At 71.5% G+C, this 54,881-nt stretch carries 54 protein-coding genes (2 of these 54 cut by a window edge); 28 read left to right on the forward strand and 26 right to left on the reverse strand.

Features of this window, described 5'->3' with window-relative positions:
• A protein-coding gene (locus tag DVK07_RS08280; protein WP_121596609.1) for a Zn-ribbon domain-containing OB-fold protein crosses the window boundary here: on the forward strand, positions 1 to 311 show its 3' portion. 136 nt of this gene lie to the left of the window's left edge; only the last 311 of its 447 coding nucleotides appear in the window; its start codon lies beyond the left edge, outside the window; it ends in the stop codon at positions 309 to 311.
• A gap of 24 nt (positions 312 to 335) precedes the next feature.
• On the opposite strand, the gene DVK07_RS08285 is transcribed toward DVK07_RS08280, so the two are convergent.
• The 4 genes from DVK07_RS08285 to DVK07_RS08300 all read right to left on the reverse strand — a co-directional run bounded on the left by DVK07_RS08285 (position 336) and on the right by DVK07_RS08300 (position 4,719).
• Positions 336 to 914, reverse strand: coding sequence for a putative phosphothreonine lyase domain-containg protein (locus DVK07_RS08285; RefSeq protein WP_121596610.1), 579 nt, complete (start codon positions 912 to 914; stop codon positions 336 to 338).
• A 96-nt stretch (positions 915 to 1,010) separates the two neighbouring features.
• Positions 1,011 to 1,793, reverse strand: a complete 783-nt coding sequence (locus DVK07_RS08290; RefSeq protein ID WP_121596611.1) for a metallophosphoesterase — start codon at positions 1,791 to 1,793, stop codon at positions 1,011 to 1,013.
• Positions 1,793 to 3,448, reverse strand: a complete 1,656-nt coding sequence (locus tag DVK07_RS08295; protein ID WP_121596612.1) for a hypothetical protein — start codon at positions 3,446 to 3,448, stop codon at positions 1,793 to 1,795. The genes DVK07_RS08290 and DVK07_RS08295 overlap by 1 nt, the downstream gene beginning before the upstream one ends.
• Positions 3,445 to 4,719, reverse strand: coding sequence for a Single-stranded DNA binding protein (locus DVK07_RS08300; protein WP_121596613.1), 1,275 nt, complete (start codon positions 4,717 to 4,719; stop codon positions 3,445 to 3,447). The genes DVK07_RS08295 and DVK07_RS08300 overlap by 4 nt, the downstream gene beginning before the upstream one ends.
• Before the next feature lie 157 nt (positions 4,720 to 4,876).
• On the opposite strand from DVK07_RS08300, the gene DVK07_RS08305 reads away from it, so the two are divergent.
• Positions 4,877 to 5,200, forward strand: a complete 324-nt coding sequence (locus DVK07_RS08305) for a hypothetical protein (protein WP_121596614.1) — start codon at positions 4,877 to 4,879, stop codon at positions 5,198 to 5,200.
• 31 nt (positions 5,201 to 5,231) lie between these two features.
• Here the strand turns inward: DVK07_RS08305 and DVK07_RS08310 are convergent, their stop codons facing one another.
• Together DVK07_RS08310 and DVK07_RS08315 are read right to left on the reverse strand one after the other, a co-directional pair.
• Entirely contained in the window at positions 5,232 to 6,260 is a 1,029-nt protein-coding gene (locus tag DVK07_RS08310) for a glycosyltransferase family 4 protein (protein ID WP_121596739.1), read from the reverse strand.
• A gap of 103 nt (positions 6,261 to 6,363) precedes the next feature.
• Positions 6,364 to 6,642, reverse strand: a complete 279-nt coding sequence (locus DVK07_RS08315) for a DNA-directed RNA polymerase subunit L (protein WP_004596453.1) — start codon at positions 6,640 to 6,642, stop codon at positions 6,364 to 6,366.
• A 113-nt stretch (positions 6,643 to 6,755) separates the two neighbouring features.
• On the opposite strand from DVK07_RS08315, the gene DVK07_RS08320 reads away from it, so the two are divergent.
• On the forward strand, positions 6,756 to 7,343 hold the full coding sequence (locus DVK07_RS08320; protein ID WP_121596615.1) for an N-acetyltransferase: 588 nt from the start codon (positions 6,756 to 6,758) through the stop codon (positions 7,341 to 7,343).
• Between the two features lie 776 nt (positions 7,344 to 8,119).
• On the opposite strand, the gene DVK07_RS08325 is transcribed toward DVK07_RS08320, so the two are convergent.
• Genes DVK07_RS08325 through DVK07_RS08340 form a run of 4 tightly spaced genes read right to left on the reverse strand, consistent with a single transcriptional unit; the run spans position 8,120 to position 10,782 of the window.
• Positions 8,120 to 8,767, reverse strand: coding sequence for a 30S ribosomal protein S3ae (locus tag DVK07_RS08325; RefSeq protein ID WP_121596616.1), 648 nt, complete (start codon positions 8,765 to 8,767; stop codon positions 8,120 to 8,122).
• Complete coding sequence (locus tag DVK07_RS08330) at positions 8,764 to 9,084, reverse strand: KEOPS complex subunit Pcc1 (RefSeq protein ID WP_121596617.1); 321 nt, start codon at positions 9,082 to 9,084, stop codon at positions 8,764 to 8,766. Before DVK07_RS08330 ends, DVK07_RS08325 begins: the two co-directional genes overlap by 4 nt.
• Position 9,085: 1 nt before the next feature.
• Complete coding sequence (locus DVK07_RS08335) at positions 9,086 to 10,273, reverse strand: exonuclease RecJ (protein ID WP_121596618.1); 1,188 nt, start codon at positions 10,271 to 10,273, stop codon at positions 9,086 to 9,088.
• Between the two features lie 41 nt (positions 10,274 to 10,314).
• Entirely contained in the window at positions 10,315 to 10,782 is a 468-nt protein-coding gene (locus tag DVK07_RS08340) for a 30S ribosomal protein S15 (protein WP_121596619.1), read from the reverse strand.
• A gap of 389 nt (positions 10,783 to 11,171) precedes the next feature.
• Between DVK07_RS08340 and DVK07_RS08345 the strand changes: the two genes are divergently transcribed.
• The 4 genes from DVK07_RS08345 to DVK07_RS08360 all read left to right on the forward strand — a co-directional run bounded on the left by DVK07_RS08345 (position 11,172) and on the right by DVK07_RS08360 (position 15,503).
• Positions 11,172 to 12,749, forward strand: a complete 1,578-nt coding sequence (locus DVK07_RS08345; RefSeq protein WP_121596620.1) for a Na+/H+ antiporter NhaC family protein — start codon at positions 11,172 to 11,174, stop codon at positions 12,747 to 12,749.
• Positions 12,746 to 13,027, forward strand: coding sequence for a hypothetical protein (locus tag DVK07_RS08350; RefSeq protein WP_121596621.1), 282 nt, complete (start codon positions 12,746 to 12,748; stop codon positions 13,025 to 13,027). The genes DVK07_RS08345 and DVK07_RS08350 overlap by 4 nt, the downstream gene beginning before the upstream one ends.
• Before the next feature lie 536 nt (positions 13,028 to 13,563).
• Positions 13,564 to 14,247: a PHP domain-containing protein gene (locus DVK07_RS08355; RefSeq protein WP_121596622.1), complete on the forward strand. Its 684-nt coding sequence runs from the start codon at positions 13,564 to 13,566 to the stop codon at positions 14,245 to 14,247.
• An 8-nt stretch (positions 14,248 to 14,255) separates the two neighbouring features.
• The gene (locus DVK07_RS08360) at positions 14,256 to 15,503 is read left to right on the forward strand and encodes an asparagine synthase C-terminal domain-containing protein (protein WP_121596740.1); all 1,248 of its coding nucleotides are present in this window, start codon (positions 14,256 to 14,258) and stop codon (positions 15,501 to 15,503) included.
• Positions 15,504 to 15,761: 258 nt separating this feature from the next.
• Here the strand turns inward: DVK07_RS08360 and DVK07_RS08365 are convergent, their stop codons facing one another.
• Complete coding sequence (locus tag DVK07_RS08365; protein ID WP_121596623.1) at positions 15,762 to 16,442, reverse strand: uracil-DNA glycosylase family protein; 681 nt, start codon at positions 16,440 to 16,442, stop codon at positions 15,762 to 15,764.
• Positions 16,443 to 16,725: 283 nt separating this feature from the next.
• Here DVK07_RS08365 and DVK07_RS23260 point away from each other — a divergent pair, with 283 nt between their 5' ends.
• Both DVK07_RS23260 and psmB read left to right on the forward strand, forming a co-directional pair.
• Complete coding sequence (locus DVK07_RS23260; RefSeq protein WP_199719442.1) at positions 16,726 to 16,902, forward strand: hypothetical protein; 177 nt, start codon at positions 16,726 to 16,728, stop codon at positions 16,900 to 16,902.
• Between the two features lie 229 nt (positions 16,903 to 17,131).
• Positions 17,132 to 17,863, forward strand: coding sequence for an archaeal proteasome endopeptidase complex subunit beta (gene psmB, locus DVK07_RS08370; RefSeq protein WP_121596624.1), 732 nt, complete (start codon positions 17,132 to 17,134; stop codon positions 17,861 to 17,863).
• Between the two features lie 90 nt (positions 17,864 to 17,953).
• Here psmB and DVK07_RS08375 read toward each other — a convergent pair whose 3' ends face one another.
• From DVK07_RS08375 to DVK07_RS08385, 3 genes are all read right to left on the reverse strand, one after another.
• A complete protein-coding gene (locus DVK07_RS08375; RefSeq protein WP_121596625.1) occupies positions 17,954 to 18,694 on the reverse strand; it encodes a protein sorting system archaetidylserine synthase in 741 nt (246 codons plus the stop codon).
• A 102-nt stretch (positions 18,695 to 18,796) separates the two neighbouring features.
• Positions 18,797 to 19,849, reverse strand: a complete 1,053-nt coding sequence (locus DVK07_RS08380) for a Brp/Blh family beta-carotene 15,15'-dioxygenase (RefSeq protein WP_121596626.1) — start codon at positions 19,847 to 19,849, stop codon at positions 18,797 to 18,799.
• 721 nt (positions 19,850 to 20,570) lie between these two features.
• On the reverse strand, positions 20,571 to 20,951 hold the full coding sequence (locus DVK07_RS08385) for a hypothetical protein (RefSeq protein ID WP_121596627.1): 381 nt from the start codon (positions 20,949 to 20,951) through the stop codon (positions 20,571 to 20,573).
• Positions 20,952 to 21,129: 178 nt separating this feature from the next.
• On the opposite strand from DVK07_RS08385, the gene DVK07_RS08390 reads away from it, so the two are divergent.
• Complete coding sequence (locus DVK07_RS08390; RefSeq protein ID WP_121596628.1) at positions 21,130 to 21,912, forward strand: bacteriorhodopsin; 783 nt, start codon at positions 21,130 to 21,132, stop codon at positions 21,910 to 21,912.
• Positions 21,913 to 21,975: 63 nt separating this feature from the next.
• A complete protein-coding gene (locus DVK07_RS08395) occupies positions 21,976 to 22,200 on the forward strand; it encodes a hypothetical protein (protein WP_121596629.1) in 225 nt (74 codons plus the stop codon).
• Here DVK07_RS08395 and DVK07_RS08400 read toward each other — a convergent pair.
• Entirely contained in the window at positions 22,197 to 24,257 is a 2,061-nt protein-coding gene (locus DVK07_RS08400; RefSeq protein WP_121596630.1) for an AAA family ATPase, read from the reverse strand. The genes DVK07_RS08395 and DVK07_RS08400 overlap by 4 nt on opposite strands.
• Before the next feature lie 205 nt (positions 24,258 to 24,462).
• Between DVK07_RS08400 and DVK07_RS08405 the strand changes: the two genes are divergently transcribed.
• From DVK07_RS08405 to DVK07_RS08420, 4 genes are all read left to right on the forward strand, one after another.
• The gene (locus DVK07_RS08405; RefSeq protein WP_121596631.1) at positions 24,463 to 26,466 is read left to right on the forward strand and encodes a bacterio-opsin activator domain-containing protein; all 2,004 of its coding nucleotides are present in this window, start codon (positions 24,463 to 24,465) and stop codon (positions 26,464 to 26,466) included.
• Positions 26,467 to 26,497: 31 nt separating this feature from the next.
• On the forward strand, positions 26,498 to 26,956 hold the full coding sequence (locus DVK07_RS08410; RefSeq protein WP_121596632.1) for an SRPBCC family protein: 459 nt from the start codon (positions 26,498 to 26,500) through the stop codon (positions 26,954 to 26,956).
• A gap of 119 nt (positions 26,957 to 27,075) precedes the next feature.
• On the forward strand, positions 27,076 to 28,212 hold the full coding sequence (locus DVK07_RS08415; RefSeq protein WP_004596483.1) for an SPFH domain-containing protein: 1,137 nt from the start codon (positions 27,076 to 27,078) through the stop codon (positions 28,210 to 28,212).
• A gap of 89 nt (positions 28,213 to 28,301) precedes the next feature.
• Complete coding sequence (locus DVK07_RS08420) at positions 28,302 to 28,910, forward strand: MarR family transcriptional regulator (RefSeq protein ID WP_121596633.1); 609 nt, start codon at positions 28,302 to 28,304, stop codon at positions 28,908 to 28,910.
• Positions 28,911 to 28,936: 26 nt separating this feature from the next.
• On the opposite strand, the gene DVK07_RS08425 is transcribed toward DVK07_RS08420, so the two are convergent.
• From DVK07_RS08425 to DVK07_RS08435, 3 genes are all read right to left on the reverse strand, one after another.
• Positions 28,937 to 29,209 carry a hypothetical protein gene (locus tag DVK07_RS08425; RefSeq protein WP_121596634.1) on the reverse strand — a complete coding sequence of 91 codons (273 nt, stop codon included), beginning with the start codon at positions 29,207 to 29,209 and terminating at the stop codon, positions 28,937 to 28,939.
• Positions 29,210 to 29,375: 166 nt separating this feature from the next.
• Positions 29,376 to 29,963, reverse strand: a complete 588-nt coding sequence (locus DVK07_RS08430) for a DUF84 family protein (protein ID WP_121596635.1) — start codon at positions 29,961 to 29,963, stop codon at positions 29,376 to 29,378.
• Positions 29,960 to 30,760, reverse strand: a complete 801-nt coding sequence (locus DVK07_RS08435; RefSeq protein ID WP_121596636.1) for a cobalamin-binding protein — start codon at positions 30,758 to 30,760, stop codon at positions 29,960 to 29,962. Before DVK07_RS08435 ends, DVK07_RS08430 begins: the two co-directional genes overlap by 4 nt.
• Positions 30,761 to 30,957: 197 nt before the next feature.
• On the opposite strand from DVK07_RS08435, the gene DVK07_RS08440 reads away from it, so the two are divergent.
• From DVK07_RS08440 to DVK07_RS08465, 5 genes are all read left to right on the forward strand, one after another.
• Positions 30,958 to 31,932: a transcription initiation factor IIB family protein gene (locus DVK07_RS08440; protein ID WP_004596489.1), complete on the forward strand. Its 975-nt coding sequence runs from the start codon at positions 30,958 to 30,960 to the stop codon at positions 31,930 to 31,932.
• 86 nt (positions 31,933 to 32,018) lie between these two features.
• Positions 32,019 to 32,735 (forward strand): type I 3-dehydroquinate dehydratase, encoded by a 717-nt coding sequence (locus tag DVK07_RS08445; protein ID WP_121596637.1) that lies wholly within the window; start codon positions 32,019 to 32,021, stop codon positions 32,733 to 32,735.
• Between the two features lie 648 nt (positions 32,736 to 33,383).
• The gene (locus tag DVK07_RS08455) at positions 33,384 to 34,364 is read left to right on the forward strand and encodes a rhomboid family intramembrane serine protease (RefSeq protein ID WP_121596638.1); all 981 of its coding nucleotides are present in this window, start codon (positions 33,384 to 33,386) and stop codon (positions 34,362 to 34,364) included.
• Positions 34,364 to 35,239: an endonuclease V gene (locus tag DVK07_RS08460; RefSeq protein WP_121596639.1), complete on the forward strand. Its 876-nt coding sequence runs from the start codon at positions 34,364 to 34,366 to the stop codon at positions 35,237 to 35,239. Before DVK07_RS08455 ends, DVK07_RS08460 begins: the two co-directional genes overlap by 1 nt.
• Positions 35,240 to 35,383: 144 nt before the next feature.
• Positions 35,384 to 35,656 (forward strand): hypothetical protein, encoded by a 273-nt coding sequence (locus tag DVK07_RS08465; protein WP_004596496.1) that lies wholly within the window; start codon positions 35,384 to 35,386, stop codon positions 35,654 to 35,656.
• A 77-nt stretch (positions 35,657 to 35,733) separates the two neighbouring features.
• Here DVK07_RS08465 and DVK07_RS08470 read toward each other — a convergent pair whose 3' ends face one another.
• Entirely contained in the window at positions 35,734 to 37,038 is a 1,305-nt protein-coding gene (locus DVK07_RS08470; protein ID WP_121596640.1) for a rhodanese-like domain-containing protein, read from the reverse strand.
• A gap of 575 nt (positions 37,039 to 37,613) precedes the next feature.
• Here DVK07_RS08470 and DVK07_RS08475 point away from each other — a divergent pair.
• The 6 genes from DVK07_RS08475 to DVK07_RS08500 all read left to right on the forward strand — a co-directional run bounded on the left by DVK07_RS08475 (position 37,614) and on the right by DVK07_RS08500 (position 44,895).
• Positions 37,614 to 38,381 carry an AAA family ATPase gene (locus DVK07_RS08475; RefSeq protein WP_121596641.1) on the forward strand — a complete coding sequence of 256 codons (768 nt, stop codon included), beginning with the start codon at positions 37,614 to 37,616 and terminating at the stop codon, positions 38,379 to 38,381.
• Positions 38,378 to 39,097: a hypothetical protein gene (locus tag DVK07_RS08480; RefSeq protein WP_121596642.1), complete on the forward strand. Its 720-nt coding sequence runs from the start codon at positions 38,378 to 38,380 to the stop codon at positions 39,095 to 39,097. The genes DVK07_RS08475 and DVK07_RS08480 overlap by 4 nt, the downstream gene beginning before the upstream one ends.
• 136 nt (positions 39,098 to 39,233) lie before the next feature.
• Entirely contained in the window at positions 39,234 to 39,863 is a 630-nt protein-coding gene (locus DVK07_RS08485) for a hypothetical protein (protein ID WP_121596643.1), read from the forward strand.
• Between the two features lie 363 nt (positions 39,864 to 40,226).
• On the forward strand, positions 40,227 to 42,584 hold the full coding sequence (gene ppsA / locus DVK07_RS08490; RefSeq protein WP_121596644.1) for a phosphoenolpyruvate synthase: 2,358 nt from the start codon (positions 40,227 to 40,229) through the stop codon (positions 42,582 to 42,584).
• A 76-nt stretch (positions 42,585 to 42,660) separates the two neighbouring features.
• Positions 42,661 to 43,752 carry a tyrosine decarboxylase MfnA gene (gene mfnA, locus DVK07_RS08495; protein WP_121596645.1) on the forward strand — a complete coding sequence of 364 codons (1,092 nt, stop codon included), beginning with the start codon at positions 42,661 to 42,663 and terminating at the stop codon, positions 43,750 to 43,752.
• 507 nt (positions 43,753 to 44,259) lie between these two features.
• Entirely contained in the window at positions 44,260 to 44,895 is a 636-nt protein-coding gene (locus DVK07_RS08500; protein ID WP_121596646.1) for a halocyanin domain-containing protein, read from the forward strand.
• A 51-nt stretch (positions 44,896 to 44,946) separates the two neighbouring features.
• Here the strand turns inward: DVK07_RS08500 and DVK07_RS08505 are convergent, their stop codons facing one another.
• The gene (locus tag DVK07_RS08505) at positions 44,947 to 45,996 is read right to left on the reverse strand and encodes a glycosyltransferase family 4 protein (protein ID WP_121596647.1); all 1,050 of its coding nucleotides are present in this window, start codon (positions 45,994 to 45,996) and stop codon (positions 44,947 to 44,949) included.
• 154 nt (positions 45,997 to 46,150) lie between these two features.
• On the opposite strand from DVK07_RS08505, the gene DVK07_RS08510 reads away from it, so the two are divergent.
• The gene (locus tag DVK07_RS08510; RefSeq protein ID WP_121596648.1) at positions 46,151 to 47,956 is read left to right on the forward strand and encodes a S9 family peptidase; all 1,806 of its coding nucleotides are present in this window, start codon (positions 46,151 to 46,153) and stop codon (positions 47,954 to 47,956) included.
• Positions 47,957 to 48,398: 442 nt separating this feature from the next.
• On the opposite strand, the gene DVK07_RS08515 is transcribed toward DVK07_RS08510, so the two are convergent.
• The 6 genes from DVK07_RS08515 to DVK07_RS08540 form a co-directional block, all read right to left on the reverse strand.
• Entirely contained in the window at positions 48,399 to 49,184 is a 786-nt protein-coding gene (locus DVK07_RS08515; protein WP_121596742.1) for an aldo/keto reductase, read from the reverse strand.
• A 98-nt stretch (positions 49,185 to 49,282) separates the two neighbouring features.
• On the reverse strand, positions 49,283 to 49,705 hold the full coding sequence (locus DVK07_RS08520; RefSeq protein WP_121596649.1) for a hypothetical protein: 423 nt from the start codon (positions 49,703 to 49,705) through the stop codon (positions 49,283 to 49,285).
• Between the two features lie 61 nt (positions 49,706 to 49,766).
• Complete coding sequence (locus DVK07_RS08525; RefSeq protein ID WP_121596650.1) at positions 49,767 to 52,325, reverse strand: cation-translocating P-type ATPase; 2,559 nt, start codon at positions 52,323 to 52,325, stop codon at positions 49,767 to 49,769.
• A 1-nt stretch (position 52,326) separates the two neighbouring features.
• Complete coding sequence (locus tag DVK07_RS08530; protein ID WP_121596651.1) at positions 52,327 to 53,163, reverse strand: sulfite exporter TauE/SafE family protein; 837 nt, start codon at positions 53,161 to 53,163, stop codon at positions 52,327 to 52,329.
• Positions 53,164 to 53,272: 109 nt separating this feature from the next.
• Positions 53,273 to 53,698 (reverse strand): plastocyanin/azurin family copper-binding protein, encoded by a 426-nt coding sequence (locus tag DVK07_RS08535; protein WP_121596652.1) that lies wholly within the window; start codon positions 53,696 to 53,698, stop codon positions 53,273 to 53,275.
• 121 nt (positions 53,699 to 53,819) lie between these two features.
• Positions 53,820 to 54,599 (reverse strand): helix-turn-helix domain-containing protein, encoded by a 780-nt coding sequence (locus DVK07_RS08540; protein WP_121596653.1) that lies wholly within the window; start codon positions 54,597 to 54,599, stop codon positions 53,820 to 53,822.
• A 134-nt stretch (positions 54,600 to 54,733) separates the two neighbouring features.
• Here DVK07_RS08540 and DVK07_RS08545 point away from each other — a divergent pair, with 134 nt between their 5' ends.
• On the forward strand, positions 54,734 to 54,881 hold the start of the coding sequence (locus DVK07_RS08545; RefSeq protein WP_121596654.1) for an NAD(P)/FAD-dependent oxidoreductase. Its footprint extends 1,388 nt past the window's final position; only the first 148 of its 1,536 coding nucleotides appear in the window; the start codon lies at positions 54,734 to 54,736; its stop codon lies beyond the right edge, outside the window.

Below are 54,881 nucleotides of genomic sequence, written 5' to 3' on the forward strand. Positions count from 1 at the left end.
CGGTCGATCTCCGCCAGTACGAGGGACGGGTCGTCACGTGGACGACCTCGACCGCGACGCCGCCGGGCGTCCGCGAGCCGAACACGCTCGCCATCGTCGAGTTCGAGATGGGCGACGGCTACGACGGGCCGCCGGTCCGCGCGCTCGGGCAGATCGCGGAGCGCGAGGACGGCTCCGGAGAGGCGTTCGACGTCGAGATCGGTGACCGCGTCGAGCCGGTGTACGCCGACGAACTGCGCGAGCCGGGCGCCGGCATCCGCGAGCCGGAGAGCCAGGACTGGGACGGGTTCCGGTTCCGGCCGGTCGAGTAGTCGGACTCTTCCTCAGTTCGAGCCTCAGGCCCGGAACCGCGACGCGGCCGAGTCGGCGAGCGGTCCGAGCCGCTCCTCGTGGACCCCGTCGAGCGTGTACACGTCGGGCCGGTACCGGATCGCCTCGGTCACCCCGTGGGCCTCCCGCAACCGGCGTCGGACCCGGTCGACGTCCGCCCGGTCGAAGTAGTTCGGCGTGAACACCAGCACGGCGTGGTCCGTCTCGCCGAACGCCTCGCGGCCGGCGCGGGTCGTGACCTTCGCGTCCCAGAACTCCCCGGCCGCGACGTCGTCGACCACCGCTTCCCAGACCTCGTCGACCGTCTCGGCGGGACGCTCGACGAGCCACTTCCCGCTCAGGTACGTCGTCTCCAGCGCGAGGCGGTCGACGTCGCGAACGGTCTCGGGGTCGGCCGGGAGCGACGCCTCTCGTTCTCGTTCGACCTCCGGTAGGTCCGCCTCGGTCGTCGCGGCCGGCCGCGTCACGTCGTGGTTCGGGAAGTAGCCGTCGCGGACCTGTCTCGGGAATCCGGTCACGTGCTTGACCCGGAGCCAGTGCCACCCGGCCTCGTCGATATCGGTCGGCGAGCGGTCGGTGACCATAGGAACCGATCGCGCGCCGCGGGGCAAAACGGTCCCGCTCGCGCGGAAAACGGTCCTCGCCCGCGACGGCGCGCCGAAGGAGCCGGTCCGCGGCGCTCAGATCCGGCGATAGTCGCCGAGCCGCGTCCCGTCGAGCAGGTACGCGTCCGCCGCGGGCAGCGCCGCGGGGAGGTACGGCGCGAGGAACGACTGCCCCTCGACGTTCACCCAGGTGCCCCCGGACCGCTCGTTGAACGCGGGGAAGACGACGAGTTCGGGCGGATCCCCCCCGCGCCCGTGCCCCTCGCCCGCCTCGGTGAACGCCGCGGGGTCGAGTTCCCCGCGGAGCCACGCGCGCTCGACGCGCGACCCGCCGACCGCGTCCTCCAGCCGCACCTGCGGGTGTTCGTGGCCGGTACACACCACGTCGGCGTCGAGGAGCGCGGGGTCGGGCCACGTGTGGCCGTGGACGACGCCGACCGGCGACCCGGGCTCGTCGCCGAGGAGTCCCCCCTCGGGGCCGATCACGTCGAGGTCGTCCGCGAACGCCTCCGCGACGCCCGCGTCGTGGTTCCCCTCGACGAGCGTCATCGGGACGCGGTCGGTGACGGCGCGGACCAGCGTCTCCAGCTCCTCGCGCTCGTCGCCGTCGGGCGCGCCGATGCGGTGCGCGAGGTCGCCGAGGACGACGAGCCGGTCGGCGTCCGTCTCGGCGATCAGGTCGACGAGCCGCTCGCGGCGCTCGTCGGCGCGCGAGTCCAGTTCGACGCCGCGCTCGTAGCGCAGGCCGACCTCGATGCCGGCGTGGACGTCGGCGACGAGCAGCGCGCGCTCCCGTCCGAGGTCGGCCACGGCCGCCGGCTCGCCGACCACCGGCTCGACGGCTGGCGCGTCGCCCATCAGATCGGCTTGAGGAGCCCGTCGCCGGGCTCGTAACACTGCCCGCTCATCAGCGCGTCCTGGATCGCGTCCTCGACCGCGCCCGGCTCGACGCCGTGCTCGTCCGCGACGCGCTCGACGACCGCCTCGCGGGGCGCCCCGTCGCCGTCGTCGAGGTCGCCCATCGCCTCGACCGCAGCGGCTTCGAGGTCGACGTCGCCGGCGTCTCCGTCGGTGTCGGTCTCGGTCTCGGTGTCGGTCTCGGCCTCGCCGTCGGCGGCAGTCGCCGAGTCGGCGGCGTCGACCTCGTCGCTTTCAGTACCGGACGCGTCCGCGTCGTCTGCGGCCGCCGCGGGGTCCTCGGTCGGCTCCTCGGCGATCTCCTCCGGGTCGGGCACGTCGATGTCGGCCTCGCCGGGCTCGTCGACCTCGGTCCCGGTCGAGAAGTCGGTGCCGAACTCGGACTCGATCTCCTCGCGCTCCTCGTCGTCGAGCTGGTACATGTCGTCGGCGTCCGGATCGAGGTCCGCGGTCGCGTCCGCGTCGCCGTCGGCGTCGAAGTCGCCGACATCGCCTTCGTCGCTTCCGGCGTCGAAGTCACCGAGGCCGCCGTCGTCGGTCGCGGCGTCGTCCTCGTCGATCGCGGCGTCGTCAGTGGTCACCTCGGTAGAGTCGTCCGCGTCGCCGGGCGACTCGGCTTCGGCGGTCGAGGTCGGCTCCGACGCGGTCGCTTCGTCCGTCGGGGATTCGGCCGACTCGTCGGCCTCCGGCTCGGGCGAGTCGTCGAGCGACGAGTCGGCATCGGCGGTCGACGGGGCGGCGTCGTCGCTCGACTCCGACTCCGCGGTCGGTTCGGCATCGATCTCCTCGGAGGACGGTTCCGGCTCGTCGCCGGCGTCGGCAGCCGTGTCTTCGTCGCCTTCGACCGTCGCGGCCGGCTCCGCGACCGTCACGTCGGTCTCGGGGAGGGGCCCGATCGCGGTCGCCTCGCCCTCGTCGGGGGCGAGGTCGAGCGCGCGGACCTCGTCGCGGTCGCCCGCGATCATCTCCAGCGCGTCGACCGCGAGCCGGCGGACCGCCTCGGCGTAGGCCGCGGTGGTGCCGTAGTGGTCGAGCGCCTTCGGGATCCCCGCCGCGAGCGGGGCCGGGGCGCCGCCCGCCTCCAGCGCGGCGCGGAGGTCGTCGCCGCGCAGGTCGGCGTCGAGCGCCTTCGCGAACACCGCGAGGCGGTCGAGCGTCGCCTCGGCGGCGGAGACGACCCACCGGTCGCGGGTGTCCGCGTCGACCTCGTTGAGGCTCTCCGGGCGGACGGAGGTGAACACGCGGTCGGAGTCCTCGGGCTCGAAGGTGCGCGCCTTGCCGGTGAGCGCGACGAACGCCGGCGGCTCGGCGCGTTCGAGGAAGGTCTGCGCCTCCGGCTGATACTGGCCCGCGTAGGTGACGAACGCGCCGGAGGGGTCGACGACGCGGCCGCGGCGCGTCTCGTCGTTGACGCGTTCGACCTCGGTGAGCACGCCCGCGGTGAACAGGCGGTTCACGCGCGCGCCGGTCGGCGTGACGACGTAGTTCGGGGCGCGCTCCTCGTCGCTCTCGGAGTACGACAGCGAGGCGTCGTCGAACTCGGCGGCGAACAGCCGGTAGGCGACCTCCCGCGTGCCGGGTCCGTCGTCGCTCATTCGCCCACCTCCGCGAGCGCGGCGCGGGCGTGGTCGGCCGGGTCGTCGTCCGCGAGCGAGAACTCGACGGCGTCGAGGGTGGCGCCGTAGTCGTCGACCGAGAGGTTCCCGCGGACCCGGTAGGCGCGCCCCACGAGCGTGTCGGCGATGTCGTCGGCGACGACCTGCTTGTCCATCGCGTCCTTCGCGGCGTCGAGGGCGTCGTCGAGGCCGCCGCCGTACACCTCGGCGGTGAGTTCGTCGTCGAGGACGACGGTGACCGTGTCGGTGCCGTCGTCGAGGATCGCCTTCACGCGCAGGTCGTCCTCGCCGTCCACGTCGCCGTGGCTCCGGCACTGGCCGTTCTGGACGACGCGGCCGCACTCCGGACAGCGCTCGATGAGCCCGGAGCCGTCGCGGACTTCGAGGACGTTCCCGACGACCTCGACGTCGAACATCCCGCCGGAGCCGACCGCGTCGGCGACCGAGAGGCGCGGGGCGTCCTCGGCGACCTCGACCGGGTCGGGAAGCGGCGTCACCGTCGAGAACTCGGTGAGGTTGATCGAGGGGACGCCGCGGAACTCCCGGACGTACACGTCCTCGATCCGGAGGTCGGCGCCGGCCTCGATCTCGGAGCGGGGCTGCCAGTCGGTGAACGGGAGCTTCGCCGTCTCGTCGCCGACGACCCCCTCGAGGATCTCCGTCTCGCCGTCGCGCCCGGAGATGGTCTTCTCGTCGACCTCCAGCACGCGGACCTCCACGTTGCGGCCGCGGTCACCGGCCGCGATGTCGACGAGGCTGCGGTCGCCGCCGACCTCGCGGTCGACTTCGACTTCCTCGTCGGCGATGGCGACCGTCGTCGAGTCGTTGAGGTTGAGCTCCGGCTCTCCCTCCCACTCGCGGACGCCGGCGTTGCCGATCGTCAGCGAGTCGCCCGGCTCGAAGCCGAAGTCCTGCCACGCGGTGTAGGAGATCACGCCGGTCTCGTCGGCGATCTCCCCCTCGCGGATCGTGAGGTCGTCGCCCTGATACCGGATCGTGCGCGTCCCCTGCGTCAGCACGCGGACCGTCACCGTCACGCCGTCGTGGTCGGTCGTGATCTCGCCGACGTCGACGGCGTCGGGCGTGGGCGACGACCCGCCGCCGCCTCCGCCGTGCTTCCGGCGGACGCTCTGTTTCGCCTCGTCGATCGGGACGCTGTACTCCAGCAAGTTCTCTAAGTCGGCTTTGACCTCCTCTTTGTCGACGCCGAGGTCGGAGGCGAGCTCCTCGGCATGGCTGTTGACGTCCATCGAAGCGAGGTTCGGCGCCGCCGCACAAAAGGATTCACCACCGCTCGGGCGTCCCGCGCCGGGTCGGCGCTCCCCCGGGGGCGTCGCGGGCTCGGCGCCCCGCGACCCCCGTCGCGCCGCCGGCACAGCTAAACCGCTCCCGGTCGCAGGGGTCCACATGGACGACACCGACATCGACGTCGACGCGCGGATCACCGAGGACCGCACGGTCATCGACGTGACGGGCACGAGGGACGTCGCCGTCGTCGTGCGGTCGGAAGACGGCGAGCGGATCTACCTCCCGCCGGAGGGGTTCGACGACCCGGTCTCCGGGTCGCCGTACACCTCGCCGTACCAGGGCGCCGGCGCGGGCGGCGAGGAGAGCCCGTACGGCGGCGCGACCGGCAGCACGCGCGGCGTGATGGAGACCGCGGACGGCTTCCGGGTCACGCACCCGCAGCCGGTGACGGAGTTCGACGTGTTCCGGGGCGAGCGGGACTGACGGAAGGCTCCGCGAAGAGGATACGGATCGATTAGGCGACGTCTTCGTACACGGCGAGCGTGTCCTCGGCGACGTCGCCCCACTCGCGGCGCTCGTACTCCGGCGGCTCCTCGCGATCGAGCGCCTCGATGAGCCCGTCGACGATCGACTCGGAGTCCGTCTCGACCTCGACGAGGCAGCCGTCGGGGAGCACCTCGGCGACGCCGGAACGGGTCGCGACGACCTGCGTCCCCGCCTCCAAGGCCTCGGTGATCGTGATCCCGAACGGCTCCGCGTAGGATGGCGAGACGAACGCGTCGGAGGCGGCGTAGTAGTCGCCCAGCTCGGCCTCGGGGACGTAGCCGACGAACTCGACGCGGTCGTCGATGCCGAGCAGCTCCGCGAACCGCTTCAGCTGCTCGGTCTGATGGCCCGACCCGCCGACGACGAGCGTCACGTCGCGGCCGCGGAGCTTCTTCGTCGCGTACAGCAGGTGCGAGATCCCCTTCTGATCGGTGTGGCGGCCGACGAAGAACAGCATCTCGCCGTCGATACCGAGGTCCTCGCGCACGTCCTTCCCGGAGAACTTCGGCGTCGAGAAGCCGTTGTACACGACCCGCGAGTCCGCGTCGTACAGCTCCCTGATATCTTCGCGGACGATCTCGCTGACCGCGACGTTCGTGTCGGCGGCGTTCGCGAGGCGGCGCTCGGTCTCGACCTCGCGGCTCGGCGGATCGATGTTCCGGTCGCTCGCCAGCGAGTGGAACGAGGAGACCCACGTCGCGTCGGACTCGCGGGCCGCGGCGCGACCGGGCCCGTAGCCGAACCAGTCGTGCGTGTGGATCACGTCGTGGTCGGGCGCGAGCTCGGCGAAGCGGTCGGAGAGCTCCCCGACCCGCGCCGCGACGTCGCCCTCCCCGGTCTCGACGGGTTCGAGCCCCGGCTCGTCGTCGGGCGCGAACTCCGCGGGCAACACCAGCGTCACGTCGACGCCGAGGTCGTCGCGCAGCCCGGTGAACAGTTCTCCCACGTGGACGTCGAGCCCGCCGGTGATGTTCGGCGGGAACCCCCACCCCAGCATGAGTACGCTCGGCGGCATACACCCCCGTTTCGGGAGTCGGCACTTAGGTATGCCCCTCGTGGCGCCGGGGCGAGGTGGGACGAAGAGAAGATCGGACCCGCGCTCAGGCCGCGCGGACCGCGTCGCGCAGCGCGTCGGTTCGCTCGGTGATCGAGCCGGCGGCGTCCGCGAGCACGTCGAGCGGGTCGCCCTCCTCGGCCTTGACGGTGAGGACGGGCTCGGTCTGGCCCCCGGACTGCTCGGGGTTCATGTCGTAGGTCGCGGCGGCGACGTCGTCCGACTCCAGCAGGGCGCCCTTCAGCACGTTCATGAACGTGTGGTCCTCGCCCGCGATCTCGATGTGGAGTTCCGTGTCGGTCTTCTCGATGACCCGCAGTTCCATACCCGAGAGGTCGGGCGAGCGGCGTTTCAAGCTTTCGTCTCCCGGATATCGGCGGATGCGGACGGATCGCACGCGACCCGAAAGCGTATGTCGCCCGCTCCGGTGGCCGCCGTATGGAGATCCGACGCCTGCCGACCGACGAGGACGCCCTCCGCCGCTACGCCGCCGAGCTGTGGCTCCCGTACCACCGCGACCTCGCGGCCGCTGCGGAGCGCCACGCGCTCGCCGATCGGCCGGACGAGGAGCTGATCGCGGCCGAGGCGGAGTTTCGACGCGATCTGCTCCGCGAGGAGCCGGACCGCCGTCTGTGGGTCGTCGCGGTCGATCCGGAAGTCGCTCCGGGTGACGTCGATTCCGGGGCGCTCGACTCCGAGCGCCTCGACCCCGAGAAGCCGGCGTCCGCCGGCGTTCCCGATCCGGACCGCGACCTCGTCGCGTTCGTCTCGACGAGCGTCGACGAGTGTCCGGAGGTGTTCGACCGGCCGGACCGGCTCGTCGTCGGGGACATCTACGTGGGCGAGTCGTACCGCGAGACTGGGTTGGCGGACCGGTTGATGGAGCGGGCAGAGGTAGATGCGCGCGAGCAGGACTGCGGCGAACTCCGGCTCGACGTGGACGTCGACAACGAGCGCGCGGCGGCGTTCTACGAGAAACGAGGGTTCAAGCCGTACCGGAAGCAGCTGACGCGAGAGGTAGGGTGAGCGGCTGTTTATAAATCGTTGTTCGAGGATCGGCGAGGGATTCCGCCGAAGTTCGGTCGCGTTAAGTTAGTATCAACATCGCTTCAGTCATGCGATTTTATAGAAGTATTTTCGAATGATGTAGCCGATCGCGTTCTGTGGATCAACGGGAAGGAGAACTGAGAAGGCAGATCTGGTTCTTCGCGGAGTTACTACCTATTTTGAGTTTATAACTCAGCTTTTCCGAACTCGGCGAATACTCCCGCTGTCTTGCGTTTCTGCGTAACTTAACGCGAGGCGAAGTTCCAGCCGATTATTTATAAATGGTTATCGGCCGGGTGGCGACGACCAACTCCAAATCCCCAGTCGCTCGCTTATAAACTGCTGCTGACGGGGCCGCCGCGAACACCTCCAAAGCCCCAGCCGCGAGGGCGGCGCACGCTCGCTGCGCGCTTCAGTCGCTCACTCCGTTCGCTCCTTCCAGTGCTTGCGTCGCCTGCGCCGCCCTCGCGACTGCCCCTTTGAGTCCCGCCCCGAACAGCACCGCGCCTCACGCCTCCCCAGCCTCGTCAGGCGCCTCCGCTTTGCTCCGGCGACTGACTCCCTCGCGCGTGCTCCTCGCGGCCGCCGGTGGCGGCCGCTCGCAGGCACGCGCCACCGCACAGCGGTCAGGAGTTGTACTTATAAATAGAGCCACCGACGGCGCCCTCGTTCACGACGACCTGCCCGCGCGCCGGCGCGGCCGCTCCGCGGTCGATAAACGCAAAACGGGTCGCTTCGGTCCGCGCGGCGAGGCGTTACTCGTCGGCGTCGACAGCGACTTCGTCGGCGTCGACGTCGACGGCGGCCTCCTCCTCGGCGGCGACCTCGCTGGGGCGCGCTTCGAGGGTCAGCTTCTGGACCTCGACGCGGCGCAGCGGGTAGATCTCCTTGGCGTCGCCGTAGATGGCCGACGAGAGGTTCCCGTCGACGATCGCGTCGACGAACGCCTCGAAGGTGCGCTCCTCGGCGGCGGCGTGGACCTTGTCGATCATCACGCGGCGGATCGCCTTCTCCTGCGAGCGGTCCGCCTTCTTCGTCGTCAGCGCGACGGGCTGGACGCGGATGCGGTAGTCGTCCGTCGTCAGCACCGTGATCGACGCCTCGACCTTCGAGGCGCCGCGGCGGACGAGCGAGCGCAGGTAGTCCCGCGTCAGCTCGTACTTGATGAACTCGGTGTACGCCGAGTCGCTGCCGACGTCGGTGATCTTGAAGGTCAGCTTCGTGTTGTTCGCGTTGGAGTCGCCCGTCAGCTGGTCGAGGGTCGTCGTGATCGTGCGGCCGACGACCTGCTGGGGCTCCTCGGCGAGGGTCTCGCCGAGCTCCTGTCGGTCGAACTGTTCGGGCGCCAGCACGGTGTACCAGCGCTTCTGTTCTCTGCTCTTGGATACGGATCGTTCGCTCATGTGTCGGGTTGTGTGTCGGTGTCGGTCGTCTGCGGTTCGTCTGCGGAGTCGAGTGCGTCGGCGGAGTCAGCGTCTGCGGCGATGTGCGACCGAGCGCGTTCGATCACGCGGTCGGCGACGCGCAGGTTCACGAGGTGGTCGTCCAGCGTCGACTGGAGCCCGCCGGTCGTCGGGCGCGAGACGGTACAGGCGACGACGTCGCCGTCGACGCGCGTACGCATCGAGTCGGTCTCGTCCGGCCCGAGCGCGGCCGCGACCGTCGCGGCGTCGGCGTGCTGGGTCCGGACCGTGGCGGTCCGGCGGGTCTCTTCGGTCATCTCAGATCGCCTCCCTGAGCGCGGCCAGCACCGCGGTGATGTCGCCGTCGTCGACCGAAACGTGACCTCGCATCGGCGTCCCCCAGCCGTCGCCGCCGACCTCGCCGGCGGCGGTCCGGCAGGCGTCGCCGAGCCCGATCGGTTCGCTCGCGGCGGCCGCGAGCCGGCCCGCGCCCTCGTCGAGCGCGACCGCGACGGGCTCCGGCGACCGGAAGTCCCGGACGAGCCGGGCGACCGTCGGCAGGATCGCGGGCGACCCGTCGGCCGCCGCGGCGTCGACGCGGGCGACGACGCAGCCGTCGTACCGGCCGACCGTCGCGTCGTCGAGCGCGCGGTGGGCCGCCAGTCCGTGGCGACGCCACGCGTCGAGCGCGGCCGTCCGGAGCGACGCGTCCGGGTCGCTCGCGAGCGCGAGCGCGACGCCCGTCCCGGGCGCCTCCCGGGCGAGCGCGTCGAGGACGTCGGCGTAGCCGCCGACCGTCTCGAACGGGCCGTCGGTCGCGTAGGGGCGGAGCGCGCGCTCGACCGCCGAGGCCGCCCGCTCGCTCGCGTCGTCGCCGTCGACCGCGTCGACCGCGACCAGCGACGCGAAGCGTCGGCGGTCGTCGTCGTCGGGGTCGGTCGGGAGTTTGAGGGCGGCGAGCGCCTCGCGCGCCGCCTCGGGGTCGCCGGAGTACCGCGTCCGCGCGAGCGTCGAGGCCGCGAGGGCCTCCGCTCGGGACGGTTCCTCGTCGACCGTTCCCGAGACCGGGAGCGCGACGCCGGGTCGTCGCTCGACGCGACCGGCCCGCTCCGCGGCGTCGAGCGCGTCGCCGGAGCCGTCGGCGCCGGGGATCGACCCGGCCGCGACGACGCCGGCGAGCGCGACGACCGGGTCGGGCTCGACGCCGAGCGCGCGGGCGACCGCGAAGGCCGCCGTGCTCGCCGGCCGTCCAGTTCCGGGGATCGCGTGCGGGCCGCGGTCGACGCCGACGGCCACCGCGACGCCGTCGTCGACGTCATCGGGGACCGGGTCGGGGTCGACGCGCGCCTGGAACGGCGTGCCCGTCGCTCGGAGCGCTCGCGCGAGCAGCCCCGCGGCTGCCAGCGCGTCGCCGTCGTCGGTCGCGACGAGCCGGACGAACGGCGCGTCTGCGAGGACGCCGGCGAGCGCGTCGGGGGCGGACGTGGCGGACGTCGCTTCGGTCATTGGTGGGGTCTCGTGGGGCGCTGTCGCCGCGTTCGGCCGCGTTACTCCTCGAGGTACTCGACGGCGTTCTCGTAGGTGTACGTGAACTCCTCGTCGATCTCGTCGCCGCGGTAGTAGTTCGCGAGGCGGCGGATCTTCGACTCCGTGTTCTGGAGCGCGCGCTTGTTCTGGTGGTCCTGCCCGTTCTCCTCCATGTGCTCGCGCAGGCGGATCGCCTGCGACATGAGGTTGCGGAGGTCTTCCGGGATCTCGGCGTCGGCGTCGTGTTCCTCGAGGATCTCGGTGACCTTCTTGCCGGTCGCCAGCTTCACGTCGGGGACCGGGACGCCCTTGACGCCCTCGTCGCGCAGCTTGAGGCCGATGACGCTGGGGTCGTGGCCCTGCTCCGCCAGTTCGACGACGCGGGACTCGATGTCCTCGGCGTCGACGTCGCTCCACTCCGGGGTCTCGTCCGTCGCCGGCTTGTCCGAACCGGACGAACCGCGACGGCGCGTGTGCATTCGTGCCATTGTCTGTCTGGTTGGAACGGCACAACCGCAACGTGACCGCGACTCCGCGCGGCGCGGCTACGAATCCCTCGCGGAGCGAGCGATCCGATCGGACGGGCCGCGCGAGCGGCTCGACCGACCGCGACGCCGGAGGCGTCGGCGCACTGCTACATTCCCAAGCCGCGGGCGAAAGGGCCCCGGCGAGTCGGATCTGCAGCTGTGCTGTTCCCGTCTGCGAGGTCGCCGTCCGGGTTCTTAAGGGTGTTCTTGTGGGCCGGAGCGACGCGGCCGCCCTCGCGCCCGTCCATCCTCGCTTGTGCCGCGCCGGTCGCGGTTTTGTTCCGCGCGATTTCTCCGCGGAAGGGAGGATTTAGGTGAGTAGTCGGTGTTCGGAGCGGTGTGACCGACAGATGACCGAAACCAGAGACGGGGGTCCGCCAGCGGCCGACGGCGGGCGACCGACCGACGACGGGGAGTCGCCCGACGGAAGCGAGTTCGGCGTCGACGAGCAGAACGGCGACGGCCCGCGGATCACGTTCTACGGCGGGAAGTGGATGAGCACGGTCCCGATCGCGTTCTTCATCCTCTGGGCCGTCTTCCAGAGCGGAGTCCTCGGAGTCGGCGGCGCGGACGGACTCGTGATCGGGGCACTGATCGGGACGATCCTCGGGATGTTCTTCGTTCGCGGGAGCTGGAAGGCGTACGCGGACACCATCTTCGAGGGGATGACCCAGCGCGTCGCCGCCACGGCGATCGTCGCGTGGCTGTGGGCCGGGATGTTCGCCGACACGCTGCAGGTCGGCCAGTTCGTCAACGGGCTCATCTTCGCCGCCGACGCGCTGAACGTCGGCGGAGCGACGTTCCCGGCGGCCGCGTTCGTCCTCTGCGGGCTGCTCGCGACCGGAATCGGAACGGGGTACGGCGCCACTATCGCGTTCGTGACCCTCTTTTTCCCGGCCGGCGTGCTCCTCGGCGCGAACCCGGTGCTGCTGTTCGCCGCGATCCTCTCGGGCGCCGTCTTCGGTGACAACCTCGCGCCCGTCAGCGACACGACGATCGTGAGCGCGGTGACCCAGGACGCCGACATCGGCGGCGTGGTCGCCTCGCGGTTCAAGTACGCGATCCTCGCGGCGGTGCCCGCGTTCGTCGCCTATCTGGTCATGGGGTCGGTGCTGCCGGGCGCGAGCCTCGAGGGCGCCGCCGAGCTCGACGCGGCCGCGGCGGGGCTGGTCCATCTGGTCTCGATGGGCGTCGTGATCGTGACCGCGGTCGCGGGCCGACACATCGTCGAGGCGATCTCGTGGGGGATCGTCGTCGCCGTCGCGTTCAACCTCCTGTTCGGGCTCTCGTCGGTGAGCGACGTCCTCGTGTTCACCGTGAGCGAGGCCGGCACGTTCACCTCGCTGCCGTTCGTCGCGGTCGGCGAGACCACGGGCGTGGGCGGGAGCCTCTACACGGGCGCGACCGGCTTCTTCCCGCTCATCGTGTTGACGCTGCTGATCGTGTCGATGGCGCAGATCATGATCCGCGGCGGCGGCTTCGAGGCGATCCAGACGTTCCTCCTCGACCGCGTCGCGACCACCGTCCGCCGGGCGGAGCTGACGATGGTCCTCGGCACCGCGACGATCAACGGGATGATCACGATCAACACCGCCGCGGAGATCGCGATCGCCCCGTACGTCGCCCGCATCGGCGAGAAGTTCAACATCAACGGCTACCGGCGCGCGAACATCTTAGACGCCAACACCTCCGCGCTCGGCTACATCTTCCCGTGGGCGGGCGGCGTGCTGGTCGGGTACCAGGTGATGGTCGGGCCCGACGGGCTCGGCTCCCAGTACGGCTCCGAGATGGTCGTCAACCCGATCGAGGTCGTCCCGTACGTGTTCCACGGCTGGTTCCTCGTGGCCATCTTCGTCCTCGCCGCGATCACCGGCTTCGGGCGGGAGTACATTCCCGACCGCGTCTCCGAGGAGGTGTCGCGCGCGTGAGCGTCTTCGACAAGTTCCTCGCCGGCTGGTCGTTCCGCGGGTCGACGCCGGACTACGCGCCCGGCGACGTCCTCGAAGTGATGGTGACCGGCGAGGGCGGCGGTGCCGGCGAGGGCGGCGACCACGTCGCCCGCATCGGCGACTCGACGCTCCGAATCGAGGGGGCGCCGGAAGACGCGATCAACACACGGATCATCGTCGACGTGGAGTCGTGGGACGACTCGGCGCACACCGGCCGGGCGACCTACCGGAAGACGGTCGGCGAGAGCGCGTTCTAATCAGTATCCGAGGCGTCTTTTTCCGAGCTCGTCGATTCAGCCGCTTATTTATAAACAACCGCCGGTAGATCGGCGACGAACACCGCCAAAGCCCCAGCCGCGACGGCTCGCGCGGCTTGCTGTGTTCCTCGCTCGGTCGCTGTCGCTCCCTCGCTGCGGTACTTGCTGCGCCGTGCTTCGCCCTCGCGGCTGCCCCTTTGAGTCCCACCCCGCCCCGCACAGCACCGCCGGAAGACGTTCCTGCTCGCTTCGCTGCGCGGGCTGCGACTTCCGTGCTCCCGCTCGCTCCCTGCGGTCGCTCGCGGGACCGCAGCCTCACACCTCCCCAGCCTCGTCGCTGGTCCTTCGCTACGCTCCGGACCAGCGACTCCCTCGCGCGGTGCTGCCTCGCGGCCGCCGATGGCGGCCGCTCGCAGGCACGCGCCACCGCAGCCATTTATAAACCCACATCGTCGGAACGGGGGTCAACCGCCGCGAATCGACGGGGAGCGGCGCGGACCGGGGCGCTTTTTATGACTACGGTCGAACCGTCGGGTGTGCTATCGGTCGAGCTACACGCGCACTCCGCGCTGTCGTACGACGGGCGCGACCCGGTCGAGCTCCTCCTGGAGCAGGCGGCCGCGGTCGGGCTCGACGCGCTCGCCGTCACCGACCACGACGAGATCGACGCCAGCATCGAGGCGGCCGAGAAGGCCCCCGACTACGGCCTCGTCGGCATCGTCGGCATGGAGGTGACCTCCGCGGTCGGCCACGTCCTCGCGTTCGGCATCGAGGAGCGCGTCGAGAGCGGCCTCCCCTTCGACGAGACGCTCGACCGGATCCGCGACCAGGGCGGGATCGCGGTCGTCCCCCACCCCTTCCAGAAGTCCCGCCACGGCGTCGCCGCCCACATCACCGACGAGCAGCTGGCGAGCGCCGACGCCCTCGAAGTGTACAACTCCCGGCTTTTCACCGGGCGCTCGAACCGGCAGGCCGAGAAGTTCGCCGTCCGCAACGGGCTCCCGATGACCGCCGGCAGCGACGCCCACATCTCCGAGATGGTCGGGCAGGCCGTGACGGAGGTGGGCGCCGACGAGCGCTCCGCCGCCGCGATCCTCGACGGCATCGCCGACGGCCGGACGAGCGTCGTCGGCAAGCGCACCCCGTGGCGGGTGTCGCTCCGGCAGTTCGGCGGGGGCGCCAAGCGCCGCGCGCTCCGCGCGCTCGACGTCCTCCGGTGACCGCGACGATGACCCCGCAACCCACCGACCTGCGCGGCGCCTCCGCAGACCGCGTCCGCGACGCCCTCCGCGACGGCGACCCGCTCCCCGGCGGTCGCGGCTTCGCCGGCCTACTGACCGACCCGCCGAAGTGGGACTCGCCGGACCGCGACGCTCCGAACCGGGAGGGGTCGGTCCTCGTCCGCGACGTCCTCGGCCGGCAGCCGCTGTTCATCGAGCGGGAGGCGCTCGACCCGGAGTCCGACCGGCGACCGACGGACCCGGAGGCGTGGGCGTTCGACCGTGGCGCGCTCGCCGACCCGGCGTCGGTCCCGGCCGGGAGCGTCGTCTCGGCAAGCGGGACCGAACACGTCTGGGGGCTCCCCGACTCGGAGCCGACCGCTGACCGAGAGGCCGCGCTGTCGGCGGTCGACGACGCGGTGAGCGCGGCGCTCGGCGACCTCGCGACCTCACCCGCTTCGGCGCGCGCCGAGGGAACCGCTGACGGCGACCTCGCGGTCGCCTTCTCGGGCGGCGTCGACTCCGGGCTCGTCGCGGCCGCCGTCCCCGAGGCCCCCTGTTACGTCGCCGGCTTCGAGGGGAGCCACGACGTCGCCGCCGCGCGCGAGGCAGCGAGCGCGATGGAGCGCGACCTGCGGGTCGTCGAGATAACGCACGAGGACCTCCGGCGCGCCGTGCGCTCGGTCGCGGCCGCGACCGGTCGCCGGAACCCGATGGACGTCGCCATCGCGGTGCCGCTGTTCCTGACGGCAGAGGCGGCCGCCGCGGACGGGTTCGGCCGGCTCGCGGTCGGGCAGGGCGCCGACGAGCTGTTCGGCGGGTACAGCAAGGTCGTCGACCCCGCCGACGACCCCCGCGTCGACGCGGATACCGTCCGCGGGGCGCGGACCGAGACCGTCCGCACGCTCCCTGACCAGTTAGAGCGGGACGTCCTCGCGCTCCGCGCCGCCGGCGTCGAACCCGCGACGCCGCTGCTCGACGACCGGGTCGTCGCCGCCGCGCTGGCGCTCCCCGACGACCTGCTCGTCGACGCGGACGAGCGGAAGGTCGCGCTGCGTCGGGTCGCCGCCGGACGCGTCCCGGCGTCGGTCCACGCCGCGGACAAGAAGGCGGTCCAGTACGGCACGTACGTCTCCCGCGAGCTCGACCGGCTCGCGCGGCGGGCGGGCTACAAGCGGCGGATGGACGACCACGTCGGGAAGTACGTCGAGGCGCTGTGTAGCGAGGAAAAACCGGCCGGTGAGGGCCGGAGCTGACCAAGTCGCCGCGCGGAGTACCAGTCCTGCGGCCGACGCCCGTTCGAACGGGCGTCTACTGAAATATCGACAGGAGAGGTATAAAATCCGGGCAGTAGCGACAAATATGACTCGGCTGCGGCCGGGCAGAAAACGATCGTCCGCGGATGGGACCGATTAGTGCCGAATCTCCGCATCGGGAACCCGCTTTGCCGGAGAAAGTTCACGTCCATCCGGGCGAAAACCGACGAGTTCGCGGGCTCGCGGGCGGCCGCTGCGTCAGCGGACCAGGTACGGGTCGCTGCCGGCGATGAACCGTCCGAGGTCGCTCTCGCGTCGGAAGTCGGTCGAGCGCAGCTCTCCGAGCGAGTCGACGAGCCGGTCGGCGTCGCCGTCCGACCAGTCGGCCGGATCCTTGATCGGGACGACGAGCCAGCCGGCGCCGAGCAGCTCCTCGCCGTGGAGCGCGTCCATGTCGACCTCGGTCTTCCACGCCCGCGCGGTGTAGGTCTCCAAGACGTGTTCGGTCGCCCGCGCGCCGACCGGGAGCAGCACGTGGGCCGCGATGGCGCGGACCTCGGCGTCGAAGAAGCGCTCCATGTCGTCGTAGGCGTCGTCGTCCGGGACCCCCTCGCTCGCGCACATGTGGAGGTACGAGAGGAACGTCCGGTCGGTTCGAAGGGGGTCGACCGCGGTCGGGTCGCCCTCGCGCGCGACGCCGTCGGGGGCGACGCCGTCGGCGAGCCCCGCGATCAGCCCGGCCGCTTCGAGCGCCGACAGGAACGCGGGCGACCACGCCTCCCCGGTGAAGGGGACGCCCGCCGCGCTCCCGCCGTGGACGCCGGGGTAGTCGCCGACGACGTGGAAGTCGGCGTTGGCGTCGCCGTAGCCGGGGACGAACGAGGGGCAGTCGGGGCGCATCCCGAAGGGGTTCCGGGTTCGGTCCGTGACGTTCTTCACGCGACCGGTTAGGCGTTCGCTCGGTTATATCGCGTTCGGTCCGGCGGGGACAGAGCCGACGCGAAGCGCCGATGCGAGGCGCACGAACCGCCGTGAATTCTCGTAAGTTATGGGGATAAACGGGGTCAAACCGGGTTGGGATACGCGTCGATCGGCGCGGGACGGGAGAAGTTTCAGGATCGTTAATTTATGACCAGGAACCGCAAGACCGCGTCGGGGTGGAATCGGCGGCAGGCACGGAAGATATTTATATATCCCCGCGTTCGGCTGGGGCAGAAGTCCAATGTTCGACCGCATCCGAACCGCGGCCCTCTTCGGGCTGCACCAAGCGACCGTCGCCGTCGGGATCTCGCTGTTCCCGATGGCCGTCTTCGCGCGTCAGCGCCTCGGTATCAACGTCCCCGTCGGCCGGCTCGTCGAGACTACCACCGAGGCGTTCGAGGCCGCAGCCGAGGAGTGACCGCCCGGCCGTAGCGACTCGTTTTACGACCCCGACCGCACCCAGACCGGCGCCGAGCGACCGCAACGTCGATATCTACGGAGCGCCGCTCCCGTCACCGCTCCCGCTCCGAGCCACGTACCTCGTCGCCGTCGGCCGGTCGCGACCCGGCCACGGATAGGCCCGTCGGAACCGGTCGGCGGCCCCCGAAGGGTTGCCTTTATCAGCGCGCCGAGCCAACGAGCGTGTAATGCGAACACCGACTGGCGACCTCTCCGACGGGCCGGCCGCCGACCTGGGCCGCGACCAGCCCGTCTTCGGACCGGAGCTCGGCGAGTTCGAACACAGCGAGCGCCGCGCCGCGAAGGCGGAGGAGGACGGCGAGATGAAGACCGGGACCACGACCGTCGGCATCAAGGCCGACGACGGCGTCGTGATGGCGACCGACATGCGCGCCTCCCTCGGCGGCATGGTCTCCTCGAAGGACGTCCAGAAGGTCGAGGAGATCCATCCGCGCGGCGCCCTCACCATCGCGGGCTCCGTCTCGGCCGCACAGAACCTCATCTCGACGCTCCGCGCCGAGACGAGCCTCTACGAGGCCCGCCGCGGCAAGGACATGTCGATGGAGGCGCTGTCGACGCTGACCGGCAACCTCCTCCGCTCCGGCGCGTTCTTCGTCGTCCAGCCGATCCTGGGCGGCGTCGACGACGAGGGTGCCCACATCTACTCCATCGACGCCCTCGGCGGCACGACCGAGGAGGAGTACACCGTCACCGGCTCCGGGTCGCAGTACGCGCTCGGTGTCTTAGAACAGGAGTACGACGACGAGGTCACCATCGACGAGGCGAAGACCATCGCCGCGAAGGCGATCCAGTCCGCCGTCGAGCGCGACCTCGCCTCCGGCAACGGGATCAACGTCGCGGTCGTCACCGACGACGGCGTCGAGATCACCCGCTACAAGGACTTCGACGACCTGCTGTAATCGGCGCGCCGCCGACCCGTCTCCGCTCGTTTCTTTCGGATCGCTCGTTCGCGAGTAGCAACTCCGTCAGCGATGTATTTTTTCCTCCCGTCACCGCCGCAGGCCCGGCGGCGCGCGGATGCCGTCGCCCCAGTAGAAGCGCGGGCCGAGCAGGAGGTAGCCGGTAGAGAGGAACAGCAGCGCGAACGCGAACCCCTCGCCGATCCACGCCGGGAGCGCGTCGGTCGCCATATGACCGGCGGGGGTGAGGATCACGGCGGCCTGCACGACGCCCATCACGAGCGCGTCCTGCGCGTGGAGGTCGGGGTACGTGACCGTCGACCCCATCAGCAGCGCGAACGCCGTCGTCGCCGCGACGAGGAGGAGCGGGGCGGTGTAGCCGGCGATAACGGCGGCCGCGAGCACCGTCGCCGCCAGCGTGGTCGGGACGCCCACCGTCTCCCGAGCGCCGTCCTCGTCGACCGTGTAGAGGCCGAGCCGGGCGACGGCGGCGGCGACGAACAGCGCGCCCGCGCCGACGCCGGCCGCGACGAGGACCGGCTCCGCCGCGAACGAGCGCCCGTCGCGGACCACGGCGGCCACGAGGAAGGCGGGCGCCACGCCGAAGGAGGCCACGTCGGCCAGCGAGTCGAGGTACGGGCCGGCGGGCGTCGACCCCCGGTGCCGGGCGACGACCCCGTCGAGCCCGTCCGCGACCGCCGCGAGGAGCACGAGCCGGGCCGCGAGCGCGACGTCGACCGTCGCGGCGACGACGGCGAGGAAGCCGACGGCGGCGTTGGCCACGGTCACCGCGTCCGCGAGCCCGAGCCGCCGAGCGAACCGCAGAGGCATACCGTATCGGTCGACGAGCCGGGTTTTAGGGCTTGTTATCTCGTCGACGCGGGCGGGCGGTTCGCGTCGCGAGCGCGGTCTCGCCGACGCGACCGGCCGCCGTCAGGGAACGTACCAGATGCCGCGTCCGAAGTCGAGCCACTCGCCGACCACGACGTGCGGCATCGCGATGACGCAGACGAAGATTGTGTAGAAGGCGACGGCGCCGGAGAGCAGCGACCCGCCGGCCAGCGGGTTCGGCGCGACGGTCCACAGCCCTGCCGCGACGGTCGCCGTGACCAGCGCGCCGACGACGAGGACGCCCCACGCGACGACGAGCGAGACGCCCTCCGTCCGGTCCGGCTGCTCCCGCTCGACGACCATGCTCCGCGCCGACTGCCGCAGCGAGTACCACAGCGGGAAGTAGAGCCCGATGGCGACGACCACCGGAACCAAGGCGAAGTACGCGACGAGCAGCAGCGTCTCCGCGGCGTCGAGGAGCCACGACCGGCTCACGCCGCCGGTCGAGCGGAGGCTCGTCGCGAGGCCGCCGCCGAGGTGCGCCAGCACCGCCAGCCCGAACGCGCCGCCCAGCGCGGTCGTGAACACCTCGGGGTTCGACGCGGCCGGCCCGGCCAACCGCCCGTCGAAGACGCCCAGCATGATGCCGGTGAAGCCGTAGAAGGTGTCGGTCCAGAAGACGGCGGGGACGACCATCACGGCTCCGCCGCGGACCAGCGCGGCCAGGGCGCGCTGGGGCCGCGTCGGCAGGTGATCGGTGCCGACTAAGGCGTCCATCACGCGGAGGTCACCGTGACCCCCTTTCGCGACCGCCGTCCCGAACGCGAGCGCCAGCGCGGGCAGCGGCGCGACGACGAACAGCGCCACGAACGACGCGACGAAGCCGAGGTACAGCGCCACGTACCGCGCGCCGAACGGGAGCCCCCGCCGGCGGAGGTTCGAGAAGTGTTCGTACCCGCCGTGCGGGAGGTTCAGCGCGACCATCCCGACGAGGTACGCGATCATCTGCGTCCGGAGCGACAGGTCGGTGCCGGCCGCGGAGAGCGCGCCGAACCCGACCGCGAGCAGGAGCAACGCCGCGCGGGACGCACCGATGGCCGTCCGTTCCGGTTCACCGAGGAGCCGCCGCACCGGACTCGCCGTCGACGTCGACATGGGTGTCAGTAGGGGCGTTACGGGGTTAGGGCCTCGTCGCCATTATTCGGTCTTTTATATTCTCGGCTCTGTCGGAACCCCTACTTTTCAGATGAATTTCGTCTGAAACGGTCGGTCGCTGAAGAGTGTTTCCTGATCGGCAGCGGGAACGAGTATCGCAGATCGGCGGCCGCGATGTGGCATTTAAATAACCACGAGCGACGGTGACGAGCGCTTATAAAATGGGGTGCGGTGGCGCGCCTGTGAGCGGCCGGAGCGAAGCGGAGGCCGCGAGCCAGCCCGCGAGGGACGCCGTGAACGCCCGCAGGGCGTGAGCGGCGAGGTTGGGGAGGCGTGAGGTGCGGTTGCGGGGCTGTGCGGGGCGGGACTCAAAGGGGCAGTCGCGAGGCGGGCGCAGGCGACGTAAGCACCGCAACGAGGGAGCGGTAGCGACCGAGTGAGGAGCACAGCGAGCGTGCGCCCGCCTCGCGACTGGGGCTTTGGAGACTACCATCTCAGCAGCGTCGATTACTTATAAATAGTCGACAGCAATACCGCGATCTGACTTATAAATGCCCACGCCATCGCACTGAGCGACGTGCTACACTTACTCCCGCTATCGCTCGCCGCTACCCCTGTACTGACCAGCGCCAGTTCAGAACGCGTCACCTGTGAGGGTTCGACGGAGCCGCGTGTCTGTTCGGCGACGCGCTGAGCGGAGAGCGAGGGGGTCGGAACGGGCTCAGTACGTGTGGATCACTTCGCCGCAGCGCGTGCACTCGATCGTGTCCGAGCGAAACAGCCGCTCCTTCTTCTCGGTCGGCCCGTTACACTCGGGGCAGACGCCGAGGTTGCGGCCGTCGGCCACGCGCGCGGACAGGTCGAGGAACTGGTTCTCCAGCTTGTCGATCCGTTCGGACTGCTCCTCGACGACCAACCGGAGCTCCTCGATGGTCTCGTCGCGCTCCTCGACCGCGGTCGACAGCTCCTCGATGCGCTGTTCGTACTCGTCGATCGCCTCGACGTCGATGGTGACGTCGTCGGCCGCCTCCGTTTCGGCCTCCCGCTCCGCGGTGGTTTCTGTCGTCGACTCCGCCTCCGCTTCGGTGTCGTCGTCGGCCATACAGCATTACTGGGGCCCCAGGTTGATTACTTTCGGGCCGACAACGTATCCCTCGACGGGCGACGCGACGCGGGCAGCGACCCCCGAGGGACCCCGACGGTCGACCGCCCGCGGGCGCCGATACCTAACTGGGTTGGCATCGATCTGAATAGAATATATACTGTACCATGAGGTGGGTATGGACCCGATAGCGCTACAGGCGGGATACGACCTGCTCGGGGACGGACGTCCCGAGACGCTCTGGTTGGGTATAGGCACGCTACTAATGCTCATCGGGACCTTCTACTTCATCGCCCGCGGTTGGGGCGTGACTGACAAGGAGGCCCGTGAGTACTACGCGATCACGATCCTCGTGCCGGGGATCGCGTCGGCGGCGTACCTGTCGATGTTCTTCGGCATCGGGCTGACGACCGTCGAGGTCGCCGGGATGGCGGAGCCGCTCGAGATCTACTACGCTCGGTACGCTGACTGGCTGTTCACGACGCCGCTGCTGCTGCTCGACCTCGCGCTGCTCGCGAAGGTCGACCGCGTGACCATCGGGACGCTCATCGGCGTCGACGCGCTGATGATCGTCACCGGCCTCATCGGCGCGCTCTCGCACACGCCGCTCGCTCGGTACACCTGGTGGCTGTTCAGCACGATCGCGTTCCTGTTCGTGCTGTACTACCTCCTGACGAGCCTGCGTAGCGCGGCGAAGCAGCGCTCGGCCGAGGTACAGAGCACGTTCAACACGCTGACAGCGCTCGTCGCCGTCCTCTGGACGGCATACCCGATCCTGTGGATCGTCGGGACCGAGGGCGCGGGCGTCGTCGGTCTCGGTATCGAGACCCTCGCGTTCATGGTTCTCGACGTGACGGCGAAGGTCGGATTCGGATTCGTCCTGCTCCGCAGCCGCGCCATCCTCGGCGACACCGAGGCGCCGGAGCCCTCCGCGGGCGCCGACGCCCAGGCCGCGGACTGAGCGGTTAGCGAACCCGGACGCGGTAGAACAGCGCGGCGAAACCGACCTTCACCTTCATTTTCAATGACCAACACTACGACCGAACAGCCGGCAGAGCTGCGTACGCGCTCCGTCGTCGGGCTCGGCGTCTGCGTCGCGACCGCGCTCGTCGGAATCTTCCTGATCCCGACGCTACAGGAGCCGAGCGGCGGGCTCAACGTACGGTTCTGGACGATGGCGGCGCTGGAGCTGCTCGCCATGGGCGGCGTCGTCTACTTCGTCTTGAACCTCCACGAGGAGCCGAGTTAGGACGGCTCGGCGTCGCCGCGCCCGTCGCGGGTCGACGGCGACGTCTCGGCGAGCGCGCGCTCGAAGTGGTCGCGCCCGACGCTCGGGTCGACCGGTGGGCCGTCGTCGACGATCGCGTCCTCGATCGCGAGCAGCCCCGCCTCGCGGACCAGCGCCGCGAGGTCGCCGCCGCTGTACCCGGCGGTGCGGTCGGCGAGGGCGTCGAGGTCGACCCCGGACGCGACCGGCATCTCCCGGGCGTGAATCTCCAGGATCTCGCGGCGCGCCTCGCGGTCGGGGAGCGGCGTCTCGACCGGCTTCTCGATCCGGCCCGGCCGGAGCAGCGCCTCGTCGATGGCGTCCGGGCGGTTCGTCGCCGCGATGACGGCGACGTCCGTCAGCGGCTCCAGTCCGTCGAGTTCTGTCAGCAGCTGCGACACCACGCGCTCGCCGGCGCCCGTGTCGTCGCCGCTGCGTCTCGGGGAGACGGCGTCGACCTCGTCGAAGAATATCACCGCCGGCGCGTTCTCGCGCGCCGTGGCGAACAGGTCGCGGACGGCCTTCTCCGACTCGCCGACGTACTTGTCGAGCAGCTCGGGCCCGTTCACCGGGATGAAGTTCGCGTCGCTGAGCGTCGCCGCGGCGCGCGCGAGCAGCGTCTTCCCGGTCCCGGGGGGCCCGTACAGCAGCACGCCGGAGGGCGGGTCGATCCCCATCTCCGCGAAGCGGTCGGCGTACTCCAAGGGCCAGTACACCGCGCGCACCAGCTCCCGCTTTGCGTCGTCGAGCCCGCCGACCTCGTCCCAGCCGACCGCGGGGAACTCGACGGTGACCTCGCGGAGCCCGGTCGGCTCGACCTCGTCGAGCGCGGCCTCGAAGTCGGCCATCCGGATCGCGGTCCGGCCGTCCCGGCGGACTGCCCGCTCCAACGCCGCGTCCGCGAGGACGGCCAGATCGGCGAACACGTAGCCGTTGAGCCGGGCGGCGACCGACTCGAAGTCGACGTCCATCGCGAGGGGCGCGCCCTCGCAGAGCGCCTCGAGCGCGGCCGCGCGCTCCGCGGTCGTCAGGGGCTCGACCTCGATCTCGCGGTCGAACCGGCCGCCGCGGCGCAGCGCCGACGGTACCTCGCTCGGGTCGGTCGTCGCGCCGATCACGACCGTCCGGTCGCCCGCGCGGAGCTCGTCGACGGTCGACCGGAAGCGGTCCGCCAGCGCGGAGCCGCCGTCGTCGGCCCCGAGCGCCTCGAGGTCGTCGAGGAGGACCACGGTCGGCTCGCCCCCCGAGACGGCCTCGACGACGCGGTCGAGCCGGTCCGATCGGTCGCTCGCCCGCTCGCCTCGGAGCCGCGCCGCGGAGGCCCGGACGAGCGCCGCGTCGGTCGCGGCCGCGACGGCCTCGACGAGCGTCGTCTTCCCCGACCCGCGCGGGCCGTGGAGGAGCAGCCCCAACGTCGCGGACCCCGCGGACTCGAACGTCTCGGCCGCGTCGAACCGGGTCGCGACCGCGTCGCGGAGGCGCTCGAACGTCGCCGTCGGGACGAAGCCGTCGCCGCCGCCGGTCCCGCCGGGGCGCTCGGCCTCGACCGCCCGCGTCCCGTCGTCGGCCGCGACGGTGATCTCGGTCTCGTCGCCGACGACCGCCGGCGAGGAGGGGGCCACGTCCCGCACGTCGAACCGGAGCGTGAGCGCGCCGCCGAGGCGCGTGACCTCGACCTCGTCGCCGACGGCGACCGCGCGCCGATCGAGCCGGCGGCGGATCGCGTCCTCGCTCCGCTCCAAGTCGACCGACTGGCGGAGCCGCAGCGTGACCGACGAGGCGACCGGGAGGTCCGACGCCGCCACGGTGGCGGCCTCGCCCGGCTCGACCCCGGCCGTCCGCCGGAGCCGCTCGGGGAGGAAAACGGCCCGGGCCTCGCCGTCGACCGCGACGACCGGGGCGGCGACGCGCCGCGCGCCTTCGACGGTCACCGAATCGCCGAGGCCGATCCCGAGGTCGGCGAGGACGGCCTCGGGGAGCCCCACGCGGTCGCCGGGAACCGACGTGGGGGGCTCCCGGACGGGGACGCGCACGCTCATGTTTCGTGGGCCCGCTCGCGGGACGGCTCCTCGGCGGCGATAGTCGACACCATGCGTCTATCTCACGCCAAGCGACCTCAAAGTACCCGGGCCTAACTGGACAGTCGCGCCCCGACGGCCCCCGCGGTCGGCCGGTCGGGCGCCGACGTTCCGGACTCTCGGAACGTAGGCAACCGTTAACCCGTCTGGGTGCGAACGGATGCCCATGGCGAACGCTCGAGCGCTCCTCGTCCACCCGGAGGAGGGGAGCGATCGGATCGAGACGGCGCTCGGGGGCGCCGGGTTCGACGTGACCCGCACGGACACCGCGGCGTCCGCGGTCGCGAAGGCGACGACCGGGGAGTACGACTGCGTCGTCAGCGAGTACGCGCTGGCCGGCGACGACGGGGTCGACCTCGCGACCGCGATCAAGGAGTCCGACGCCGGCGTGCCCATCGTGATGTTCACGGAGACGGACGAGGAGGGCGTGCCGGAGGCCGCCTTCGAGAACGGCGTCGACAGGTTCCTCCAGAAGAACGGGTCGGCGTCGATCGATAAGCTCGTCTCCGACGTCTCGACGGTCTGTTCGGGAGTCCCGACCTCTGAGCCGCGACGGGACATCTCCGACCACGAGCCGTCCGCGTCGGAGGTGACGCGCGCCGTCGAGGACGCGCCGATCGGGATCAGCATCAGCGACCCGGACCTCCCGGACTACCCCCTCGTGTACGTCAACGACGCCTGGGAGGAGCACACCGGCTACCCGGTCGAGGAGGCGCTCGGCCGCAACCCGCGGTTCCTCCAGGGGCCGGGGACGGACCCGGAGACCGTCGAGGAGATCGGGGACGCGATCGCGAACGAGGAGGAGGCGACCGTCGAGATACGGAACTACCGGCGCGACGGTACGCCCTTCTGGAACGAGCTGACGGTCGCGCCGATATACGACGAGGACGGCGACCTGGCCCACTACGTCGGCTTCCAGAACGACATCAGCGACCGAAAGGAGGCGGAGCGGCTCGCCGAGGAGCGCGCCGAGAAGCTCGCGACCGAGCGGCGCTCGCTCGACAGGGTCCTCGGTCGGGTGAACGGGCTCTTCAGCGACATCAGTCGCATCCTCGTCGAGAACCGGGACCCGAACGCCATCCCCGAGCGCGTCTGCGAGGTCGTCGCCGGCGAGCCGGGGTACGCCGGCGGTTGGATCGGCGAGGTGTCGTCGGCGACCGGTCGCCTCGAGATCCGCGCGGCGAGCGGCGTGTCGGTCGACGTCGGCGCGTCGTTCGACGTCGACGAGACGCCGACCGAGGTCCGGGAGGCGATCGAGACCGAGGAGCTCCGCAGCGGCTCGATAGAGGGCGCGGCCGACGGACCGCTCGAACCGGCGGCCGTCGGCGGGCGGCGGCTCCTCGTCGTCCCGCTCACGTACGGGGAGCGACGGTACGGCCTGTTGGGGATCTACGGCAGCGGGGCTGACGTCCTCGACCGCCGGGAGCGACGGGTGTGCGAGTCCGTCGGGAAGATGATCGCGAACGGACTCCACTCCATCGAGACGGCGGAGATGCTCACGACCGACCGCGTCGTGGAGCTCGTGGTCGAGATCCGAGACTCGACGGGACCGCTCGCGCGGCTCGCCGACGCGGTCGGCGGGGAGGTGGAACACCTCGGGACGACGCGGCTCGACGACGACGCCTGCGAGCTGTACTTCCGCGCCGACGGGGAGGACACGGACCTCGACGAGCTCGCCGCCCTCCCGCTGGTCGAGTCGATGCGGACGGTCTCGGAGACGAACGACGGCGTCAGCTTCGGCGTCACCGTCACCGAGTCACCGCCGCTCACGCAGCTGGCCGACCACGGCAGCGTCGTCGCCGAGGCGACCGCCACGCCGGAGGGAGCGACCCTGACGATCGAGGCGCCGCCCGAGCACGACGTCCGGTCGATCCTCGACGTGTTCCGCGGCGAGTACGAGGGCGTCGAGCTCCGGTCGCGCGTCGAGCGCGAGAGCCGCGACCGCACCGTCGCGGAGTTCGCGGCCGCGGTCGACGAGCGGCTCACCGAGCGCCAGCGCGCCGCCCTGAAGACCGCCGAGCTGAACGGCTACTTCGAGTGGCCGCGACCGGTCGACGGCTCGGAGATCGCCGAGCAGATGGGGATCACCCGGCAGACGTTCCACCAGCACCTCCGCGCGGCCGAGCGGAAGCTGGTCGAGGCGTACGTCGACCCGCGACCGAGCGAATGAGCGGGGAGCCGACCGCCGAGCGCGGTGGACCATGAGCGACGAGCGATCGGACCCGTTCGCCGCGAGCGACGCCGTCGTGGTCGCGGCCGATCCGGAGACGGTGTTCGCGTTCCTCGACGACCCCGAGAACCACGCGGCGATCACGCCCGGGCTCACGGACGTTCGAGACGTCGAACCGCTGGCGAACGGCGGGAAGCGGCTCTCGTACACCTACCGGATGGCCGGGATCGGGATCGACGGCGAGATCGTCCAGACCGTCCACGAGCCGCCCGAGCGCCACGCCTTCGAGCTCCGCGGCCGCCTCACCGGCACCATCGACCTCCGGCTCGCCCCCGCCGACGGCGGGACGGAGCTGACGTACGCCGCGACGTACGACCTGCCGGAGAACGCGCTCACGAGGGTCGGCGCGCCCGTGATCCGTCGGTTCAACGAGCGGCAGCTCCGGGCGGCGCTGGAGAACGTCGCCGCGGAGTTCGACGCGCACGGGTGAGGCTGTTCGACAGATCGGTCAGCAGGGGTCGCCAGCGCGGCGAGCCGACCGGGAGACGGCGGACCGATTCGGGGGGCGGCGGGCGAACTATTAAGCGTTTGATGGCCTAAACGAGGGGCATGGATCCGATCACCCTCCAAGCCGGACTCGGTCTCGGGCTCGTGAGCGTCGGCCTGCTCGCGCTCCTGCTCGTGGTCGTCACGCTCTGGCAGTCGTTCGAGATCGTCGACGCCTACGAGAAGAAGACGCTCACCGTCTTCGGCGAGTACCGCAAGCTGCTCGAACCGGGTATCAACCTCATCCCGCCGTTCGTCTCCCGCACGTACCCGTTCGACATGCGGACCCAGACGCTGGACGTCCCCCGACAAGAGGCTATCACGCGGGACAACTCCCCGGTGACCGCCGACGCGGTCGTCTACATCAAGGTGATGGACGCGAAGAAGGCGTTCTTAGAGGTCGACGACTACAAGAAGGCCGTCTCGAACCTCGCGCAGACGACCCTCCGGGCCGTCCTCGGCGACATGGAGCTCGACGACACGCTGAACAAGCGCCAGGAGATCAACGCGAAGATCCGAAAGGAGCTCGACGAGCCGACCGACGAGTGGGGGATCCGCGTCGAGAGCGTGGAGGTCCGCGAGGTCAACCCCTCGAAGGACGTCCAGCAGGCGATGGAGCAGCAGACCTCCGCCGAGCGCCGCCGGCGCGCGATGATCCTCGAAGCGCAGGGGGAACGCCGCTCCGCCGTCGAGCAGGCCGAGGGTGACAAGCAGTCCAACATCATCCGCGCGCAGGGGGAAAAGCAGTCCCAGATCCTCGAGGCGCAGGGGGACGCGATTTCGACGGTCCTCCGCGCCCGCTCGGCCGAGTCGATGGGCGAGCGCGCCATCATCGAACGCGGCATGGAGACCCTCGAAGAGATCGGCAAAGGCGAGTCCACGACGTTCGTCCTCCCGCAGGAGCTCACGAGTCTGGTCGGCCGCTACGGCAAGGCGCTCTCCGGCTCCGACGTCCAGGAAATGGAGGGGCTCGACGGGAAGGAGTTCGACGACGACACCCGGAAGATGCTCGGGCTCGACGACATCGACGAGATCCTCGGCCAGATCGAGGAGTCCGCGGAGATGAACGTCGAGGAGCTCGAGAAGGAGGCCGAGGCGGTGAAGGCGGGCGACGCCGGCGCGAGCATCAGGTCCGCCGACGAGGTCATCCAGGAGATGGACGACGAGGAGGCGCCCGCGGAAGTCGAGAAGGAGGAGTAGCTCGGCGCGAAGCGCGGCCGTAGCCGCATTCTCCGACGCGATTCGGCCGCGAGCGAAGTGCTTTTGTCGAGGCGCCGACTAATACGGCCGTGACAGAGGGGTTCGACGGCCGAAAGCGGGAGACGCTCCGGCGGTTCGCAGCGGTCGGAGCCGCCGCGCCGTTCGTCGGGACCGCGAGCGCCGACGACGGGACCGACGAGAACGAGACGCGGGAGGCGATCCGCGGCTACGTGCCGACGACCCCCGGCGCGCACTTCTCGAAGCTCCGCGACGACCTCCGCCTCGGGACCGGCGAGGCGCAGTACCACCTCCGGAAGCTGGAGGAGGCGGGCGCGATCGAGTCGGTGAAGGACGCCGACTACCGGCGCTTCTTCCCCGCCGGCCGGTTCGACGCGACCGACAAGCGGGCGCTCGGCTACCTCCGTCGGGAGACGCCGCGCGGGATGGTCCTCGCGCTGCTGCGTGACCCCGACGCGACCGGCGCCGACCTCGCGAACGCGCTCGGCGTCTCCCGGCCGACGATAAGCGCCGCGGCCGCCGACCTCGAAGCCGCCGGCCTCCTCGACCGGACCGACGGCTACGCGCTGACCGAGCCGGAGCGGCTGCTCACGCTCGTCGTCCGCTACGCCGACTCCTTCGACGCCGAGGCCGTCGCGTTCGCCGACGAGGCGGCGTCGCTGGTCGCGTACGATCCCTGACTCGACTCAGAGCGCGACGGCGACCGTCAGCCCGTGACCATCCACGTCGTCCCCGACGAGTAGCCCCACTTCTCGACGTCGACATCGGTGGCCGCGTCGGCGACGGCGCTCATGTTCGCGCCGACCTCCTTCGCCGAGAGCCCGAGGTCGTCGGCGATCAGCCGCGACTTGAAGTAGGTGCGGTCGGCCGCGTTCTCGCGGAGGTAGCGGAGGATTCGCGCCTGTTTCGCGGAGAGGCCGGCCGAGTCGGCCGCGACCGCGTCCTGTTCTGCGACCGTGTCCGATTGGACCGTGCTCATACCCACACCAGGTCGGTGACCAGCATAAGGGAGTTGGTAAGTCCGGTTAACACGCCGCAGTCGTGCGGTTTTGTGCGGCAGGAGGGGCGAGAGAGACGGCCAGTCGCCGCGTTTGGGTACGGCCTTCGAACCGGATCGGCGGCCCGGCGGCGAGGGCGCGCCGAGGTCAGTACAGCCCGGAGACGAACGGGCCGAGCGCGCCGCTCACCCCGGCGGCGAGCGCCTCGGCGCGGTCGACGCGGCTGTTCGTGAGCGCGCCGGCCGCGCCGCCGCGCGTCGCGACGCCGTCGGTGTCGAGGAGGTCGTCCATCACCGGTCCCAGTTCCTCCCCGTCGTCGATCCGGGCGGCGACGTCGGCCGGGAGCGCGAGGCTCGGGCCGGCGGCGCGGCCGACGCGGTCGCCGTCCGTTACGGCCGCCCACATGATCAGGTAGCGGTCGTCGCTCCCGTCGAACCCCGCGACGCCGCCCTCGACGCCGACGCCGAGGTCGTACGTCGCCCCGTCGTCCGGCGCGCCGGCGCCGCCTCTCGGGCCCGCGTCGAGGACGGCCGCGGCCCGGTTCTCCGCGCCCGAAATCGTCTCCGCGTGGCCCGTCGGCTGTTCGCTCACGCCGGAGTCGACGGGGACCGACTCGATCGCGACGCCGGTCGGGTCGCTCGGGAGGTCGTCGTCCGCCGCCGCTCCGAGGGCCAGTTCGACCGCGCGCCGCTTCACCGGGTTGCCGCTGCCGACGCCGACTCGCAGGGTCGTCATGTCCGGTCGTCGGCGTCGGCGACTGAAAACGCGTCGGGATGGAGCAGGCGCGCCAGCCGCTCGACCCCGTCGAGGAGCGCGGGGCTCGGCTGATTGAGGAGGGAGTCGTCGATCACGGTCACGGGGGCGTCGACGGCCCAGTCGCGCTCGGCGACCGTCGCGGGGTCGACCCGGTCGCCGTGTCCGCAGACGTGGACGACGACGCGGTCGGGATCGGCGCGCTCGACCGCGGCGGGGTCGACCTCGCGGGAGCGCTCGCCGGGGTCGACGAACGGGTAGCGCCCGCCCGCCGCGCGGACGGCGTCGGGGACCCAGTTGCCGGCCGCCATCGGCGGGTCGGACCACTCCTCGCAGTAGACCGTCGGGCGCGGGCGGTCGGCGACGGCGTCGGCGATCCGGTCGAGCCGGTCGCGCGCGTCGGCCGCGAGCCGCTCGCCCGCGTCCGGGCGGCCGACGTCGGCCCCGCGGGCCGCGAACCCCTCGAGGGCCTCGTCCAGCGTCGACGGCTCGCGGTGCGCGACGTCGAGGCCGCGCTCCCGGCAGTCGTCGGCGAGGTCGGCCTGGAGCCCGTCGCTCGTGAGGACGACGTCGGGGTCGAGGTCGGCGACGCGGTCGAGGTCGGGGTTCAGCCAGCCCCCGACGGCGGTCGGGGGCTCCTCGCCGTTCGCGGGCCCGGCGTCGGGGTCGTCGGCGAGGTCGCAGTGGGCGGTGACGCCGACGAGGCGGTCGGCCGCGCCGAGCGCGGCGACCGTCGCGGTCGCGCTCGGCGCGAGGGAGACGACGCGGGGCGCGGACATTGGAACCGATCCGGCCGCGACCGTGTCAACGGTTTCGGTCGCGTCGCCGCCGATCTGGAGATCGGCGAAAACACGTGATAGATCGTGTCCTTTCGTCGGGATTCGAGCGACACGTTCCGGTCGTTTTAAGTTGTGTTCCGCCGACGGTAAGGTAAGATCGCTCCCGGGCAGTTTCAGTTTCCGGGGGCAACCGAGCTATGAGTGAACGACTACACACACGGGGGAGTCGCTCCCGAACGGAGACGAACGAGGAGGAATCGGAGAGCACCGACGAGACGCTCAGCTGCCCGGAGTGCGGCGGGCACGTCATCAACGACGAGGAGCACGGCGAGACGGTCTGTAGCGACTGCGGGCTCGTCGTCGAGGCGGACTCGGTCGACCGCGGGCCGGAGTGGCGCGCGTTCGACTCCCGCGAGAAGGACGAGAAGAGTCGGGTCGGCGCCCCGACCACGAACACGATGCACGACAAGGGGCTCTCGACGAACATCGACTGGCGCGACAAGGACGCGTACGGCCGGTCGCTCGGCGCGCGCCAGCGCCAGAAGATGCAGCGCCTCCGCAAGTGGAACGAGCGGTTCCGCACCCGCGACTCGAAGGAGCGCAACCTGAAGCAGGCGCTCGGCGAGATCGACCGCATGGCCTCGGCGCAGGGCCTCCCGGACAACGTCCGCGAGACCGCCTCCGTCATCTACCGCCGCGCGCTCGACGAGGACCTGCTCCCCGGTCGCTCCATCGAGGGCGTCTCCACCTCCTGCGTGTACGCCGCCGCGCGGATGGCGGGCGTCCCGCGCAGCCTCGACGAGATCGCCGACGTGTCGCGCGTCGAGAAGGCCGAGATCGCGCGGACGTACCGCTACGTCGTCCGCGAGCTCAAGCTCGAAGTGAAGCCGGCCGACCCCGAGCAGTACGTCCCCCGGTTCGCCTCCGACCTCGAACTCAGCGAGGAGTCCGAGATGCGCGCGAAGAGCCTCCTCCGCAACGCGAAGGAGAAGGGCGTCCACTCCGGCAAGTCGCCGGTGGGCCTCGCCGCGGCCGCCGTCTACGCCGCCGCGCTCCTCACCAACGAGAAGACGACGCAGGCCGCGGTCTCGGAGGTCGCCGACATCTCCGAAGTCACCATCCGGAACCGGTACCACGAGCTGTTGGAGGCCGAGGACGGCCTCGTCGCCTGAGCCGGCGAACTTTTCTCGAACCCGTCTCGACGTCGCGGACCGTCTTGACCCGATCAGCTAAGTCCCCGCCCGCGGAAGCCTCGCGTATGTTCGAGGAGTTCGTCCTCGCCGCGAGCACGGCCGACCTCACGGAGGAGCCGCGCGCCCGCGAGGACGCCGACGCCGTGGAGTTCCGGATGGACCTCGCGAGCGACCCGCTCGACCAGCTGGCGGGCTACGACGGCGAGCTCCCGCTCGTCGTCACGAACCGGGCGTCGTGGGAGGGCGGCGAGGCCGAGGGGCTCGGGCGATACGACGCGCTCTCGACGGCGATCGGCCACGACGCCGTCGCCGCGGTCGACGTCGAGCTCGCCGCGCTGCGCGGGACGCGCCCGGACCCGGCCCAGGCGTCGCACGCGACCGCGCTGCGCGACGCCGCGCGCGAGGCGGGCGTCGACGTGATCGCCTCGGTCCACGACTTCGAGTCGACGCCCGAACCCGCCGCGCTCGTCGACCTGCTGGCCGACGCCGCGGGCGAGGGCGACGTGGGGAAGCTGGCGACGACCGCGACCGCGCCGGCCGACGCGCTCGCGATGATCGAGGCGACCCACGAGGCGACCGCGGCGGGCCACCGCGTCGCGACGATGTGTATGGGCGAGCCGGGCCGTCACACCCGAGCCGTGACCCCGGTCTACGGCTCGAAGATCGGCTACGCGCCCGTCGACCCCGCGAACGCGACCGCGCCGGGCCAGTACCCGCTCGCGACGCTCAGGGAGCTGGTCGACGGGCTGAGAGAGCGCGGAGCGGACGAGGACTATTTATAAGTGATTAACCACGCCTGCGGCGACTATTTATAAATAAATACGGTGCGGTGGCGCGTGCCTCCGAGTGGCCGCCGAAGGCGGCCGCGAGGAGCACGCGCGAGGGAGTCAGTCGCCGGAGCGAAGCGGAGGCGACTGACGAGGCTGGGGAGGCGTGAGGCGCGGTGCGGTCGCGGTCGGGTGGGACTCAAAGGGGCAGCCGCGAGGACGAAGCACGCCGACGTAAGCACTGGAAGGAGCGAGCAACGCGAGCGACTAAAGCGCGCAACGAGGCGCGCGAGTCGTCGCGGCTGGGGCTTTGGCGGTGTTCGCCGCCGATCCGCCAGCATCCATTTATAAGCGAGCGGCTGGGGCTTTGGCGGTGTTCGCCGCCGATCCGCCAGCATCCATTTATAAGCGAGCGGCTGGGGCTTTGGCGGTGTTCGCCGCCGATCCGCCAGCATCCATTTATAAGCGAGCGGCTGGGGCTTTGGCGGTGTTCGCCGCCGATCCGCCAGCATCCATTTATAAGCGAGCGGCTGGGGCTTTGGAAGTATTCTCAGCGACACCATCAAATACGATTTATAAGCCGTCATCAGGACCGACGACGGGCACATCATAAACCACGTATAGAGCCAAACCGCTTTACGACCGCCCCCGTAACACACGGCAATGGCGACGTGCGACGTGTGTGGGGAGTACGAGAATCTCCCGTACCAGTGTAAGCGGTGCGGCCAGACGTTCTGTGCCGAACACCGGCTGCCCGAGAACCACGACTGCCCGGGCCTCGCCGAGTGGGACGACCCCGGCGGCGTCTTCGACAGCGGCTTCGACGAGAGCGTCGAGGGCGGGTCGGGGGGCGGCCGCTCCGGTGGCGACGCGTCCGCGGGGGTCGTCGACCGCGTCAAGCGGCGGGTCGACCGCGAGACCAGCACGGGCGGCCTGATCAGCTACTTCCGAGGGAACGCGACGTACGCGATCCTCCTCGCGATCTGGGTCACGTTCCTCGCGCAGCTGGTCGTGTTCTGGGGCGTGAGCCCGGCGCTCCACGACCAGCTGTTCGTGCTCCGGGCGGACGGACTCGGTCGAGTCTGGACGTGGGTAACGTCCGTGCTCTCTCACTCGCCGGCCAGCCTCTACCACATCATCGGTAACAGCGTCGTGCTGTTCTTCTTCGGCCCGCTCGTCGAGCGCGCCGTGGGGTCGAAGCGCTTCGCCGCGTTCTTCTTCCTGTCGGGGATGATCGCGGGGCTCGGCCACATCCTGTTCGCGCTCGGTATGGGCGCCACGTCGACCGGCGTGTTGGGCGCCAGCGGCGCCGGCTTCGCGATCTTAGGCGTTCTGACCGTCTGGCGACCGAACATGCAGGTCCTCCTCTTCTTCGTCATTCCGATGAAGATCAAGTACCTCACGTGGGGGATCGCGATCGTCTCCGCGGTCCTCGTCGTCCAGAGCGTCCAGGTCGGCGGGGCGGGCAGCGCGGGCAACATCGCGCACCTCGCCCACCTGATCGGGTTCGCCATCGGGCTCGCGTTCGGCAAGCGCAACGAGGGGCTCGCGCGCTCCGCGGGCGGCATGGGCGGCGTCTCGATGGGCGGCGCTCGCGGCCCGCGCGGTCCCGGCGGTCCGGGCGGTCCCGGCGGGCGGTTCTGATGGACCTCGCGCGGCCCGACCTCCGGCCCGATCCGTCGCTGTCGCGCGACGAGATGGAGGCCCTCCAGCGCGATATCGCGGCGGCCGCGGCGTTCGACGACGACCACGCGCTCGACCCGTCGGCGATGGGGGTCGAGGAGGCGACCTCGCTCGCGGACGGCCTCCCGCCGGCGCGCGACGGCGCGCAGGAGCGGCTGGGAACCGGCGACGAGGAGGGAAAGGTCGCCGACACGACGCCCGATCCCGACGCCCCCACCGTCGTCGGCGTCGATCAGGCGTTCCTCACCGACCGCGGGGAGGACCATCCCGACGCCGCCGTCTCCGCCGCGGTCGCGTTCCGCGGCGGGAGCGTGGTCGAGTACGCGAGCGCGACGACGCCGCTGTCGATACCCTACATTCCCGGGCTGCTCGCGTTTCGAGAGGGCGAGCCGATACTGGCCGCGCTCGACGCGCTCGACGCCGACCCCGACCTGCTGATCTGCGACGGCTCCGGGCGGATCCACTTCCGGGAGGCCGGGCTCGCCACCCACGTCGGCGTCCTTCGCGACGTGCCGAGCGTCGGCGTCGCCAAGAGCCTCCTCTGTGGCGAGCCCGACGAGTCGACCGCGGAGCGCCCCGAGGGCTGGCGGACGCCGGTCCGCGCCGACGACGCGGTGACGACCGCCGAGCCGGGGACCGTCATCGGCCACGCGTTCCAGTCGCGCCAGTACCCGAACAGCAGGCGGGTGAACCCGCTGTACGTGAGCCCGGGACACCGCGTGTCGGCGGAGAGCGCGGTCGAGTTCGTCGCGGCGCTTTGCGCGGGGTACAAGCTCCCCGAGCCGACGCGGCTCGCGGACGCCCACGCCGAGCGAGTGAAGCGGGACGCGGACTGAGACGCGGACGGCGATGCGGCGTCGGCGCGGACGGCGATGCGGCGTCGGCGCGGACGGCGATGCGGCGTCGGCGCGGCGTCGATTCCGTGCCACTAGTTGCCACGGACAGGCGGTTTTTAGACGATCGCCCGCGAACGCGAACGCATGGGAGACGACGACGCGGAGAGTCCGATGTCCGCCGAGGAGTTCCGGTCGCTGACCGACGGGTTGGTGCGACAGAGTTCGGGCGGCGGGACGACCGTCTACAAGAACGCGGCGGGCGTCGGCTGTCCGAACCCCGACTGCGACCGCGGCGTGTTCCAGACGCTGTTCGTCAGCGACCACGGCTGGCAGCAGATCGGCGCGACCCGCGACGGGATCGACCTCTGTCTGGTGAACACGGAGTCGAAGCGGCTCGTCTTCATCCACGACGAGTAGGCTGGTCGCCCCCCGGAGACGAACGCGTCGACGGGGTCCCGGCAACCCCGCTTCTCAGTCCCCGGCGACCCCGCTTCTCAGTCGTCGTCCGCGGCGGACCCGGCGTCGGGCTCGGCCGCGCAGCGGTTCGGTCCGAGTTCGAGTTCGATCGCCGCGGTCTCGTCGGCCGGCGACTCGACGCCGCGGTTGGCCGCGATCACCGACTCGTAGTTCGGCGGTTTCTCCGGGAGCGTCCGGGTGATCCGGTCGACGAAGTCGTCCGCGTCGAGGTCGAGGACGTCGATCTCGCGGCGCGCGTCCCCGACCGTCGTGAACACGGGCTCTCCGGGCTCAACGTCGCCGGTCGTCCCGTCGTTCGCGACCGCGAAGTGCCCGGGGCAGACGACGACGTCGTCCGGCTGCGCGAGTAAGGTCCCGTGGAGCGAGTCGTACAGCCGGCGGGCGGCGCCCGCGGCGCCCTCGTCGGCGGCGTCGCGGTCAACTTCGCCGTTGTCTCCGTCTCCGTCCCCGCCAGCCGAGAACTGGAGCTCCGTCCGCCCGACGCTGTCGGTGAACAGCGTGTCGCCCGTGAGGACCGCCGCGTCGCCGACGAGGTAGCTCGCGCCGTCGTCGGTGTGGCCGGGCGTCGCGAGCGCCTTCAGGTCGATCCCGCCGACGTCGAGCGTCTCGTTCCGGTCGATCGGCTCGAACGAGTACGCCACGTCGCGCGCGGCGGCCGCGGCGGGGAGGAAGTACGGGACGCCCAGCTCGTCCGCGAGCGCGCGGCCGCCCGAGAGGTGGTCGGCGTGGACGTGCGTGTCGAGGACGGCCGCGATCGACGCGTCGCGCTCGGCGGTCGCCTCGATCCACTCGTCGCCGTGTCTGGAGGCGTCGATAGCGACGGCGACGCGGTCGGAGCCGTCGGACGCCGCGGGGACGTGGTCCGCCGTGCCCGCCTCGCGTCCGCCGACTACGAGGTATCCCAGACACCCCTTCGCGCGGCGTTGGACCTGGACGACGTCGAGCGGCGGGGCGTCGGCGGGCGCGTCGGGGAGCGGGACGGGGGTTCGGTCGTACACCGCGGACCAGCCGCGCATGCCGTCCGCGACGACGGTCACGTCGTCGTACCCTGCCGCGTCGAGTTCGGCGGCGAAGTCGTCCGAGGCCTTCCCCTTCGCGCACAGCGTGATCACGGTGTCGTCGGGCGAGAGGCCGGTCTCGCGCTCGAAGTCGTCGACGTCGAACTCGTGAAACGGCTTGTAGAAGTAGTGGACGGCGTCCGCCACGCGCCACCCCGCGAAGCTCTCTTCGGGCCGCGTGTCGACCACGGTGAAATCCCGATCGCCGCGCCGCCGCGCGTCAATTCTGTCCCGAAACTCGTCGGCGGAGATCGTCTCGACCATACTCGTCTCTCGGTCCGCGCGATCAAAAACGCTCGGTGGGCGGGAAGTACGAGGGAATCGGCAGCGGCGAGATCAACGCTGCGTGCTGGGACTCACCGGCGGTTTGTTTATAAGTGAACAACGGCGCTGCGGCGAATTCCTCCGGGTCCCCGGCCGCTCACTTATAAATAGTCGACTACGGATCGACGACGGACACCGCCAAAGCCACAGCTGCTCGCTTATAAATAGATGCTGGCAGATCGACGACGAACACCTCCAAAGCCCCAGCCGCGAGGCGGCCGTACGCTCGCTGCGCTCCTCGCTCAGTCACTCCGTTCCTTCGCTGCGGTGCTTGCGTCGCCTACGGCCGCCTCGCGGCTGCCCCTTTGAGTCCCGCCCCGCACGGCACCGCAGCCTCACGCCTCCCCAACCTCGTCGGCGGTCCTCCGCTTCGCTCCGGACCGCCGACTCCCTCGCGCGTGCGACTCGCGCCCTCCGGGCGCTCGTCGGCACGCGCCACCGCAACCGCAACAGATGCGGAATCCGTCGCGACCGCGATGGGTAGCTTTTATTCGGAGCGCCCGGCGAGCGGGCGTATGGTCGAGGCGTTCGCGGTCGCCAGCGGGAAGGGCGGCACGGGGAAGACGACGAGCACGCTCGCGCTCGGGATGGCGCTCGCGGCCGACCACGACGTGACCGTCGTGGACGCCGACACCGGCATGGCGAACCTCCTCTTCCACGCCGGGCTCGACGACGCGGCGGTCACCCTCCACGACCTGCTCGTAGAGGGCACCGCGACGGACGTGAGCGAGGCCGTCTACGAGCGGTTCGGGCTCTCCGTCGTCCCCTGCGGCACCTCGCTGGCCGGCTTCGAGGCCGCGGAACCGGAGCGCCTCCGCGACGTGGTGGCCGAGCTCGCGCGCGACACCGACGTGCTCCTGCTCGACTCGCCCGCGGCGCTGGGGTCGAAGTCAGCCGTGCTGCCGGTCGTGCTCGCGGACCGCGTCGTGGTCGTCGTCGAGCCGACGATCCCCGCGCTCTCGGACGGGCTAAAGGTCCAGGAGTACGCGCGGTCGTACGGCACGGAGACCGCCGGCGTCCTGTTCAACAAGGTCCGGGACGAGGCCGACGACGTCGCCGCGCAGGCGGAGCGCCACTTCGGCGGCCCCGTCCTCGCGAGCGTCCCCGAGAGCGACGACGTCCGGGCGGCGCGCCGAGCGGGGAAACCCCTCCTCGCGCACGCGCCGGAGAGCGAGGCCGCCGCGCGCTACCGGCGGGCCGCCGACCGGCTCGACGTGCGCGACGGCGACGGCGACGCGGTGGCGGACCGGTTCCGCAGCGCGGTCGTCCCCGACACGCCATGAGCGGGAGCCAAGACGGCGACGGCTCGGACGACGACCGCTCGGACGGCGACGGCTCGGAGTCGGCCACGCTCACCATCCCGCGGGGGACGCTCCTGCGCTCGCGCGTGGTCTCCGACGTGGGGACGACGCTCTCGCGCGCGCTCGACCGCGAGCTCACCGGCTACGCGACCCTCGTTCCCCAAGAGACGCTGCTCCTGTCCGGCGAGGCCCGCGGCGTCATCACGTTCGACGGCGGCGTCCCCGTGCTGGCGTACAACACCGTGACGGACAGCGGCGGCCCGGACGCGCTCGCGGAGCTGGCGGTGCCCGGTCCCTACCGCGTCGAGCTGTACGCCGTCGACGAGAGCGGGCTGGCCGCGGCCCACGAGGAGGAGGCGCTACGCGTCGCGCCCGACGCGGCCGCGACCGAGCTGGCCGACGACGCCGACCTCGCCGACCGGACCCGCGACGCGGCGCCCGACGAGCGGCTTCAGGCGGGCGACGACGAGGACGACGCCGTCGCCGCCTTCCTCGCCGACGACGACCGGATCGACGCGATCCGCGAGCAGGCGCGGTCGGAGGCCCGCGACCGCGCCGCCGAGTGGGGGCTCGACGACGCGCTCGACGATCCGGAGGAAATGGCGGAAAGCGACGCCCTCGACGATCCGGGTGGGGTGGGAGTGAGCGACGCCGGGGGCGTGACCGAGCGCGACGCCGGCGGCTCCGTCGACGGCTGACCGACCGAACGGTTATCTCGACGCGGCCCCTCAGATCGGTATCACCGTCCTCCGACTCCTGCGGCTGACGACGCCCGCCGACTTCGCGGCCTGGTACGCCGCCGGCCGCGCGTACACGACCGGCGTCGCCGAGGGGATGGGCTTTTCCGGCGTCGACGAGCTCGACGCCGACCGGACCGCGCGTCGGCTCCGAACGGCCCCCGCCGAGCTGACGCCCGCCGAGGCGCGCTCGGTCGCGGCGACGCTGCTCGCGGACGGCGCGTTCTCGGAGCCGTACTGCGAGTGGCTGCCGACCTGGTACGAGCTCGCGCTGATCGCGCCCGTCAGGTACGCCGACTGGCGCCTGCGGCGGGTCGCCGGCGCGGTCGCCGACGAGGCGGGCGTGACCGCGACCGCCCCGCGGTTCTCGCGCCCGACCGACGTGCGGATCGACGGCGCGGCGGCGCTTTCGCGGGTCTCCGGCTTCCGCGAGCGGTTCCTCCTCGCGGACTCGCTGCTCCACTTAGAGTGGTTCGACCACGTCGCCGCCGCCGACGGGATCGAGGTGCCCGAGGGCCTCGTCGCGCGGACCCGCGAGGAGTCGCTGTCCTACTACGGCGGCGAGCGCGACCGCCTCTCGCCCGACGTCCGGCGGTTCCAGCGTCACCTGTTCGCCGACGACCGCTGGGTCCGCCGGGTCGACGAGGCGTACGACCTCGACAGCGCCCTGTTCGGGCTCTGGGAGCGGCTGCTCCGGGACGAGCGGCGGCGGCTCGGCAGCGACTGATCGGGGGCGAATGCTCGGAGGCATCTGATCGGCGGCGACGGTCGACGGAGTCGCGGTTCGAGTCGACCGAGTTGGGATGTTACAGCTTCCGTAACAAGTTACGGGAGCTAATCGCGAAACGGGAGATAAGTATAGGCGCATCCCTCCATTACTGCGTTGTACGAACCACGTTTCGGTTCGCTGTCCCCGACCTTCGGCCCTCGTTTTCGCTCGCGGTCGCAGGGTTCCCGACCCGGTACCCCTCACCTCGTTCGATTTCCGTCTGCCACGGAGGAACACAACTCGGCGGCGAGTAATCTTTTATTCAGCGCTACGGCTGCCGGAAGCTTCATACGTCGGCTCGCGGATCCTCCGGGTACACGAATGGCAGTACTCTTGCTGGAGGACGTCGACGCCGACGACGTCGGGACCGTCGGCGGAAAGGCCGCGTCGCTCGGCGAACTCATCGGTGCGGGGCTCCCGGTGCCGCCGGGGTTCGCCGTCACCGCGGGGACGTACCGGACGTTCATCGAGGAGGCCGGGATCGACGACGAGCTGTTCGAGGCGGTCGACGTCGACCCCGAGGACTCCGCGGCGCTCCGCGAGGCCGAGTCGACCGCCGAGCGGCTGATCCTCGACACCCCGTTCCCCGAAGAAGTACGTGAGGAGATCGTAGAGCAGTACCGGGCGATGGCCGAGGACGGCGAGGAGGCGTTCGTCGCGGTGCGCTCCTCGGCCACGGCCGAGGACCTCCCCGACTCGTCGTTCGCCGGCCAGCAGGAGACGTTCCTCAACGTCCGCGAGGACGACCTCCTCCGGCGCGTGAAGGAGTGCTGGGCCTCGCTTTTCACCCAGCGCGCGATCTACTACCGACAGCAGCGGGGGTTCCCGCACAGCGAGGTCGACATCGCGGTCGTCGTCCAGCGGATGGTCGACGCAGACAAGTCCGGCGTGATGTTCACCAGCCACCCCTCGACGGGCGAGCCGCAGGTCACCATCGAGGCCGCGTGGGGGCTCGGCGAGGCGGTCGTCTCCGGCACCGTCTCCCCCGACAACTACGTGTACGACCGCGAGCGCGGCGAAGTCGACGAGGTCACCGTCGCGGACAAGAAGGTCGAGATGGTGAAAGACGAGGAGACCGGCGAGACGGTCCAGCTCGACGTGGAGGAGGAGCGCCGGCACGAGCGGGTCCTCTCGGACGCGGATATCGGCGACCTCGTCGAGCTCGGCGAGCGCGTGGAGGACCACTACGGGTCGCCACAGGACGTCGAGTGGGCGATCTACGACGGCGAGATATACATGCTCCAGTCGCGCCCGATCACCACGATCCGGGAGGACGCCGGCGACGAGGAGGACGCGGACGCGGGCGAAACCGACGGCGAGACGCCGAGAAAGTCCACCGTCGGGGACGCGACGTCTGGCCAGCCCGGCGCGGCCAACGGCGGATCCGCCGGCTCGGACGCGGACGTCCTCGTCGACGGGCTCGGCGCGAGCCCGGGGATCGTCTCCGGCGCCGTCCGGATCGTCCACAAGCTCGACCACCTCGATCAGGTCCAGGAGGGCGACGTGATGGTGACGGAGATGACGATGCCCGACATGGTCCCGGCGATGAAACGCGCCGCCGGCATCGTCACCGACGAGGGCGGGATGACGAGCCACGCGGCGATCATCTCCCGCGAGCTCGGCGTCCCCGCGGTCGTCGGCACCGGCAACGGGACCCGCGTCCTCGAGGACGGCCAGCAGGTCACCCTCGACGGCGACAAGGGGACGATCCGGGCGGGCGAGTCCGAATCGGCCGAGTCCGGCGAGGAGTTCGAGCCGGTGGAGGCCGCGCGCCCGGAGACCCCCGTCAAGCCGATGACGGCGACGGAGGTGAAGGTGAACGTCTCGATCCCGGAGGCGGCCGAGCGCGCCGCGGCGACTGGCGCCGACGGCGTCGGCCTGCTCCGGATCGAACACATGGTCCTGTCGCTCGGGAAGACCCCGGAGAAGTACATCAACGACCACGGCGCCCGCGCGTATCAGGACGAGCTGATCGAGGGCGTCCGGCGCGTCGCCGACGAGTTCTACCCCCGACCGGTCCGCGTCCGGACCATCGACGCGCCGACCGACGAGTTCCGCGAGTTGGAGGGCGGCGAGGGCGAGCCCGCCGAGCACAACCCGATGCTCGGCTGGCGCGGGATCCGCCGGAGCCTCGACAAGCCCGAGCCGTTCCGGCAGGAGCTGGCCGCGTTCGCGCGGCTCTACGACATGGGGTACGACAACCTGGAAGTGATGTTCCCGCTCGTCAACGACGCGGCCGACGTCGAGGGGATCACGGGGCACATGCGCGAGGCCGGGATCGACCCCGAGACGCACCGCTGGGGCGTGATGATCGAGACGCCCGCCAGCGCGCTCCAGATCGAGGAGCTCGCCCAGGCGGGGATCGACTTCGCCTCCTTCGGCACCAACGACCTCACGCAGTACACGCTCGCGGTCGACCGCAACAACGAGCACGTCGCCGACCGGTTCGACGAGCTCCACCCGGCCGTGCTGCGGCTCATCGGCGACACGATCGAGACGTGCCGCGAGCTCGGCGTCGACACCAGCATCTGCGGGCAGGCCGGCTCGAAGCCGGAGATGGTCGAGTTCCTCGTCGAGAAGGGGGTCTCCTCCATCTCCGCGAACATCGACGCGGTCCGCGACGTCCAACACGAGGTGAAGCGGACCGAGCAGCGCCTGCTGCTGGATTCGGTCCGCTGAGGCGGCCCGGAGCGGCTTTTCTCTGCCGAATCCCAGAGCGGAACGAGTAAGAGCCGCCACCGGCAACAGGGGACAGATGCGACAGCCGGAGCCGGAGCCGCAGTCGTTCGACCGGGTGCTCTCCTCGATGTGTACCGAGCCGCACCCGGACGCCCGCGCGGCCGCCGAGCGGTTCCTCGCGACGAACCCCGGCGACCCCGCCACCTACGACGCCGTGGCGGACTTGGAGGCCCGGGCGGTCGAGGGGCTCGCGACGCTCGCGGCCCACCCGACCCCCGCCGACGCCGCCGGGTACGTCACCTCCGGCGGCACCGAGGCGAACGTCCAGGCGGTGCGGTCGGCGCGGAACCGCCACGGCGAAGGCAGCAAGAAGGGCGGCGACGAGCTCAACGTCGTCGCGCCCGAGAGCGCGCACTTCTCGTTCCACAAGGCCGCGGAGCTGCTCGGGGTCGAGCTTCGGACGGTCCCCCTCGACGACGACCACCGGGCCGACCCCGAGGCCGTCGCGGCCGCGGTCGACGGCGCGACCGCGCTCGTCGTCGGTGTCGCCGGCAGCACGGAGTACGGCCGGGTCGACCCGATCCCGGAGATAGCGGCGATCGCCGAGGAGGCCGGCGCGCGCTTCCACGTCGACGCCGCGTGGGGCGGGTTCGTCCTCCCCTTCACCGACCACGCGTGGTCGTTCGCCGACGCGCCGGTCGACACGCTGACGATCGACCCCCACAAGTTCGGACAGGCGCCGGTCCCGGCCGGGGGGCTGTTGGCCCGCGAGGACGCCGCGCTCGACGCGCTCGCGGTCGAGACTCCCTACCTGGAATCCCGGTCGCAGGCGACGCTGACCGGAACCCGGAGCGGCGCCGGGGTCGCCGGCGCCGTCGCGGCGATGGACGCGCTGTGGCCCGACGGCTACCGCGAGGCGGCCGAGCGCGCGGCCGAGAACGCCGACTGGCTCGCCGACGAACTCGCCGACCGCGGGTACGACGTCGTCGAGCCCGAGCTCCCGCTCGTCGCGGCCGACGTGCCCGAATCCGAGTTCCGCGCGCTCCGCGACGCCGGCTGGAAGGTGTCGCGGACCGGAACCGGAGAGCTCCGCGTGGTGTGTATGCCGCACGTGACGCGTGCGGCGCTGCGGGCGTTCATCGACGACCTCGACCGGATTCGGCGGTAGGTCCTTTTTAAATACTCGACCGCGGTGGCGAGTGACCTTTATAAAAGAACCTGCTGGGCGGTGGCGCGTGCCTGCGAGCGGCCGGAGCGAAGCGGAGGCCGCGAGGAGCACGCGCGAGGGAGTCGCGGCCGCTTTTAAGCGGCCGCGACGAGGCTGGGGAGGCGTGAGGTGCTGTCGCGGTGCGGGGCGGGACTCGAAGGGGCAGCCGCGAGGGCGGCGCAGACGACGGAAGCACCGCAGCGAGTGAGCGGAGCGAACGAGCGAGGAGCGCACCGAGTGTGCGCCGCCCTCGCGGCTGGGGCTTCGGTGGCAGTCGCGTTGATCGTCAATTTATAAGTAGCCACGTACGGCCGAGCGGCTGGGGCTTCGGTGGCAGTCGCGTTGATCGTCAATTTATAAGTAGCCACGTACGGCCGAGCGGCTGGGGCTTCGGTGCCGGTCGTCGTTCAACAGTGATCCCGCGTTCGGATCAACATATTCACTACGGGTCACCACGAACCGGCCTGTATGAGTTCGGACGACGTCTCTCGGCGCGCGTTCATGCGGACGGCCGGCGGTGCGGCGGCCGCCGCCGGCGCGGCGACGGCGACGGCGGGGACGGCGGCTGCACAGGAAGTGGAACCCGACTGGCCGAGCGCCGCCAACGGCAACGTCGGGTCGTACACCGACGCCCGCGGTCAGGACTCCGTGACCATCTCGGTCGGCGCCGGCGACCAGGGGCTCGCGTTCGACCCGACCCTCGTGTGGGTCGACGAGGGGACGACGATCACCTGGGAGTGGACCGGTGCCGGCGGCGCGCACAACGTCCAGACCGTCGACGGCGGCGGCCCGGCCAGCCTCGACAGCGGCGACCCCGTCGGCGAGGAGGGCGCCACCTACGAGTACGAGACGTCGGGCGAGGACGCCGGTATCACCCACTACCACTGCGTGCCCCACACCGCGGTCGGCATGCACGGCGGCCTCGCCGTCGGCGGGGACATCGCCACCGTCGAGGTCGGCGGCGGCGGCTCGGACGCGGTGTTCGTCCCGGACGCCGCCCGCGCGCTCGGCATCGCGACGTTCATGGCGATGGTGAGCACGCTGGGGTTAGCGTTCGTCTTCATGAAGTACGGCGGCACGATCACCGGGCGAGAGCAGGCGTAGCGGACGGCGGTTGCGCTCTTCTCGGGTTCGCCCTCGCCCGCAGCGGTCCCGTCACTCCCCGTCGACGAGCTCCTCGTACAGCGCGACGTAGCGGTCGATAACCGCCACGCGGTCGAAGGAGGCGAACTCGCGGTCGACCGCGCGACGTTCGAGGTCACCGACCGCGACGAACTCGTCGGCTAACTCCGCCGGGCTCGTCACGAGGCGCCCGCGCTCGCGGCCCTCGACGAGCTCGTGCGCGCTCGAATCGGCCTGGTACTCGACGAGGGCGACGCAGCCGCACGCGACCGCCCACAGCAGGTCCGTCGCGAACGTCTCCCACGTCGCCGTCGCGACCGCGACGTGCGTCCCTTTGAATATCGGAATCCGCTCTTCGACCGACAGGTCGCCGAGGAACGCGACCCGGTCGTCGATCCGGAGGTCGCTCGCGGTCGCCTCGATCCGGCCGCGCTCGGGGCCGTCGCCGATCACCGCGGCGGTCCAGTCGCGGCCGCGGAGCTCGGCGAGCCCGAGCAGGAACGTCTCGACGTTGGCGTGGCGGTCGAGCCGCCGCGAGTACACCGCGTCGAACCGGTCGTCGACGCCCGCGGCCTCGACGGCGTCGAAGTCGATGCTCTCGGGGAGCACCCGCACGTCGTCGCCGTCGGCGCCGTGTTCGCGGACGCGCGTCTTGGTGGTCCGCGAGGGCGTCGTCACCGCGTCGGCGCGCCGGGCGAGCGGCCGGTACCAGCGCCGGGCGTCGTCGGGGTGGTCGCGCCACCAGTCGACGACGACGGGCGCCCGCGAGAGCGACCCCGCGACGGTCGCGGCGAGCGCGGGCGTCGGCGGGCTGTTGACCGCGTGGACGACGTCCGGTCCGACGCCTCGGAGCGCGGCCGGGAGCTTCGCGGCGAACGCGACCGGGGCGGGCTCGACGGTGACCGACCGGTACTCGATCCCGTCGTCGTCGAAGGTCGCGTGGTCGCCGCCCCACCACTGCGCGCAGAGCCAGGTCACGTCGTGGCCGCGGTCGGCGAGCGCGCGGGCGGTCCGCAGGGTTCGCGTTCGCGCCGGAGTCTCCCCGTGTCCGGGGGCGAAAAGCGAGACGAACGCGACGCGCATACGCCGACCGGACGGGGGGCGCCGGTAAAAAGACACGGCATCCAGAGGAGGAGCGGGACGGAGCGGCGAGCGGGAGCGGCGGCGCGCCGCGAGGGTCCGGCGGCGGGGTTCCGTCACCCGAAACGGTTTCACGGCACGCCCGGAACCGGTTGGCATGCGACAGTACGACATCGAACGCTACCTCAACGTGCGGAACGCGGGCGGCGCCGACCTCGGCCCCGACGGCCGGCTCTCGTTCCTGCTCGACACGACCGGAACGGGTCAGGTGTGGTCGGTCCGCGAGCCGGAGTCGTGGCCCGAACAGCACACCTTCTTCGAGGAGTCCGTCTCCTTCGTCGACTCCTCGCCCGAGCGCTCGGAGGCCGTCTTCGGCATGGACGAGGGCGGCAACGAGCGCGCGCAGCTGTACCGGCTCGACTACGAGTCCGGCGCGATCACGGACCTCACCGACATGCCCGAGGCGAAACACCGGTGGGGCGGCTGGGACTCGACCGGCGACCGGTTCGCGTTCGCGTCGAACCGCCGCGACGAGGCCGTCTTCGACGTGTACGTTCAGGGCCGCGACGAGACCGGCGACGACGCCGAACTGGTCCACGAGGGCGACGGCTGGCTCTCGGTCGCCGGCTGGTCGCCGAGCGACGACCGGCTGATCGTCCACGAGGCGCACTCGTCGTTCGACCACGACGTGTACACCCTCGATCTCGCGACCGGCGACCTCACCCACCACACGCCCCACGAGGGCGACGTGCGCTACTCCGGGCCGGGGTGGGGCCCCGACGGCGAGGGGGTCTACCTCGTCACCGACCGCGACACGGACACCCTCCGGTTAGAGCGGCTCGACTTGGAGACCGACGAGTTCGACGTCGTCGCCGACGGCGGCGAGTGGAACGTCGACGGCGTCGCGATAGACGAGGACTCCCGGCGACTGGTCTACTCCCGGAACGTCGACGGCTACACCGAGCTCACCGCCGGCGAACTCGTCGCGCCCGACCGGATCGACGAGCTCCCGACGCCGGACCTCCCGCGGGGCGTCGCGGGCGGCGTGAGCTTCGGCCCCGAGGGCGAGCGGTTCGCCGTCACGTCGACGGGGAGCACGCACAACGCGGACGTCTACGTCGTCGACGCGACCACGGGCGAGGCGGAGCGGTGGACGCGCGCCTCGACCGCGGGCGTCCCGCCGGACACGTTCGTCGAGCGCGAGCTGGTCCACTACCCGACCTTCGACGGACGCGAAATTCCGGCGTTCTTCTCCGTGCCCGAGACGGAGCCGCCGGAGTCGGGCTACCCGGTCGTCGTCGACATCCACGGCGGCCCCGAGTCGCAGCGGCGGCCCTCCTTCGCCTCCGTGACGCAGTACCTCCTGAACAACGGGTACGCGGTTTTCGAGCCGAACGTCCGCGGCTCCTCCGGCTACGGCAAGGCGTACTCCGGGCTCGACGACGTGGAGAACCGGATGGACTCGGTCAAGGACGTCCGCGAGGGCGTCGGCTGGCTCCACGACCACCCCGAGGTCGACCCGGACCGCGTCGTCGCGATGGGCGGCTCCTACGGCGGGTTCATGGTGCTCGCGTCGCTGACCGAGTACCCCGAGCTGTGGGCTGCCGGCGTCGACATCGTCGGCATCGCGAACTTCGTCACGTTCTTGGAGAACACCGGCGACTGGCGGCGGTCGCTGCGCGAGGCCGAGTACGGCTCGCTCGACGAGGACCGCGAGTTCCTCGAGTCCGTCTCGCCGATCAACAACATCGAGCGGATCGAGACGCCGCTGTTCGTCCTCCACGGCGAGAACGACCCGCGGGTGCCCGTCGGCGAGGCCGAACAGATCGTCGAGGAGGCCCGCGAGCAGGGCGTCCCCGTCCGGAAGCTGATCTTCGACGACGAGGGGCACGGCTTCGCGAAGCTCGACAACCGGATCGAGGCGTACCGCGAGATCGTCGACTTCCTCGCGGAACACGTCTGAGGCGAAGAGTTCGGTCGAGTTTTTGAATCGGTCCGAGCTGTCGCGGCCGTTTATTTATAAATGGTTGACTGCGGATCGGTGGCAAATATCTTCAAAGACCCAGCCGCTCGCTTATAAGTGGCTGACTGAGATCGACGACAAACGCCGCCAAAGCCCCAGCCGGGAGGGCTCGGGGGCCTTGCTGCGCTCCTCGCTCACTTCGTTCGCTGCGGTGCTTGCTGCGGCCGCCTTCGCCCTCCCGGCTGCCCCTTTGAGTCCCGCCCCGCACCGCACAGCAACCGCGCCTCACGCCTCCCCAGCCTCGTCGGGCGCGTCTTCGGGCTCCCTTCGGTCGCCCTCGGAGCGCCCGACTCCCTCGCGCGTGCTGACTCGCGGCCGCCGAGGGCGGCCGCTCGCAGGCACACGCCACCGCATCATCTATTTATTAAGGAGCGTCGCTCCCCTACCAGTCCGGGCCGAAGTCGGGGTTGAGCTGGCGGTCGGTGCGGCCGAGCGCGTCGATCGCCGCGACGTCCTCGTCGTCGAGGTCGAGGTCGACGCTCGCGAGGTTGTCGCGGATGTGGTCGATCCCCGTCGCCTTGGGAATCGCCGTGACGCCCTTCTCGCGGAGCCACGCGAGGCTCACCTGCGCGGCGCTGACGCCGTGCTTCTCGGCGATATCGACGATGTCCGGGTCGTCGAGGATCTCGCCGCGGGCGAGCGGCGAGTAGGCGACGAGCTCGACGCCGTTGGCGTCGGCGTACTCGCGCAGCTCCTCCTGGCGGAGCAGCGGGTGCATCTCGACCTGGTTCACGAACGGCGCCTCGCCGAGCGCGTCGGTCGCCGCGTCGAGGTGGTGCGGCTCGAAGTTGGAAACGCCGATCCGGTCGATCAGGCCGTCGTCGCGCAGCTCGGCGAACGCCAGCAGCGTCTCCTCCGGCTCGTACTCGCCGGCCGGCCAGTGGACGTACATGAGGTCGACCGAGTCGACGCCGAGCTTGTCGAGGCTCTCGCGGGTCGAGGAGACGACGTCCTCGGGCGCGAGGTTGTCGATCCACACCTTCGACGCGAGGAAGATGTCCTCGCGGTCGACGTCGCTTTTCGCGATCCCCTCGCCGACGGCCGCCTCGTTGCCGTAGATCTGTGCGGTGTCGACGTGGCGGTAGCCGGCGTCGAGCGCGTTCGCCAGCGACTCGGTACACTGCGCGGGGTCGTCGTTCTCCCACGTCCCGAGCCCGAGCACGGGTATTCCGTTCCGGGTCGGTACCGCGGGCTGCTGCTGTTGGTCTGTCATCACTCCCGCCTACTCGCGTGAGCCGAAAATCGCTTGCGGTAGGGGCGGGCCGCTCAGTCGAACTCGTCGACGAGCACGAAGAGGTAGCCGACGACCGCGAGGTCGAGCGCGAGCGCGGCCGCGGGGGCGACGAGGCCGCCGCCGCCCCGGAGCGCGAAGAGGAGTTCGCCCGTCGACACCATGGCGCCGACGCCGAAGAACAGGAAGGTGAGCCCGAGCGCCCGGGGGCTGCGTCGGCGGAGGCCGAGCGCGGCCCAGCATTTCACGGCCCCGATCGCGGCGACCGGGACCCCGATCAGGAACAGCGGACTCGCGACCAGCGCCAGTCCGCCGACGAGGTCCGCGAGCCCGCTGATCAGCGCGAGCGCGACGACCAGCGTGACGCCGAGCCGACGGTCGGATTCGTCGTCGTTCCGATCGTCGTCGGACGAGGAGGACCGCCGGTCGCGGCGTCGCTCGGCTTCGTGGAGGGACATGCGCGGCGCCACGGCCGGGACTGAAAAGTGCCTTCCGTTCGCGGCCGCGGGCGCCGCCCGCTCAGTCGTCGGCCAGCAGCGCCCGCGAGGAGTTCGTCACCACGAGCAGGCTCGACGCGCCCATCGCGACGGCGGCGAAGAGGGGGTTCAGCAGTCCGGTCGCCGCGAGCGGGATGGCGACCGCGTTGTAGCAGAACGCCCAGCCGATGTTCCCCTTCACGCGCCGGCCGGCCGCCCGCGCGAGCTCGAAGACGGTCGCCACGGAGCCGAGGTCGTCGTCGACGATCGCCACGTCGGCGGCGTCGGCCGCCATCGCGGTGCCGCCGCCGAGCGCGATCCCGAGGTCCGCCGCCGCGAGCGCCGGCGCGTCGTTGGTGCCGTCGCCCACCATCACGGTGACGCCGCGCTCCTTCAGCCGCCCGACGGCCTCGGCCTTCCCCTCCGGCGGCACGCCGGCGAACACGGACGAGACGGCATCGTGCTCGGCGAACACCGTCGCGGCGCGCTCGTCGTCGCCGGTGAGCACGATCACCTCGACGCCAGACTCGTCGAGAGCCGTCACCGTCTCCTCCCACCCGTCGCGCAGCTCGTCGCCCACCACCGCGAACCCCTCGGCCGCGCCGTCGCGGCCGACCGCCACCGGGACGCGGCCCACGTCGCGCGCGTCGGCGACCGCCTCGCGGATCTCGTCGGGGACGGTCCACCCGCGCTCGTCGAACAGGTCGGGGTGACCGACGACGACCTCGACGCCGTCGACGACGCCGGAGACGCCCCGGGCGTGGCTCTCGAACGACTCGACGGCGGGAGCGTTTCCTCCCTCGCCGGTCCCGGAGTCGACGGCTTCCGCGCCGCCGTCGGCGACCGCCGGCGTCGCGCCGTCGTCCGCCGCCTCGCCGGGACCGGCGTCGGCCGCGCCCGCCGCGGACCGCGCCGCGGCGATCGCCTGCCCGACGGGGTGCGCGGACCGCGATTCGAGGGCGGCCGCGAGCCGGAGCAGGTCGTCGTCGACTCGGCGGTCGATCAGCCGCATCTCGCCGGTCGTCAGCGTCCCGGTCTTGTCGAAGACGACCGTGTCGGCGTCGCGGATCCGCTCGAAGACGGTATCGTCGAACACGACGATGCTGCGTTCGAGGGCGTCGCGGATCCCGGCGGCGACCGCGAGCGGCGTCGCCAAGCCGAGCGCGCACGGACACGAGACGATCAGCACCGTCAGCCCGACGAGCATCGCGTCGGTTGGGGCGCCGCCGAGCGCGAGCGACGCGCCGGCGGCGACGGCGGCGATGACGAGGACGGCCGGGACGAAGACGGTCGCGAGCCGGTCGGCGAGCTTCTGGACGCCGTGGTTCCCGCTCTGGAGGTCGTAGACGAGCTCCGCGACGCGGTCGAGGCTGGAGGTCGCGTCCGGCCCCACCGCGACCGTGAGTGAGCCGTCGGCGACGACGGAGCCGCCGACGACCGGGTCGCCGGCGACCTTTTGGACCGGGAGCGACTCGCCGGTAACGACCGACTCGTCGACCGCGGCGTCGCCGTCGACCGCCTCGCCGTCGACGGGGACCCGCTCGCCGGCGCGCACGAGGAGCCGGTCGCCCGGGTCGAGCGCGTCGACCGCGACCGACTCGGTGTCGCCGTCGGCGGTCAGCCGCCGCGCGTCGTCGACCTGAACCGCGGTGACCTCGGAGAGCAGCTCCGTCGCCCGGTCTTTCACCGAGTCCTCGTAGTGGTTCCCCACCGTGACGATGACGATGATCGCGACGGTCACGTCGTAGTAGATCGAGGGCGACTCGACGAAGATCACGGCGAGCGTGCTGTAGAGGTACGCGCTCACCGCCGCGATGGCGACGAGGAGGTCCATGTTCGGCGAGCGCGTCTTCGCGCTGACGTAGGCGCCCCGGAGGATCGGCTTCCCGGTGAAGAAGAGGACGATGGTCGTGAGGACGGCGATGACGATGAAGAAGTACGTGCCCGAGGTCGACGCCATCGCCTCGTTGAGGTAGTCGAGGGTCCGCTGGTCGTAGAACGGGAACGCGAAGTACGTCGGGTAGATGAGGACGATGTACTGCAGCATGACGGCCATCCCGACGAGGACGCCCGCCGCGAGCCGCGCGGTCGCCATGTTGCTCGCCTGCCGCCGCGCGAAGGCGTCGTCTCGGGCGTACGCGCTGTACCCGAGGCCGCTCACCGTCTCCGTGAGGTCGTCGACGGTGACCGCGTCGGGGTCGCGGTCGATCCGCACCGTGTCGGTGACGTAGCTCGCGCTCGCGCCGCTGACGCCGTCGGCGTCGGTCGCCACCGTCTCGATGAACGCCTCGCAGGTCGCGCAGTGCATCCCGTCGACCTCCAGGTACGTCGCCTCGTGGCCGTCGGGGACGTCGCGGTCGCCGTCGGCGGACCCCTCGCCGTCCTCCGCGGCGCCGTCCCGCTCCCGCCGCCGCTCGCGGACCGCGTCGGCGTCCACGTCGACGTCGCCGAGGGCGCCGTACACGTCCCGGCAGCCGGTACAGCAGAACCGGTTGCCGTCGTCATCGGTGACGTCGACGCCCTCGGTCGGGAGCTCGCAGAGGGTACACGCGGCGGGGCCGCCGTTCCCGCCTTCGATCGGAGACGGGGCCGTCTCGCTCATCTTACATACCCCCCATCATCCCGGCGTCGAGCGGGTTCCAGAACGGGAGCCGCGGGTGCGGCACGTGAATCCCGACGGACATCAGCCCGTGGGCGAACAGCACGTAGCCGAGCGCCACGAACGCGACGCCGAGCAGCCGGTGGATCCGGCGGCGGTGAACCGGGCCGACGCTCTCGATCAGGGTGCCGTACGCGAAAACGGCCGGGATCGTCCCGAGCCCGAGCGCGCCGAGCGCGACCCCGCCCGCGACCGCCGAGCCGCTGGCGAACGCGTACAGGTACGCCGGGTAGAGGATCGGACAGGGGAGCAGCCCGTGGACCGCGCCGAGCGCGACGATCCCGGGACCGTTGGCGAGGCGGTCGACGCGCCCGGTGAGCCACCCCGTGACGCGTTCGAGCCCGGGGAGGTGGACCCCGCCGGTCGCGCCGCCGAGGAGGTATCGAATGCCGACGAGGATCACGGCCGCGCCGACGAGGAGCCCGACCCCACCGCGGACGGTCTCGGCGGCGCCCGTCAGGGTCGCGGTGGTGACGAGGACCGCGCCGCCGAGCGCGCCGAGGAGGGTCCCGATCGTCGCGTAGCTCGCCGCGCGCCCGAGGTTGAACAGGGCGTGCTGGCGGACCTCGTAGGTCGTCAGGTGTCCCTCGCGGCCGGAGGTCCCGCTCGCAGTGCGCGCGGCGCCCGCCGCGCCGCCGTCGGTCCGCCCGGCGTCGGCGTCCATCCGGCTCGCGTACACCGTGACGAGCGGGCCGCACATCCCGATACAGTGGGCGCCGCCGAGCAGCCCGATCGCGAGGAACAGCAGGACGTCCGTCCCGAGGAGCGGCGAGAGGGCCATGAAGATCAGTCACCACCTGTTCGGCGCGCGGGCGGAAACGGGTTTCGGCGGACGGAGTCGCCGGAGCGGGCCGCGGTTGGTCGGACGGAGTCGAGACGGGCCACGCCGATCACTCCTCCACGACGACGGTTCCGAACATCCCGCCCTCGCGGTGGGGGATACAGACGTACTCGTAGGCGCCGGGAACGGTGAAGGTGTGCTCGAAGCGGTCGCCGTTCTCCATCCTGCCGCCGAAGTCGGACTGCCACGCGGACAGCGCGGTCTCGTAGTCGTCGAAGCCGCCGGAGGCGAAGAACTCCGCGTCGTCCGGGATCCCGCCCGCGGTCGCGGTGACCGTGTGCGACCGCGCGCTCGTGTTCTCCCAGACGACGGTGTCGCCGACCGAGACCGTTATCTGCCGGGGCTGGTACGCGGTCGCGAGCATGCCGACGTCGTAGTCCGGCTCGCCGCCGACGCCCGCGCAGCCGGCGAGGGCGACCCCGGCCGCCGCGCTCCCGACGGCGCCCGTCCGCCGGAGGAACCGTCTGCGATACATACCCCATCTGGGGGCCTGAACGGTTTCAATACCGCGGTCGCCCCCGCCGCGTGAGAACGGATTTCGGGCTCCGGACGCGGGGCGAGCCGACCCCGACGCGCCGGGGCGACCGCGGCCGGCCTCACCCGCCGACGAGGTCATCGAAGACGCGGCGCTGCGCCGCCGCGAGGTGTTCCGAGAAGGTCGCGCGGGCGATGCCGATCGCGTCGGCCACCTCGGTCGCGCTCGCTCCGCGCGGATGCTCGAAGTAGCCGAGCCGGTGGGCGGTCCGGACCACCTCCCGCTGGCGCTCCGTGAGCCGCCCCCGGTCGACGACGACCGGGTCCGAGCGGGTGTCGGCCCCGCCGGAGCTGGTGAGCCGTTCGAGTCGGACCGAGCCGCCGGTCGCCTCCAGCGCGTCGATCACGTCGCCCAGCGGGTCGGCCGCGGGCAGGGAGAGCCCGAGCCGAACGCGGTCGGGCGCCGTCCGGACCGTGACCGACGAGACGGGGTAGCCGAGCGACTCGACGGCGTCGGACGGGAACTGGTCCGGCACCCGACTCCGGCAGCGGTAGACGAACTCGTCGCCCCCGTCGAAGACGAGTTCGGCGTCGACGGCGCGGTCGGCGCGGAACTGCGAGACGGCGGCGCCGTCGACGCGGACGCGGTCGACGTCCTCCGCGACTGCGCCCGGTGGCAGCGCCTCCGCCACAGGTGCGGGCGTCGGGTCGCGGACCACGACCTCGACGCGGACGCCGGCGTCGCCGGAGCCGCCCCGACCGGTGGACCGCCCGGCGCCCCGCGTCGCGTCCGAGCCGCTCCGGGCCGCGTCCGAGGTGCCACCGCCGTCGGAGCCCGAGGGGCCGGCCGACTCCGGGCGTTCGGCGCGACTGGAGTCGGACGACCGCGACCGCTGTCCCATATGCCGATCTCGTGGTCGAAGCCGGAAAAAGAGGAACCCGAACGAGTACGCCTCGCGGCGGACCGGCGGCCCGCTTCATAAAGTCCCGTCGAGAGTTGGCAACGACTCACACGGCGCGAGTCCCTACCGTACCCATGAGCGACGAGTCGCTCCGCGGGGAGTCGGTCGGAGTGGTCGGCGGCGGCGTCGGCGGGCTCTCCGCGGCGGCCTACCTCGCGGCCGCCGGCGCGGAGGTGACGGTGTACGAGCGGGCCGAGCACGTCGGGGGCGTCGCCGGGCGGC

It is taken from the genome of Halorubrum sp. Atlit-26R (genome assembly GCF_003666015.1).
GTDB lineage: Archaea > Halobacteriota > Halobacteria > Halobacteriales > Haloferacaceae > Halorubrum.

What these genes read in the sequence shown, in the direction of transcription:
- DVK07_RS08285 (WP_121596610.1), bottom strand. Translation starts at nt 914, where the DNA reads ATGGTCACCGACCGCTCGCCGACCGATATCGACGAGGCCGGGTGGCAC.
- DVK07_RS08290 (WP_121596611.1), bottom strand. Translation starts at nt 1,793, where the DNA reads ATGGGCGACGCGCCAGCCGTCGAGCCGGTGGTCGGCGAGCCGGCGGCC.
- DVK07_RS08295 (WP_121596612.1), bottom strand. Translation starts at nt 3,448, where the DNA reads ATGAGCGACGACGGACCCGGCACGCGGGAGGTCGCCTACCGGCTGTTC.
- DVK07_RS08300 (WP_121596613.1), bottom strand. Translation starts at nt 4,719, where the DNA reads ATGGACGTCAACAGCCATGCCGAGGAGCTCGCCTCCGACCTCGGCGTC.
- DVK07_RS08305 (WP_121596614.1), top strand. Translation starts at nt 4,877, where the DNA reads ATGGACGACACCGACATCGACGTCGACGCGCGGATCACCGAGGACCGC.
- DVK07_RS08310 (WP_121596739.1), bottom strand. Translation starts at nt 6,260, where the DNA reads ATGCTGGGGTGGGGGTTCCCGCCGAACATCACCGGCGGGCTCGACGTC.
- DVK07_RS08315 (WP_004596453.1), bottom strand. Translation starts at nt 6,642, where the DNA reads ATGGAACTGCGGGTCATCGAGAAGACCGACACGGAACTCCACATCGAG.
- DVK07_RS08320 (WP_121596615.1), top strand. Translation starts at nt 6,756, where the DNA reads ATGGAGATCCGACGCCTGCCGACCGACGAGGACGCCCTCCGCCGCTAC.
- DVK07_RS08325 (WP_121596616.1), bottom strand. Translation starts at nt 8,767, where the DNA reads ATGAGCGAACGATCCGTATCCAAGAGCAGAGAACAGAAGCGCTGGTAC.
- DVK07_RS08330 (WP_121596617.1), bottom strand. Translation starts at nt 9,084, where the DNA reads ATGACCGAAGAGACCCGCCGGACCGCCACGGTCCGGACCCAGCACGCC.
- DVK07_RS08335 (WP_121596618.1), bottom strand. Translation starts at nt 10,273, where the DNA reads ATGACCGAAGCGACGTCCGCCACGTCCGCCCCCGACGCGCTCGCCGGC.
- DVK07_RS08340 (WP_121596619.1), bottom strand. Translation starts at nt 10,782, where the DNA reads ATGGCACGAATGCACACGCGCCGTCGCGGTTCGTCCGGTTCGGACAAG.
- DVK07_RS08345 (WP_121596620.1), top strand. Translation starts at nt 11,172, where the DNA reads ATGACCGAAACCAGAGACGGGGGTCCGCCAGCGGCCGACGGCGGGCGA.
- DVK07_RS08360 (WP_121596740.1), top strand. Translation starts at nt 14,256, where the DNA reads ATGACCCCGCAACCCACCGACCTGCGCGGCGCCTCCGCAGACCGCGTC.
- DVK07_RS23260 (WP_199719442.1), top strand. Translation starts at nt 16,726, where the DNA reads ATGTTCGACCGCATCCGAACCGCGGCCCTCTTCGGGCTGCACCAAGCG.
- psmB (WP_121596624.1), top strand. Translation starts at nt 17,132, where the DNA reads ATGCGAACACCGACTGGCGACCTCTCCGACGGGCCGGCCGCCGACCTG.
- DVK07_RS08375 (WP_121596625.1), bottom strand. Translation starts at nt 18,694, where the DNA reads ATGCCTCTGCGGTTCGCTCGGCGGCTCGGGCTCGCGGACGCGGTGACC.
- DVK07_RS08380 (WP_121596626.1), bottom strand. Translation starts at nt 19,849, where the DNA reads ATGTCGACGTCGACGGCGAGTCCGGTGCGGCGGCTCCTCGGTGAACCG.
- DVK07_RS08385 (WP_121596627.1), bottom strand. Translation starts at nt 20,951, where the DNA reads ATGGCCGACGACGACACCGAAGCGGAGGCGGAGTCGACGACAGAAACC.
- DVK07_RS08390 (WP_121596628.1), top strand. Translation starts at nt 21,130, where the DNA reads ATGGACCCGATAGCGCTACAGGCGGGATACGACCTGCTCGGGGACGGA.
- DVK07_RS08395 (WP_121596629.1), top strand. Translation starts at nt 21,976, where the DNA reads ATGACCAACACTACGACCGAACAGCCGGCAGAGCTGCGTACGCGCTCC.
- DVK07_RS08400 (WP_121596630.1), bottom strand. Translation starts at nt 24,257, where the DNA reads ATGAGCGTGCGCGTCCCCGTCCGGGAGCCCCCCACGTCGGTTCCCGGC.
- DVK07_RS08405 (WP_121596631.1), top strand. Translation starts at nt 24,463, where the DNA reads ATGGCGAACGCTCGAGCGCTCCTCGTCCACCCGGAGGAGGGGAGCGAT.
- DVK07_RS08410 (WP_121596632.1), top strand. Translation starts at nt 26,498, where the DNA reads ATGAGCGACGAGCGATCGGACCCGTTCGCCGCGAGCGACGCCGTCGTG.
- DVK07_RS08415 (WP_004596483.1), top strand. Translation starts at nt 27,076, where the DNA reads ATGGATCCGATCACCCTCCAAGCCGGACTCGGTCTCGGGCTCGTGAGC.
- DVK07_RS08425 (WP_121596634.1), bottom strand. Translation starts at nt 29,209, where the DNA reads ATGAGCACGGTCCAATCGGACACGGTCGCAGAACAGGACGCGGTCGCG.
- DVK07_RS08430 (WP_121596635.1), bottom strand. Translation starts at nt 29,963, where the DNA reads ATGACGACCCTGCGAGTCGGCGTCGGCAGCGGCAACCCGGTGAAGCGG.
- DVK07_RS08435 (WP_121596636.1), bottom strand. Translation starts at nt 30,760, where the DNA reads ATGTCCGCGCCCCGCGTCGTCTCCCTCGCGCCGAGCGCGACCGCGACG.
- DVK07_RS08440 (WP_004596489.1), top strand. Translation starts at nt 30,958, where the DNA reads ATGAGTGAACGACTACACACACGGGGGAGTCGCTCCCGAACGGAGACG.
- DVK07_RS08445 (WP_121596637.1), top strand. Translation starts at nt 32,019, where the DNA reads ATGTTCGAGGAGTTCGTCCTCGCCGCGAGCACGGCCGACCTCACGGAG.
- DVK07_RS08455 (WP_121596638.1), top strand. Translation starts at nt 33,384, where the DNA reads ATGGCGACGTGCGACGTGTGTGGGGAGTACGAGAATCTCCCGTACCAG.
- DVK07_RS08460 (WP_121596639.1), top strand. Translation starts at nt 34,364, where the DNA reads ATGGACCTCGCGCGGCCCGACCTCCGGCCCGATCCGTCGCTGTCGCGC.
- DVK07_RS08465 (WP_004596496.1), top strand. Translation starts at nt 35,384, where the DNA reads ATGGGAGACGACGACGCGGAGAGTCCGATGTCCGCCGAGGAGTTCCGG.
- DVK07_RS08470 (WP_121596640.1), bottom strand. Translation starts at nt 37,038, where the DNA reads ATGGTCGAGACGATCTCCGCCGACGAGTTTCGGGACAGAATTGACGCG.
- DVK07_RS08475 (WP_121596641.1), top strand. Translation starts at nt 37,614, where the DNA reads ATGGTCGAGGCGTTCGCGGTCGCCAGCGGGAAGGGCGGCACGGGGAAG.
- DVK07_RS08480 (WP_121596642.1), top strand. Translation starts at nt 38,378, where the DNA reads ATGAGCGGGAGCCAAGACGGCGACGGCTCGGACGACGACCGCTCGGAC.
- DVK07_RS08485 (WP_121596643.1), top strand. Translation starts at nt 39,234, where the DNA reads ATGGGCTTTTCCGGCGTCGACGAGCTCGACGCCGACCGGACCGCGCGT.
- ppsA (WP_121596644.1), top strand. Translation starts at nt 40,227, where the DNA reads ATGGCAGTACTCTTGCTGGAGGACGTCGACGCCGACGACGTCGGGACC.
- mfnA (WP_121596645.1), top strand. Translation starts at nt 42,661, where the DNA reads ATGCGACAGCCGGAGCCGGAGCCGCAGTCGTTCGACCGGGTGCTCTCC.
- DVK07_RS08500 (WP_121596646.1), top strand. Translation starts at nt 44,260, where the DNA reads ATGAGTTCGGACGACGTCTCTCGGCGCGCGTTCATGCGGACGGCCGGC.
- DVK07_RS08505 (WP_121596647.1), bottom strand. Translation starts at nt 45,996, where the DNA reads ATGCGCGTCGCGTTCGTCTCGCTTTTCGCCCCCGGACACGGGGAGACT.
- DVK07_RS08510 (WP_121596648.1), top strand. Translation starts at nt 46,151, where the DNA reads ATGCGACAGTACGACATCGAACGCTACCTCAACGTGCGGAACGCGGGC.
- DVK07_RS08520 (WP_121596649.1), bottom strand. Translation starts at nt 49,705, where the DNA reads ATGTCCCTCCACGAAGCCGAGCGACGCCGCGACCGGCGGTCCTCCTCG.
- DVK07_RS08525 (WP_121596650.1), bottom strand. Translation starts at nt 52,325, where the DNA reads ATGAGCGAGACGGCCCCGTCTCCGATCGAAGGCGGGAACGGCGGCCCC.
- DVK07_RS08530 (WP_121596651.1), bottom strand. Translation starts at nt 53,163, where the DNA reads ATGGCCCTCTCGCCGCTCCTCGGGACGGACGTCCTGCTGTTCCTCGCG.
- DVK07_RS08535 (WP_121596652.1), bottom strand. Translation starts at nt 53,698, where the DNA reads ATGTATCGCAGACGGTTCCTCCGGCGGACGGGCGCCGTCGGGAGCGCG.
- DVK07_RS08540 (WP_121596653.1), bottom strand. Translation starts at nt 54,599, where the DNA reads ATGGGACAGCGGTCGCGGTCGTCCGACTCCAGTCGCGCCGAACGCCCG.